Source organism: Herbaspirillum autotrophicum (genome assembly GCF_001189915.1).
In the GTDB taxonomy this organism is placed as follows: Bacteria; Pseudomonadota; Gammaproteobacteria; order Burkholderiales; family Burkholderiaceae_D; genus Herbaspirillum; species Herbaspirillum autotrophicum.
Genome location: NZ_LFLS01000010.1, coordinates 110374 through 157310, shown reverse-complemented (window position 1 = coordinate 157310; position 46937 = coordinate 110374). Strand labels below are relative to the sequence as shown.

The following is a 46937-nucleotide window of genomic DNA, read 5'->3' as shown; positions in this document are numbered from 1 at the left end:
CATCTTGACTGCATCAGCTCAATCACGACCGGGTGTGTGCCACGCGTCACAAAAACGAACTGTCGCTCGCCCTTGCTGAGATACGTGCCGGCGGCAATCAGGCCCGGAATTCCGGTGCCGGGCAGGCGCAGGCCGAAGCGGGAATCTCTGAAGCTGTTGCCTGCCATTGCCCCGCGAACGCGATGCAGTGGAATGCGGATGTCGCGCTGGAATGCGGCGATGGTCTCCCACAAGTTCATGCGCACGATCAATTCCTTATCGTTCAGTTCAAGTACCGGCATCGCTGTTCCTTTCTCCATTCAGGTTCCGGCAAGGATATTGCCGTGCCAGGTGGCAAGATGTATCAGACTGTAGCCTGACAATCGGCGCGAGGAGATTCTGTTTCATCAATATTAAGGCGATCTTCATGTCGCATTAATATCATCTTCATCAACACGGTCTTGATGCCGGCTTGTCAGTGCGGATCTGGCGTTACGTCAATTTCGGATGGCGCATCGCGCTGATTGCGACGATCGAACTGACCCGCCAGAAATGCGCCGATGATGGCACTGGCTGCACCACACAGGAAAATCGTTTCATAGCCGAAGGCACCGACTACCAGCCCGGCGAGCGGTCCGATCAGTCCCAGTCCGAGATCGAAGAATCCGGAGTAGGCAGCAAGCGCGGCGCCGCGATTCTGATGCGGCACATTCTTGATCGCCTCCACCCCGAGTGCCGGGAAGACCAGCGAAAAGCCGATACCGGTCAGGGCGGCACCGATGACCGCCATGGTCGGCGAGCTCGCGCTCCAGAGCAAGCCCTGACCGACCGCTTCGATCAGCAAGGAACCCGCCGCCACCCGGGCGCCGCCAAAACGTTTGACGGCATCGCCAAACAGCAGGCGCATGCCGATAAAGGTCAGGCTGTAGGCGGTCAATGCATACGCCGCATCCGACCAGCCGCGACTGGCGTAGAACAGGGTAATGAAGGCCGCGATCACGGCATAGCCGATGCTGCCCAGCGTCATGGCCAGCCCGGGTCGCCAGACGCGGCCTATCACTTGAATGAAGGGCAGGCGGGTACCCGCCATCGGTTTGGCGGGCGGCAATGCCAGCGCCACCAGGATCGCAATCAACGGCAACACGATCACGGTGTATGCCACCGAAATGAAACCCCAGCGCTGCAACAGTGCGGCCCCGGCCGGCGCGCCGACGGCAATCGCGGTGTACATGGAAATGCCTTGCCAGGAAATGGCGCGGCTGGCATGTGCCGGACCCAGCAAGCCGATGCCCCAGGTCATGCCGCCGGTCAGGATCAGGCTTTCGGCAAAACCGAGCACGGCGCGTCCGCTCAGCAGAATGATCAGCGCCAGCGTCGGCGACTGGTCGGCAAAGGCCGCCGACACCCGATACAACACACCGGCCGCCACGCAGCCACACAAACCTTTCAACACCGCATACTTGGCGCCGCGCGTATCCACCGTATGACCGGCAAACGAGCGCAGCAGCAAGGTCACCACCGATTGCAAGCCAACCGCAATACCCACCATCAGCGAACCAAAGCCCAGCGTCTGATTGACATAGACCGGAATCACCGGCAACGGCATACCGATGGTCATGAAGCCAAAGAAAATGATCGCCGCCAGCGACAGCAACGTGGTGAAGGCACTTATATTCGGTGCGGCAGGTGAATCATTCATGTGGACATCCGGAAACTGAAAAGTAAAGAGAGTGCTGCAGCGTAGTTAATCGCTTGGAGGCTGGTAATGGCGGGCAGGTTAGTTGACTGGTCGAAGCTGTGCGAGGTTGCCATCGTCCGACTTGCGGTGCCGGGAGGCATTTTATCAATGATCGGGGGAATTGGTTTTTGGTGGTGGTATAGGTGGCTGAAAGATGGAACCAATATTGTGGAAATTAAAGGTGGTTGTATCCCGGGAAGCAAGAATGAACTTGAAGTCGCTCGTATGTGCAATTTCAGCTACGGAAAAATTCAAGTGGTCAAAGATGTTCGGTTTGAGTTTTAAGTGACGTGACGGCCGCTCAATTATGATCAGCGTTGAATAACCGAAACTCGCTGTAGCGGGTGCCAATTGCCATCTCCAGAATTACCGTATTTTTAGTTTGGGCTCAATAAGATTGTTGACCGATATGTCTTCGCGCGTGGGAGTGCGCACTTGAGGCCGTTAAAAAGGGAATGGAAATAGAAAACGCCCGCTTGCGCGGGCGTTTTCTATTTCTGGCGGAGACGGTGAGATTCGCCTGCATGTTGCAGGCCGCTGCTGCGCTTGCAAGCGCAGCCCTTCGAATCGCACTCACAAGCCAAACTGTTGGCTTGTTCGTCTCCGTAGATGGCAATGTCCTGCGGACATTGAAAAAGTGAGCGGAAACAAAAACGCCCGCTTGCGCGGGCGTTTTCTTGTTTCTGGCGGAGACGGTGAGATTCGAACTCACGATACAGGTTTAAGCCCATATGCTTCCTTAGCAGGGAAGTGCCTTCGGCCACTCGGCCACGTCTCCACACTGCAGACATTACAGCGCTGTCTCAGTGAAGACCCGCATAATATCTTTTCAAGCGGGTTTGGTCAACACTACGGCGTTTGTTTCTTGCTTTTTGTTGACCCGGCGATCCGGTTGCTTATTTCCCACTGTCCAGATCAAAGGCTTTATGCAATGCACGCACTGCCAACTCCATGTACTTTTCATCGATCAGCACCGAAATCTTGATTTCGGAAGTCGAGATCATCTGGATATTGACGCCTTCTTCCGACAGCGTGCGGAACATTTGCGATGCGATGCCGACATGGCTGCGCATGCCGACGCCGACTACCGATACCTTCGATACCTTGGTGTCGCCGACGATGCTGGCGGCGCCGATATGGCTCTTGACGCTGTTGTTGAGCACTTCGATGGCCTTGGCGTATTCGGCGCGCGGCACGGTGAAGGTGAAATCGGTTTTGCCTTCGACCGACTGATTCTGGATGATCATGTCGACTTCAATGTTGGCATCGGCGATCGGGCCCAGGATCTGATAGGCGATGCCCGGACGGTCAGGCACGCCCAGCACGGTAATCTTGGCTTCGTCGCGGCTGAAGGCGATGCCGGTTATGGTGGCTTGTTCCATGTTGGTGTCTTCCTCAAACGAAATCAGTGTGCCGGATGTGGTTTCTTCTTCCAGCGGCATTAACGGGTCTGTCAATGACGACAGTACGCGTGTTGGCATCTTGTAGTTACCGGCAAATTCGACCGAACGGATTTGCAGAACCTTGGAACCGAGCGACGCCATTTCCAGCATCTCTTCGAAGGTCACGGTCTTGAGCCGGCGGGCTTCGCTGACCACGCGCGGGTCAGTGGTGTAGACGCCGTCGACGTCAGTGTAGATCAGGCATTCGGCAGCCTTGATCGCAGCCGCCACAGCGACGGCGGAAGTGTCGGAGCCGCCGCGGCCGAGCGTGGTGATGTTGCCATTGGCGTCCACACCCTGGAAGCCGGTGACGATCACGATCTTGCCGGCGTTGAGGTCCTTGCGGATCTTGGCATCGTCAATCGAGCGGATGCGCGCCTTGGTGAAGGCGGAGTCAGTCTTGATCGGTACTTGCCAGCCGGCATAGGAAACCGCTTCCTTGCCGATTGCCTGCAAAGCCATGGCCAGCAGTGCCACGGATACCTGTTCGCCGGTCGAGGCCAGCATATCCAGTTCGCGTTGATCGGGTTGCGCCATAATATCTTTGGCCAGCCCCAGCAAACGGTTGGTTTCACCAGACATTGCGGATGGAACAACAACGACCTGGTGGCCTGCGTCGTGCCATTTGGCAACGCGCTTGGCGACATTCTTGATGCGCTCGGTCGAGCCCATCGAAGTGCCGCCGTATTTATGAACGTATAAGGCCATAGGAATGGAAAGATTAGGTCTGCCGGAAGCCGATCAGAGCCGGTGGAAACAAACCCTCGACTTTACAGGCAGTGCCCCGAAATGACAAGCGCCACGGGCAGGTACGGCCGTAAAATCATTGATTCGGGAGTCGCTGGCGAAGTGTTTGCAGCGCGATGGTGCCGCAGAGATGAAGCAGGCGGCCGCGACGGGCCGTTGCTGTTACGCCATCTACACTTGGTGCTGCCATCCAGGCAGAACGACCAAGGCAGACGGTGGTTTGTTACGGTATTGCCATGTTGCTTGCTGCAGTGAAACCGGGATCAGGCACCAGTATAAAGATTGCGTGTGCCGGTTGGAGCGCTCTGGCTGGCCACTTGTTCGCGCGACAAGTGTTGTTTCACTTGGGGCTGGATCGGATATTCGTTACGTGCAGAGATCAGACCCTGGGCGCGTGCCTGTTGCAGTTCGGCAATGACGTCGGCATGGCTCTTGATAGAAACAAAGTTGCTTGCTGGTGGATAAGGCGCATCGGCCATGGCAGCGCCGGCAGCGGCAAACAGGATAACGGCGGCAGTAAGTTGCTTGGTGTTCATGATCAATCTCCCAAAATGAAACGTTGAAAAACAAAGGTTCGGTAACTGGTGCAAGGCTTGTGGCTGTGTGTCCGGTACCGATGAAGCAAATTTTATCTATTGCCTGAGTCGGAATAAATGGGTTTAATTGCAATTTACTGTTTCGTATTAAGAAATAATTAAGGGGTTGAAATGGATCGATTACTCTCCATGCGGGTATTTTCCAAGGTAGTGGAGCAGGGCAGCTTTGTGCGGGCGGCGGAGATGCTGTCACTGTCGAATGCGGTGGTGACGCGCTATATCGCGGATCTGGAAACGCATCTGGGCGCGCGTTTGCTGAACCGTTCGACGCGCCGCCTGTCGTTGACCGAGGTCGGGCAGGCATATCTTGAACGGGTACTGCATATCTTGCCCGAGATCGACGAAGCTGAAGCCATCGTGGCGCAAGAAACCAAACGCCCGGCCGGGACCCTGTCGCTGTATTCCTTTGTCGGTTTCGGCCAGAGTCAGTTGGGATCGATCTTGCCTGACTATTCCAAGGCATTTCCCGACGTCGTGCTCGATGTGACCGTCGCCGAACGCAATATGGATCTGGTTGAGGAAGGGGTGGATATCGGCTTCTTCAGCAGCCTGCAAAAATTCGATGCCAGCATGGCGGCGCGTCAGCTCGGGGTGGCGGAGGTGGTGTTGTGTGCATCGCCGGAATATCTCGCCCGCCACGGCACGCCGCAGACACCCGAGGATTTGAGCCGGCATGCTTGTCTCAATTTTTCGCATGAGCATTTGCGTCACTACTGGCATGTCAAAACAGAGGATGGGGTGCGCGACATTCCGATCACCAGCAAGGCGGTATCCAACAGCGCCATCCTGCTGCGCGATTTTGCGCTGGCCGGTATGGGCATCGTGCTGCGGCCGTCGTTTTCGCTGGATGATGATTTGCGCTGCGGCAAACTGATCCGGGTGCTGGCTGGTTATCAGATGGGACAGATTTCGGTCACCATGGTGTATCCAAGCCGGCGTCAGTTATCGGCCAAGGTGCGCAGCTTTGTGGATTTTGTGGTCGAGCGTTTTCCACATCCGGAGCGTGATGCGTGGTTGTGAGTGCCGGCTGAAAATAGCTGGAGGCCGGAACTCAGGCCTCGCCGGTCTCACCGGATAAGCTGGCCAGTCGTTGCTGCAGGTCGCATTCGGTTTGCCAGCGGCGGCGCTGCTCGGTACTGTCGGCTTCGCGTTGACGATCCTCATCGGAGCGATCTGCCAATGCCTGCAGCAGGCGATCTGCCAGGCGTGTGTCAGGTTCCATCGGACCGAAAAAACTGACGCAGGCGCCGTGCTGCATCAGCAGTGTCGGGAAATTATCGACATCGAGGTCGCCGACCAGCGCGGCCTGATCTTCGATATCGATCCAGACGAAGTAATGCTGCGGATATTTCTCGGCCCAGGCGGCAAAGCTGGCTGCATACTCGCGGCAGCTGCCGCACCAGTCGGCGCACAGGCAAGCCACTACCCAGCGCTGTTCGCGCAGGGCGTCAGCGAGCCGGTCATGGTTGTGGTCGTCGAGAATATCGTAGGGCATAGACGCGTATTCTACCGCGTCTGCACAAAAGCAAATTTGCTTCTGCATTTGCCGCATGTCACGGCTTGCCGTGGCCGTCTTGAAACACTGACGCAGCGCATCCGTGTTGCGCTGCGTCAGCGGGTTGATCTTCTGCAGAGAGATTGGCGTCGGGCGCGGTAAAATACGGCCATGTCTATTATTCTTGCCATTGAAACTTCCACCGAACTGGCGTCTGCCGCACTGCTGCATGGCGATCAGTTGACCACGCGCGCTTCGCTGGGCGTGCAAACCCATTCCGAAACCATACTGCCGATGGTGCAAGAGTTGCTGGCACAAGCCGGCATCTCGCTGTCGGCTTGTGATGCCATTGCCTTCGGCGTCGGCCCCGGCTCGTTTACCGGTGTCCGTACCGCCTGTGGTGTGGTGCAGGGACTGGCCTTCGGCGCCGGGTTGTCAGTGTTGCCGGTAGTGACGCTGGCGGCGATGGCGCAGGCTTGCCGTGAAATCAGTGGCGCCAGCGATGTGCTGGCAATTCTGGATGCCCGCATGGGTGAGGTTTATTGGGCGCAGTATCGTTACGATGCCGGCTGGAAAACCATCATCGAGCCACAACTCAGTGTGCCGGCCGCGGTGTTGCCCGAAGGGGCGGTACAAGCCTGCGGCAATGGCCTGAGTGCTTATCCGAAGGCGTTTGCCGCCGCCAGTTTGTTGCCGGGTCTGCCGCAAGTGATGCCGCATGCCGCGCAGATTGCGCGCCTGGGACAGGAGATGTTGTCGCAAGGGCTGGCCGTATCGCTCGATATGGCGCAACCATTGTATCTGCGCAATAAGGTGGCGCTGACGACGGAGGAGCGTGTGGTGCGCGATGCGGCCAAACATGCGGCGGCGGGGATGGCGTGAAGCAGATGCCCGGAGCCGACGAAGTGAGCGCTGGCATCGTATTGAGCGGCTTGCAAACGACGTTCGGGCCACTGTGGTTGGCGCCGATGACGGTTGAAGACGTGGATCAGGTGGTGAGTATCGAACAGCAGGTATATACGCATCCCTGGACGCGCGGCAATTTTCTCGATTCGCTCTACAGTGGCTACCAGGCCAGAACCTTGCGCGATGCGGCGCAACGGCTGCTGGGATATTTTCTGGTGATGCCGGCGGTGGATGAAGGACATTTGCTCAACATCAGCGTTGCTGCCGACATGCAGGGCAAGGGCTACGGACATTTGTTGCTGGAACAGACGGTGGCGGTGGCGCGTGAACAGCACATGAAGATGCTCTTGCTGGAAGTGCGGATCTCCAACCGGCGCGCGTTGCAGGTCTATCAGCGCTTTGGCTTTACTGAAATCGGACGCCGCAAGAATTACTATCCGGCCCATGAAAACACGCGTGAAGACGCCATTGTGATGAGTTTGTCGTTATGAGTCAGTCCAACACATTTTTACGATCAGCACTGGTGCTGGAAGAAATCGGCGTCGGTCCGATCTGGTTGCGTCGTGCGCTCGATAGCGCCGTCGCGCATGACGCGGCCGCGCTGGAAACACCGGTCGCGGCTGGGTCGCAGCAGGTTGCTGACGTTGCCGTCGCTTATGTTGCTTCGGCCGCTCCTGCTGCGCCGACACCAGGCACCGCCACCCGGGTTGCCGCCTCGGAGCGAGTGCCCGTTGCCGCCCCGGCCGCACCTGTGAGATCAACGCCGACGCAGACCATGCCGGCCGCGGCCGCGGTCAGAAGGCCGCCACCGTCCGCGGCTGATGATGGCCTGCCGGCCTGGTTGCATGAAATGGATGACGCGGTCGAGATGACCTCGGGCTTCATCCCGCACGACGATGACGATGATGCCGGGCCGGCCATCCGCATTGATCCTGCGATTGCCAGTATGGATTGGCCGGCGCTCAAGGAAAAAGTCGCGGGGTGTCGTCAATGCGGCTTGTGCGAAGGGCGCAAGAAAACCGTATTCGGGGTTGGTGATGAGCGTGCCAAATGGCTGTTTATCGGCGAAGGTCCCGGTCGCAATGAGGATATGCAAGGTGAGCCATTCGTGGGTCCGGCCGGCAAACTGCTCGACAACATGCTGCTGGCGATGGGGCTGAAACGTGGTGAAAACGCCTATATCGCCAATATCGTGAAATGCCGCCCGACCGATGAAAATGGTCGCGACCGGCCGCCGGCACCGGAAGAGGTGGCGGCGTGCATGCCTTATCTGCAGCGGCAGATTGCCCTGATTCAGCCGACAGTCCTGGTGGCCCTCGGTAAAACTGCAGCGTTGTCGCTGCTTGGACTGGATCCGTCGACGCCGGTGTCGAAATTGCGTGGCACGGTGCATCGTTATCAGGAGTTGCCGCTGGTGGTGACTTACCATCCGGCCTATCTGTTGCGGCAGTTGGGCGACAAGAGTAAAACCTGGGCCGATCTCTGCCTGGCCATGACGGCATACGCCGAACATGCGCGCTGAGTTGCCGCTGTCATTTCAGGCCGGCTTCCATCGTCGTTGGGGGCACTTGCATGATCCACACGTGCGGGCGCTGGCCTGGCTGCTGGATGCGCCGGGGCTGCTGGACGCTGAGGCGGCCTGCTGGGAGGGCCGCATAGCGGTGCTGGATCAGGTCAGTCCCGGGATTGCCGGCTGGCTGCAACAACTTGATGCGGCGCCGGCCGCCTTGCATGCGATGCTCGATACACAGCCATCGCATCGCCTCGGACGCTATGCCGAAAAGTTGATGACCTTTTATCTGCAACACAGCGGCCGGCTGATCGCGCATAACGTGCAGGTGCGCGACGGCCCGAATGCCACCATCGGCGAATTCGATTTTCTGGTGCGGGATGGTGCGGCGGCAGTGCACTGGGAATTCGCCACCAAATTCTATCTGTTGCAGACCAGTGCGCACGATGTCGGGACCGAAGCGTTTGTCGGTCCGAATCTGGCGGATTCACTGGGCGCCAAAATGCGCAAGATCATGCGGCAGCAATTGATGCTGGCGCAGCATCCGGCGGCACAGCAATATCTCAGTGTACCGGTGCACAAGGCGCAGGCGCTGGTCAAGGGCTGGCTGTTTTATCCGGAGGCGGAAGCAGTGTTGCCGGCGCGGCTGGGCATTGCGCCTGATCATTGTCGTGGTTTCTGGAGCAGCCTGAGCGGCTTTGACCTCGGTCGGGCCGCGCATTACGTGATCTTGCCGCGCCTGCGTTGGCTGGCGCCGACGCGCTGTGCGATTGACGATGCACTATCGGGAGTGCAACTGGCGGCGATACTGGCGCAGGATTTTTCGATCACGCCGGCACCGGTGCTGATTGCCTTGTGCGACCGCGATGGCGACGTGTTGCTGGAACGTGAACGGGGATTTATCGTGCCGGATGACTGGTCGGCGCAGGCCACACAAAAATTGCAGCACGCCATCGTAGCCGTCTAGCCGCTGTCAGTTGCCGGGACATTTGGTTCACCTGACGGTCAGTCTGCACCTGACCGCCTGACAGGCTCAATGTTTTTGCTCGCCGATCAGGGCCAGCGAGTCATGCTCGCGCTGGTTGGCGGCATGACGGCGCATGATCAGATACATGATGCTGGCGACGAAGACGCCGAAGATGATGATCACGATGTTGACGTTCATATTGATCTTGACCATCAGGGCATACAGCACCAGCATGCCCAGTACTGACAGATTCTCATTGAAATTCTGCACCGCAATCGAATGGCCTGCACTCATCAGCACGTGACCGCGATGTTGCAGCAAGGCATTCATCGGCACCACGAAGTAACCCGACAGCGCGCCGATGATGATCAGCAGCGGATAGGCCACCCACACCGAGGTGACGGTAGTCATTGCCATCACCACCAGCCCCATGGCGATCCCGAGCGGCATCACCGTCAGCGATTTCTTGAGCGGCACGAAACGGGCGGCGCCAATCGCGCCGAGCGCAACGCCGACGGCCACCACGCCTTGCAGGATGGCGGCTTTGTCGAGCGGCATGTGCAGCGATTTTTCAGCCCATTTGAGGACGATGAATTGCAAGGTCGCTCCCGCGCCCCAGAACAAAGTGGTAACGGCCAGCGAAATTTGTCCCAGCTTGTCTTTCCACAATGTGGTGAAACAACCGGCAAAATCGACGATCAGCTTGAGCGGATTGTGTTGCTGGTGGGCGTAGCGGGCGCCGGTGTCGGGGATGTTGAGATTGAAAACGGCAGCGATCAGATAGATCACGGTGATGACGCAGAGTGCGGCTTCGGTGGGCGTGTCGACGAAATCGAGCGCCGGAATGTCAACGGCGAGAAGGGCGCCGGCGATGCGCGGATTGACCAGTGCGCCGCCGAGTACGGTGCCGAGAATGATGGAGCCAACGGTCAATCCTTCGATCCAGCCATTGGCGGCAACCAGCTTTTCCGGCGGCAGCAATTCAGTCAGGATGCCATATTTGGCGGGAGAGTAGGCGGCGGCACCGAAGCCGACCACGGCATAGGCAATCAGCGGGTGCACCGTAAAGAACATCATGGCGCAGCCGACTACTTTGATGAGGTTGGTGATGAACATCACCTTGCCCTTGGGGAAGGCATCGGCGAAGGCGCCGACGAAAGCGGCCAGCACCACGTACGACAGCACAAAGAACAGTTTCAACATGGGAGTCATCCATGCCGGAGCATGCATGTCTGCCAACAGGGCGATGGCTGCGATCAGCAGCGCGTTATCGGCGAGCGACGAAAAGAACTGCGCCGCCATGATGGTGTAGAAACCGCGATTCATCCGTATCCAAGATGTGACAAATTATCCCCGGCTTGCTTTATACCATGAAAAGATGACATGCCAATGATAAGTTGGGACCACGGTAAGCCGCGATATCGCCCTTCAATCCTTGCGCTGTTGTCATGCATATTGGCAGATGTATTGCCAGATGCGGCAGCTTCGTGGAAACTGCTCGCTCCGGTAAAATGCCCTGACGGCTTTTTCTTGCCGGAAAATAATTTGAATCCGCTGACGATAAGATAACAAGCTCGCAACACCCTCGACTTCAGACCCGACTTCAGACATCCATCATGCCAAGACCAATTGTAGCGACCATCGATATTTTTGCTTTGCAACATAATCTGAGCGTAGCCAGGAAGCATGCGCCGCATGCCAAGACCTGGGCGGTCGTCAAGGCGCATGCCTACGGACACGGACTGGAACGGGCAGTGCGCGGGTTTGCCGCCGCCGATGGCCTGGCGCTGATCGAAGTCGATAATGCGGTGCGCTTGCGCGAATTGGGCTGGACCAAACCAATCCTGTTGCTGGAAGGTTTTTTTGATGCCAGCGATATTCCGGTACTGGTGACGCATCAGTTGCAGTTCGCGATTCATTGCAATGCGCAGATTGCCTTGCTGGAAGCGGCAGCGCTGCCAGATGCCCGCTTTCATGTGCATCTGAAAATGAACAGCGGCATGAACCGGCTCGGTTTCACGCCGGACCAGTATCGCGCGGCGTATGAACGCCTGCGCGCGATTCCGGCGGTGAGCAGCATCACCATGATGACCCACTTTGCCAATGCCGACGACGCCGCCAATCCGGACTTGCCGCTGGCCGAGCAGGTGCGGCGGTTCCGGCAGGCGACGGCCGGTCTGGAAGGTGAACACAGCGTCGCCAATTCGGCCACCGATCTGATGCATGGCGATCTGGCCTATGAATGGGTGCGGGCCGGCGTCATGTTGTACGGCGCTACCCCGGGTGGTGGCACGGCGCAGGATTTCGGCTTGCAGCCGGCGATGCAGCTCGACAGCGAAGTCATCGGCGTGCAGCATATCGTGGCTGGCGATGCGGTCGGTTACGGCAGCCGCTTTGTTGCCGACAAGCCGATGACGATAGGCGTGGTGGCATGCGGTTATGCCGACGGCTATCCGCGGCATGCGCCCAATGGCACGCCGGTGATCGTCGATGGTGTGCGTACCTGTACCGTCGGCCGGGTCTCGATGGATATGCTGACGGTCGACCTGACGGCCATTCCCGGGGCCGGTGTCGGCAGTCGCGTGACCTTGTGGGGCAAGGAGTTGTCCATTGATGAAGTGGCCTTTGCCGCCGGAACCATCGGCTATGAGTTGATGTGCGCGCTGGCGCCCCGGGTGCCGGTGCAAGAAAAGAAATAGAGCAATAACGCTCGCCATACCCGAGCCGCAAGCAATCACCGTCAGTATTCACCAAGCAAGGAACAGCGCCGCATGGCAAAAGCCAAAACCAATTACACCTGTACCGAGTGCGGTGGCATCAGTAACAAATGGGCCGGACAATGTCCGGCGTGCGGGCAGTGGAACACGCTGGTGGAAACCATCATTGAAACGCCGGGCGTCAATCGCCTGTCGTCGCAACCGCAGGCATTGGCGCAAACAGCGCCGGTATTGACGCTGGCTGATATCGAAGCGATTGACGTACCGCGCTTCGGTACCGGTATCGAAGAATTCGACCGGGTTCTCGGCGGCGGGCTGGTGCCGGGCGGAGTGGTGTTGATCGGCGGCGATCCGGGTATCGGCAAGTCGACGCTGTTGCTGCAAGCCTTGTCGAACATTTCCAAGCTCAAGAAAGTGCTGTACGTCAGCGGCGAAGAGTCGGGGTCGCAAATTGCGTTGCGCGCCAAACGTCTGGCGGTGGATGCTGGTGACCTGAAGCTGCAGGCAGAAATTCAATTGGAAAAAATCCTGGCGACGCTGGCTGAACACAAGCCGGATGTGGCGGTCATCGATTCGATTCAAACCATGTACTCCGATGCCTTGAGTTCGGCGCCGGGGTCGGTGGCGCAGGTACGCGAATGCGCGGCGCAACTGACGCGTGCCGCCAAGACCTCGGACACGACCATCATCATGGTCGGTCACGTGACCAAAGAAGGCGCGCTGGCCGGACCGCGCGTGCTGGAACACATTGTCGATACCGTGCTGTACTTCGAAGGCGATACCCATTCCAGCTTCCGTCTGGTGCGCGCATTCAAGAACCGCTTCGGCGCGGTCAATGAGCTGGGCGTGTTTGCGATGACCGAAAAGGGGCTGAAGGGCGTCTCCAATCCTTCCGCCTTGTTCTTGTCGCAGCATGACAGTCAGGTGCCGGGATCGTGCGTGATGGTGACGCAGGAAGGCACCCGGCCATTGCTGGTAGAGATTCAGGCGCTGGTCGACAGTTCGCATGTGCCGAATGCACGGCGGCTGTCGGTCGGGCTGGAGCAGAACCGGCTGGCCATGCTGCTGGCGGTGCTGCACCGGCATGCCGGCATTGCCGCGTTTGATCAGGATGTGTTCATCAATGCCGTGGGCGGCGTCAAGATCACCGAGCCGGCAGCCGATCTGGCGGTACTGCTGGCCATCAATTCGTCGATGCGTAACCGGCCGTTGCCGCGTGGCCTGGTGGTATTCGGTGAAGTCGGACTGGCCGGCGAGATTCGTCCGGCACCGCGCGGCCAGGAACGCTTGCGCGAAGCGGCCAAGCTGGGCTTTTCCATTGCCATGATCCCCAAGGCCAATGCGCCCAAACAGGAAATCGAAGGATTGAAAGTAGTGGCGGTGGAGCGGATTGACGAAGCACTGCAAAAAATCCGTGATATTGACGACTGAGTCGCCGCCCGTCGATCTGTTTACTTAGCCGGGCAAGGCGTAGGTAACAATGATCTGATTCATGCTGCCTTGCGCCGGCGGTCCGAGCGGGCCGCTGCCGGTGACGCGGTAATGCAGCGTGAACGGTTGTGCCGCGCTTTTGCCATTGAAAAACGTGGTGCTGCCGCTGGCGTTGCGCGTCACATTCCAGCAATTGCGCTGATCCTGCCAGCACAATACCGCTTCGAATCCATACGGTTTCGGATTCACATCATATTTCCACGCGACGTTGGTGATGCCGGCTGCTGCCGGTATCGTCCCGGGAATCCTGAAGACGGTTTCATAGCTGGCATTTTTGGCCACCACGGTGGGACCCATGGCATCGGCCGAGTAGGCCGCCGTCGGGCCGGATGGCACTGCAGGGGATGTGCTTGCGGTGACTGCGGGTGTGTTCGCCGGAACCGCGTGTATTTGCGAAGCCGGCGTGGTGGTGCCGGCGGTGCCCCCAACGCTGAAATTGCGATCAATCCGTATTTGCGCCGCTGCCGTTGTCGCGCCGCCCAGCAATGCCAGGCTGGAGACAATCGAAAAAATCAGTGAATGGTTCATGGCCGGTTGACGTCTCAGACATTGCGCTCATGGTGCAGCGGCAGTGTGATTTGCACACTGAGGCCGCCGCCGCTGCGGTTGCGCAAATGCAGTTTGCCGTTATGGCGAATCACGATGCGATTGACGATGGCCAGTCCAAGACCGGAACCGTTGGCCTGACCCCGGGCCGCATCCAGGCGGGTAAACGGGCGCAGCAAATGCTCCAGTTCGCTGTCCGGTGCTCCGGCACCATGATCATTGATTTCGATCACGGCTTGTTGCCCCTCGGCGTGACAGCGCAGATCGATCTCGGCGATGTCGGTGCCGGGTGTCTTGCCATAGCGGCGTGCATTTTCAATCAGGTTGCTGATCACGCGTTCCAGTTCGGTACTGTTGCCTTTGGCTTCCACGCCGGGCGTGATATCGGTCAGGATGCGCACATCGGTCAGGCGCTTGGCATTGTTGGCAGTATCTTCCAGCATGCCCGACAGATCGACCGGCATGAAGTGACTGGCGTCGAACGGTTTGGCGTAATCCAGAAACTGGCCGATGATGGCATCCATCTGCGCCAGATCGGAGTGCATACCGTCACGTGCTTCGTCGGATAGCTTGGCCATCTCGACTTCCAGTTGCATGCGCGCCAGCGGCGTGCGCAGGTCATGGGAAATACCCGCCAGAATGACGGCGCGGTCGGATTCAATCCGGTCCAGATCGGCCACCATCTGATTGAAACTGCGATTGGCTTCTTCGATTTCGGTCGGGCCGGATTCCGGCAGCGGGTCCGGTTGCTTGCCTTTGGCGATGGCGCGGGCAGCGGCCGTCAGGCGTGCCAGCGGTTGATTGATCAGGGTTGAAATGAAGACTGCGCCAATCAGCGACAGCACCAGCGCAATCGAAGCCCAGCCCAGCCATTGCAGGCTGGAGGTGCGATCCAGCCGGCCGCGGTCAAGCATCAGCCAGTATTGATCTTCATCGATTTTGAAGCTGATCCAGAAACCGTCGACATCGTTGACGCTGGAAGAAAACTGGGTATCTTCGCCCATCGCCTGCTTGACGAAATATTCGAGTTCCGGCAATACCGGCGAATCATCGGGTGGCGCGACCTTGTCGGAATTTTCGAGCGGATAAATGCGGATGCCTTCGTTGCTGGCCAGATCGAACAGCAATTCGCGCCGCATTTCCGGTGCCGAGTGGGTCAGGGCGGCGCGGGTGATGGTGACCACCGAAACGATCTGCGCCGCCAGTTGTTCGGCGCGCGGGCCGCGTTCTACAATCCGGAAGCTGGCGACCCAAGCCACCATGCTGGCGGTAATCAAGAACGTCAGCAGGAAAAAGGTACGCCAGAACAGGCCGTTGCTGAACCACCCGAGTCGGACCTGGGAACGCATATGTTGAATGCCCGCAGAAGGAGTTGGCATGCGCATCAGCGCGGTTTGCCCTCAGGAATGAAGACGTAGCCCAGACCCCACACGGTCTGGATGTAAAGCGGATTGGCCGGATCGGGTTCGATCAGTTTGCGCAGCCGGGAAATCTGAACGTCGAGGCTGCGGTCGAATACTTCGTACTCGCGGCCACGTGCCATTTCCATCAGTTTTTCACGCGACAGCGGCTGGCGTGCGTTGCGTGCGAACACCTTGAGCACTGAGAATTCACCGGTAGTCAGTGGTACGGTATCGCCATTTTTTTTCAGGGTGCGGGTGCCGAGATCAAGTACGAACTCACCGAATTCGAACGACTCCGGCGATTCCGATGGTGCACCCGGCAATTCATCCGGGCCCTTGCGGCGCAATACCGCATTGATGCGGGCGACCAGTTCGCGCGGGTTGAACGGCTTCGGCAGATAATCGTCGGCGCCCATTTCGAGACCGATGATGCGGTCGACGTCTTCACCTTTGGCGGTCAGCATGATGATCGGCGTCTGATCGCCGGCGCCGCGCAGACGACGGCAGATTGCCAGGCCGTCTTCACCGGGCAGCATCAGGTCGAGCACCAGCAAGTCATAGCGTTCACGAATCCACAACTTGTTCATCGATTGCGCGTTTTCCGCCGTGACCACATTGAAGCCCTGTTCGGTCAGATAGCGGCGCAGCAAGTCGCGCAGGCGGATGTCATCATCCACCACCAGTATCTTGGACTGATGAGTCGGGGCGGCGGAAGAAGTTGTATTGTTTGTGTTCATGAGTGTATGGTAACGTCTTCACGGTGATCGGCAAGATGTGCCGGGCAAAAGATACAAAGTGTTACATCCCTTACTTTAATCATCTTATACCATCGCGCCGGTCAACCTACACTGGGCATAACGAAGAAGAATTTTGTCGTCAGCCCGGAAATGTGGAAAAATGCGTCATGGATATTGTTGCTACCAAAAAATATGCTATCGCGGTTTTGTTGCTGACCGGCGTGACATCCGTATTGGCCCGTCCGCCGGAGCCGCCGCGTCCGATACCACATCAGGCTGCCGGCTTTCATCCGCAGAACGATGCCGGACCTGACGCCGGGCGTGCCCAAAAGCAGCGTGACGAGGAGCAGAATCAGCGGCGTGGCAAGCTGAGCCCGGATGAACGGCGCGAGTTGCGTCGTCAGATCGACGAGGCAGGTCAGGATATTTATCGCTACAAGCGTTGAATGAATGTGGGATATTGATGTGCGGCAATGTTGGCCAGCGTCAGCATGCAACTGAGAACAGAATGAAAAACCGGACCTCACAGTCCGGTTTTTTTATGCCTGCTGCGATGCTGCAATGATTGCCCGATGATTGCGCAGTTATTGATGAGCACGCGCCAGTCGTTGTTCGAGCCGGTGCTGCAGCGCTTCGAAACACAGACTGAGGAACCAGTACACCATCGCCGCAGCGATATACAGCGGCAGCGGCCGGAAGGTAACGGCAATGATTTCCTTGGTCGACAACATCAGTTCGGTCACGGTAATGACGGACACCAGCGACGTATCCTTGATCAGGCTGATCAGGGTATTGCTCATCGATGGCACGGCGATGCGGATGGCTTGCGGCACCACGATGTAGTAAAGGGTTTGCGGATAGGTCAGGCCCAGGCTGTAGCTGGCCCCCCATTGGCCTTTGCCGACGCCGGCAATCGCACCGCGCAGGCTTTCGGAGAGATAGGCGCTGGCATTCAGGCTCAATGTCAGGACCCCGGCCATCAGCGGCGAGAATTCAATGCCGACGCTCGGCAAGCCGTAATACACGACAAAGATTTGCACCAGCAGCGGCGTGCCGCGCATCAGACTGACATACACTGCGGCCGGCCACTGGATCAGCCGCCAGCGCGAAATGCGCGCCACCGCCAGTACGAAGCCCAGCACCAGGCCCCCGACCATTGATGACAGCGCAAACAGCAGCGTATAGCCGACACCTTTCAACATGATCGGTGCCGCCTGTTGCAGTAATTCCCAAATGTCAGTCATGAGTGGTCATAAAAAAATCCCCGCCGGTGCGGGGATGTTGATCGAAAGGGGCACGGTTTATTGTGCTGCCGGCGCTTTGCTGACGTCAATCCCGAACCATTTGACCGATGCCTGGCGGAAGCTGCCGTCTTTCTGAATTGCCGCCAGTGCCTGATTCAGGGCCGTCTTGAATTGCGGGTTGCCCTTGCGCAACGGAATGCCGATCTGATCGATGGCGCCTACCGGCGCACCGCCTTTGAGCGGCAGGTTGGATGATTTCAGCAGATAGCTGACCAGCAGGCTGTCGTTGAGCGCGGCGTCGATGCGGCCGCTGGCCAGATCGGCCAGGTATTCGGGTGAGCCGGGATAGGTTTTGACATCGATGCCGGGAATGCTCTTGGCTTTTTGTTCAAAGTTGGTGCCTTGGCCCAGACCGAGTTTTTTTCCCTTCAAATCGTCGAGGCTGTTGAACTGGCGCTTTTCATCTTTGCGGACAATCAGCTGGGCGCTCGACAAGGTGTAGGGGTCCGAAAAATCGAAGGCTTTCTTGCGCTCGTCGGTGATGCCGACCTGATTCATGATGATGTCGTATTTGCCGGCTCCGAGACCTGCCAGAATGCCGCTCCACTCGGTGGTGGTGAATTCGGGCTTGAGGCCCAGTTTCGCTGCCAGCAGTTTGGCGACATCTACTTCGAAGCCGGTCAGTTCACCGGTTTTCGGATCCTTGAAATTGAACGGCGGGTAATTGCCCTCCAGTGCTACCTTCAAGGTACCGCGTGCCTTCACGGTATCGAGCAGATCGGCCGCGCCGGCAGCCAGCGCGGCGCCCGAGAAGATGATGCCGGCGGCGACGGCAGACAGAAAGCGAAGTGATGTTTTGGTCATGCTGGCTCCTGAGGATGTTTAAACATTGTCGTCATGATAATTCTTTTTTGGCGACAACTTCAGACATAGTTGGCAGATGCTTATAATTCCGCACGTCGATTTCCGCTCTTTACCCCGCGCTATCCTGTGATGAAGGGGAGAGTCAGGCTTCCAGCTGTTCCAATTGCTCCTGCAATTCCAGCCAGTCGCTTTCCAGTTGCTCGATTTCCTTGTTGCAGTATGCCTGATCGGTAATCAGATTTTTCAATTCTTCCTTGTTGCCGGCATCATAGATGGCGGGATCGGCCAGGCGGGCATCAATCGCGGATTTCTTGGCCTGCGCCTTGGCGATTTGTTCATCGAGTCGTTTGATGCGTGACTCCAGCGGCTTTTTGAGGGTTGCCAGGCGTTGCCGTTCTTCCGCTTCCACGCGTTTCTGTTCGCGGCGGTCGGCGACGTTTGCCAGTGGTGCAGCAGGTGCAGCGACCGCCACCGGCTTGGCGACCGGCAAGGGTGCGACCACTTCTGCGGCTGCATTGGCAGCGGTATTCTTGGCTGCCAGCTTGGTCTTGAACAACCAGTCGCGATAGTCGTCGAGATCGCCGTCGAAGGGCTGCAATTTGCCGTCGGCGACAATCAGGAACTGGTCGGTGGTAGCGCGCAGCAGATGGCGATCATGGGACACCAGCATCAGCGTGCCTTCAAATTGCGCCAGCGCCATGGTCAGCGCTTCCCGGGTTTCCAGATCCAGATGGTTGGTCGGCTCATCGAGCAGCAGCAGGTTAGGGCGTTGCCAGACGATCAGCGCCAGCGCCAGCCGCGCTTTTTCGCCACCGGAAAACGGCGCGATGCTGCTGCTGGCCATGGTGCCGTTGAAATTGAAGCTGCCGAGGAAATTGCGCAATTCCTGTTCACGCACATTGGGCGCGATTTTGGCCAGATGCCACAGCGGCGATTCGTCGTGGCGCAACATCTCGACCTGATGCTGGGCGAAGTAACCGATCACCAGGCCCTTGCCGAACTGGCTGGTGCCCGACAGCGGTGTCAGTTCATTGGCTACGGTTTTGATCAGGGTCGATTTGCCGGCACCGTTGACGCCGAGCAAGCCGATGCGCTGGCCGGTCTGCAGCGAAAAATCGATGTTCGACACGATCACCTTTTCTTCGACTTCATAGGTTTCCGGATCTTCGATGCGGTAGCCGGCATTGAGCTTTTCCATTACCAGCAACGGATTCGGTGCCGACAGCGGTTCGCGGAATTCGAATGAGAATTCGGCGGCAGCGCGCAATGGCGCCAGTTCTTCCATCTTCGACAAGGCCTTCATCCGGCTCTGTGCCTGCCGGGCTTTGCTGGCCTTGGCCTTGAAGCGATCAATAAATGATTGCAGGTGAGCGCGCTGGCGGGTCTGCTTTTCCAGCATGCCTTGCGCCAGTACCATCTGCGCCGCGCGTTGGCGTTCGAACGAAGAGTAGTTGCCCGAGTAACGCTTGAGCTTGCGTTCGTCGATGTGGACGATCACGTTCACCACGCCGTCAAGAAAATCGCGATCATGGGAAATGATGATCAGGGTGCCGGCGTAGCGCTTGAGCCAGTCTTCCAGCCAGATGATGGCGTCCAGATCCAAGTGATTGGTTGGTTCATCAAGCAGCAACAGGTCGGACGGACACATCAGCGCCTGCGCCAGATTGAGCCGCATGCGCCAGCCGCCGGAGAAGCTGGCTACCGGGCGTTCCATCTGTTCCAGCGTAAAGCCGAGACCGATCAGCAATTGTTCGGCGCGCGAGCGCACGGTATAGGCATCGGCATCGGCCAGTGCACCGTGCAATTCGCCGATGCGGGTGCCGTTTTCAATGCTTTCCGGTTCCGCTTCAGCGGCCGCCAGCTCGGCTTCCAGCTTGCGCAAGGTGACGTCGCCGTCAATCGCGTATTCCACGGCCGGGCGATCCAGCGCCGGCGTTTCCTGCGCCACATAGGCCATACGCCATCTGGACGGGAAGTCGATACTGCCCTGGTCGGCATGCAGCTCGCCGCGCAAGATGGCGAACAGGCTGGATTTGCCGGCGCCGTTGGCGCCGATCAGGCCGATCTTGTCTCCCGGATTGAGAGTGAGGTCGACATTCTCGAGCAACGGCTTGATGCCGCGGGCGAGGGAAACTTGCTGGAAACGAATCATTGCTGAACAAATTCTAAAAGAGAGAAGCGGCGCCCTGCATTCCGGCCGGGCGGAGTGTTGCTGAAAATCGATGCCGGGTCAGCGTGCCTGCAATTGCGCGGCGCTGACCATGAAGACCATGTCATCGCCGGCGCTGGTGCTGAGCCAGGTCAGTTCCAGTCCGGGGAAGGCGGCCTCGGCGTGTTCCCGCTCATTGCCGATTTCGACGATCAGGATACCTTGTGGTGTCAGGCGCTGCGCGGCACCACTGACAATGGTGCGCACCAGATCCATGCCATCATCGCCACCGGCCAGTGCCAGTTGCGGTTCGTGCAGATATTCCTGCGGCAGCTTGGCCATCGAACCGGCGTTCACATAGGGCGGGTTGCTGATGATCAGATCGTATTTGCGGTCCGGCAGTTTGCTGTACAAGTCTGATTCGACCAGCGTGATGCGGTCGCCCAAGGCGTATTCGTCGACATTGAGACGCGCCACGGCCAGTGCGTCAGCTGAAATATCGACGGCATCGATCTGCGCTTGCGGGAAGGCGTCGGCCAGCAAGATCGGCAGGCAACCCGAGCCGGTGCACAGATCCAGCGCATGCTGAACCGCATCGGCATCTTGCAGCCACGGCGCAAAATGTTCCGGGATCAGTTCGGCCAGGAACGAGCGCGGCACGATCACGCGTTCATCGACATAGAAACGGTACCCGCCGAGCCATGCTTCATTGGTCAGATAGGCGGCGGGAATGCGCTCTTCGGTGCGCTTGTCGATGACGCGCAGCAGATTGTCGATTTCGCCTTGCAGCAGACGCGCATCCATGAATGGTTCGAGTTGATCCAGCGGCAGCTTGAGGGTGTGCAGGATCAGGTAGGCCGCTTCGTCGAAGGCATTATTGGTCCCGTGGCCGAAAAACAGTTTGGCAGTATTGAAGCGAGTGATGGCGTAGCGCAAGATGTCGCGTACAGTAGCAAAATTGTTTGGTGTCATGATCGATATTCTCGGTCTGTACATGGGTTGTGAACTCCTGCGCGCTGCAGAACCTGAAGCGCGCCTGATGCAATGTGGGCCGGCTGTGATGCATGCAGACTCAGCCATGATTCGGTCGGCTCAGGAATGAAACGGCAGACGGTGCACGGGGTGCAGCGCCTGCCGGGGACCTGAGCCGGAAGTGTTAAAGCAACAGATTTTCCAGCGTACGGCGATAAATGTTTTTCAATGGATCGATGTAGCGGATTTCGACGTTTTCATCAATCTTGTGGATGCTGTCATTGGGCGGTCCGAATTCGATCACTTGCGGGCAGATCTGCGCGATGAAACGGCCATCGGAAGTGCCGCCGGTAGTCGACAGTTCGGTCTCGATACCGGTTTCAGATTTGATCGCCGCTGACAGCGCGGTGCTCAGATTGCCGCGCGGAGTGAGGAACGGCAAGCCGCCGACAGTCCATTTCAGATCGTATTCAACACCGTGCTGATCGAGAATCGCATGCACGCGTTGTTGCAGACCGTCGACCGTGCTGGCAGTGGAAAAACGGAAATTGAAATCGATCACCACTTCGCCCGGAATCACATTCGAGGCGCCGGTGCCGCCATGGATGTTCGACATTTGCCATGAAGTCGGCAAGTAGTATTCATTGCCGTCATCCCATTTTTCCGCGACCAGTTGCGCCAGCGCCGGCGCCGCCAGATGAATCGGATTCTTCGCCAGTTGCGGATAGGCGATATGGCCCTGAATACCCTTGACCGTCAGCTTGCCCGACATGGTGCCGCGGCGGCCGTTCTTGATCATGTCGCCCAGTTGTTTGGCCGAGGTTGGTTCGCCGACGATGCAGTAATCAAGTTGTTCGCCGCGTTGTTTCAATTGTTCGCACACCACCACGGTGCCGTCAGTAGCCGGGCCTTCTTCATCGCTGGTGATCAGAAAGCCGATCGAGCCCTGATGCTGCGGATGGGCGCCGATGAATTCTTCGCAGGCCACCACCATGGCGGCAATCGAGGTTTTCATGTCGGCCGCGCCGCGACCATACAAACGGCCATCGCGTTGGGTCGGTGCGAACGGGTGCGATTGCCATTGCTCCAGCGGGCCGGTCGGCACCACGTCGGTATGGCCGGCAAACACCAGCAGCGGTTGCGTCTGACCTTTGCGGGCCCAGAGGTTGGTGACGTCGCCCGACTGTATCGTTTCGCAGGTGAAACCGAGCGGCGACAGCAGTTCGATCAGGCGCGCCTGGCAACCTTTGTCATGCGGTGTTACCGATGACAGGGAAATCAGTTCCTGGGTCAGGGCCAGCGTTTTGCTCATGACAATTTATTCTTTGAAAATCTGTTGATAAAGGGCGTCGGAAAATCCGACCTGCGTCTGCTTGCCATCGGCCAGTACCGGCCGTTTGATGATGGAAGGCAATTCCACCATGAGCGCCGTGGCACTGGCATCATCGCTGATGCTGGCCTTGCGCTCGTCGCTCAGGCCGCGCCAGGTAGTGCCCTTGCGATTGACCAGCACATCGCGCGGGACATCCTTGAGCCAGCCTTGCACCAGCGTTGCATCCAGTCCGGCTTTCTTGAAGTCGTGAAAGGTGTAGGCAATATCGTGGTCATCGAGCCAGGTGCGGGCCTTCTTGACCGTGTCGCAATTGGGGATGCCGTAAAGAGTGATGGACTTGCTCATGGGTTCCGCGTTGGCAGTGGTTGAAACGCGGCCGCACGATGGCGGCCAGGTATTGCGGTGTAGCACGGGACGCTGGCAGTGGCGTCCCGCAATACTGCGTTGCCGGTGATCAGGCTTCGCGCAGCAGTTCGTTGATCGATGTCTTGGAACGGGTCTGGGCATCGACCTTCTTGACGATGATCGCGGCGTACAGGCTGTACTTGCCATCTTTCGACGGCAGGCTGCCCGGCACCACCACCGAACCGGCTGGCACGCGACCGTAATACACTTCGCCGGTTTCGCGATCATAGATCTTGGTCGACTGACCGATATACACACCCATCGACAATACCGAATTTTCTTCGATGATCACGCCTTCGACCACTTCCGAACGGGCGCCGATGAAGCAGTTGTCTTCGATAATGACCGGACCGGCCTGCACCGGCTCCAGCACGCCGCCGATACCGACGCCGCCGGACAGGTGAACGTTCTTGCCGATTTGCGCAGCCGAACCGACAGTCGCCCAGGTATCGACCATGGTGCCTTCATCGACGTAGGCGCCGATGTTGACGTAGGAAGGCATCAGTACCACGTTGCGGCCGATGAACGAGCCGTGACGGGCGACCGCCGGAGGCACAACGCGGAAGCCGCCCTGGGCGAAATCCTCCGCAGTGTAGTTGGCAAACTTGGTCGGTACTTTGTCGTAGAACTGCGGGAAGCCGGCGACACCGCTCGAAATCAGGGCGTTGTCTTCCAGGCGGAACGACAACAGGATTGCCTTTTTCACCCATTGATTGACTTGCCACTGACCCACGCTTTGGCGGTCGGCCACGCGCAGGGTGCCTGCGTTGAGGCCGGCGATCACTTCAGCGACAGCATTGCGGATGTCGGCCGGAGCAGACTTGGAGGACAGGCTGGCGCGGTCTTCCCATGCCTGGTCGATAATTTGCTGAATGGATTGGGTCATCTTGTGTTTGCGTTAAGTTGAAAAAATAAAAAAGGTGTTGCGTGTTTAACCGTGGACCGCGCTGTTGCGTGCGGCCCGGCGTCAGCCGGCGGCCAGTGTGCGGGTGAAGGCGACAATGCGTTGTGCGGCTTCCAGGCATTCGTCGACTTCGGCGACCAATGCCATGCGAATACGCTGCTGGCCCGGATTGGTGCCGTGGGCGTCGCGTGCCAGATAGCTGCCCGGCAATACCGTGACATTATATTCGGCATACAGGCGCCTGGCATATTCGGTATCGCTGATCGCGCTCAATTTATCGACTTTGGCCCACAAATAGAAACTGGCGTCCGGCAGCGCGACATCCAGTACTTCCTGCAGCAACGGGGTAACCTGGGCGAACTTGGTAATGTATTTGGCGCGATTTTCCTGCACGTGGGTCTCGTCATTCCAGGCGGCAATCGAGGCGCTCTGGATCGACGGGCTCATGGCACCGCCCTGATAGGTGCGGTACAACAGGAATTTCTTGAGGATGGCAGCATCGCCGGCGACAAAGCCGGAACGCATGCCGGGAACATTCGAGCGCTTGGACAGGCTGGAAAACGCAATCAGCCGGCGGAAGTCGCTGCGACCCAGCAAGTGCGCCGCTTCCAGACCGCCGAGCGGCGCTTCCTGCTTGAAGTAGATTTCGGAATAGCATTCGTCGGAGGCGATCACAAAACCATGGCGATCCGACAAGGCAAACAATTCTTTCCAGTCTTCCAGGCCCAGTACCGCGCCGGTCGGATTGCCGGGGGAACACACGTACAGCAGTTGCACGCGCGACCACACTTCATCGCTGACACTGCGGTAATCGGGGGCGAAATTGCGTGCCGGGTCGGAATTGACGAAGTAGGGCGTGGCACCGGCCAGATACGCCGAGCCTTCATAAATCTGATAGAACGGGTTGGGGCACATCACCAGCGGATCCGGGCGGGTCGGGTCGATTACCGTTTGCGCCAGCGCAAACAGGGCTTCACGGGAGCCGTTGACCGGCAATACCTGTGACGCCGGATCGATTTTCGGCAAGGCATAACGGCGTTCCAGCCAGCCGGCGATGGCCGCGCGCAGCGCTTCGTTGCCGATGGTCAGAGGATAGCTGGCCAGTCCGGACAGGTTATCGGCCAGCGCTTGTTGGATGAAGGCCGGCGTCGGATGCTTGGGTTCGCCGATGCCGAGGCTGATCGGGCGATAGGCCGGATTCGGCGTGACCCCGGAAAAAAGACTCTTCAGCTTTTCGAAGGGATAGGGTTGAAGCTTGTCTAGTAATGGATTCACGGCAATCAAAATCGAGTCGATGGGAGAGAACGCGTCATTATACTGCCCGCGGCGGTTTTTCCCTTGCTTCCCTTCGCGCCGGGCGAAGTGCGGGCACCGCCTTGCCTGCTGGTGTTGTGGCGGCCTTGCGACGCAACAAAAATAGGTTTTTGGGTATCTTGAATTTGCCTATACTTGCCACGGGGCATTTTCCGTGATGGTGCAGCCGGGGGCGAAATGAAAACATTGAGAGCAAAGTTGCTGTGGGCGCTGGCCGTGATGTGGGTCGGGCTGCTGGTGCTGGCGACATGGTCGGCGCTCAATACGCGCAACAACATGATCGAGGAACGCAAGGCTGGTCTGCGGCGCGTGGTGGACGCTGCGGAAGGATTGCTCAAGAGTTACGCGGCGGACGTCTCCAGCGGCAAGCTGAGTGTGCAGGATGCCCGGCGCAGCGCATTGGAACGGATCGCGGCCATGCGTTATGACGATGCCAATTACATTTTTGTAGTCGATTCCAAGCCGGTGGTGCTGATGCATCCGACCAGCAAAGGTCTGGTCGGCAAGAATGTTTCCGATCGCAAGGATAGCGACGGCAAGCTCTATTATCTGGATATGGTGCGCGTGGCCAGGCAACAGCAACGCGGATTCGTTGAATACATGGGGCGTTTGCCTGGCCAGGATGACAGCAAACGCGCTTCCAAACTCAGTTATGTCGTGCATTACCAGCCGTGGGACTGGATTCTGGTGTCCGGCATCTTTCTCAACGATGTCGAGGCAGATTTTCAGGCCACGCTGATGAAGTTGCTGGCGCTGCTGTTTGTGGTCGGCGCCGTGGTCTCGGCAATGATGCTGGTGATCATCCGCAATATCACGCGCAGTCTGGGCGGTGAACCGGCATATGCGGTATCGGTGGTGGCGCGCATCGCTGCCGGTGATCTGAGCGGCACCATCGTCACCCGGCCGGGCGACAGCCGCAGTCTGCTGCACGAAATGCGCAACATGCGCGAACATCTGGCGGGCGTCATCGGCGGCATCCGCAGCAGCACTGATGCGATAGATGTCGGCGCCAGCGAGATCGCTGCCGGCAATCTGGATCTGTCGTCGCGCACCGAGCAGCAAGCGGCTTCGCTGGAAGAAACCGCCTCCAGCATGGAGCAGCTCACATCCACGGTGCAGCAGAATGCCGATAACGCCCGTCAGGCTGGCCAATTGGCGCGCAATGCGTCGGATGTCGCGGTACGCGGCGGTGCAGTGGTCGGGCAGGTAGTAAATACCATGCAAGGCATTACCGACAGCTCACGCAAGATCGCCGACATCATCAGCGTGATCGACGGCATTGCCTTTCAGACCAATATTCTGGCGTTGAATGCCGCCGTCGAGGCCGCGCGCGCCGGTGAGCAGGGGCGCGGCTTTGCTGTGGTGGCTTCGGAAGTGCGCAGTCTGGCGCAACGCAGCGCGCAAGCGGCCAAAGAAATCAAGACGCTGATTGAAGATTCGGTCGAGCGGGTGGGTAACGGTTCCGAGCTGGTACATCGGGCCGGACAGACCATGAATGAGGTAGTGACGGCAGTCAAGCACATGACTGACATCATGGGTGAAATCACTTCCGCCTCGGAAGAACAGAGTTCCGGCATCGAACAGGTCAATCAGGCCATCGCGCAGATGGATCAGGTAACCCAGCAGAATGCGGCGTTGGTGGAGCAAGCCGCTGCCGCAGCGGGTTCACTGGAAGAACAGGCGCGCAATCTGAAACAGGCGGTGGCGGTGTTTCGACTGCAGGAAGAGGAGAATGCGGTGCCGGCTGCGGTCAGACCGGCAGCGCCGGGCGTCAACCCTGTGCGGCAGCCACCGCAGCCGATGGCGCGTGCCGAGCGCAAGCAGCCGGCTGCTGCGGTGGTGCGGAACAGCGCAGTGACCGGCGCAACGACGGCGCCGGCAAAACCGGCGCGGCCGGCGACACCCCCGGCCAATCATTCTGACGATGGCGACTGGGAAACCTTTTGACATTGCCTGGCGGCCGGCTCTTGCGCAGTGCTGCAGCGCCGGCTTCAATTGTTAAATAGCTTGACCGGCCGCCACATGCCTTGCGAAATCCGGTACAAGGTATACGGCGGATTGTTCTGGCTGCCGTCGGCGGCAAACGAGACCGGACCGGAAATGCCTGTGTAACGCATCACGTGCAACTCGTCGATGGCGGCTTTGGGGTTGAGTGAATTGGCTCTTTTCAGCGCTTCGATCAGCATGCCGACCGCATCATAAGAAAACATGGCGTAAGCACTGATGGCGGTATCGAATTTCTGCTTGAATCTTTTTTCGAAATCGGCGTAACCTGGCCGGCTCTCGACCGGCGTGCCATGCAGCAGCACATAGGTCCCCTCAGGGTAGTTGCCGGCTTTGGGAAATTCCAGATTGACCCCGCCACCGGTCAACAGCAACTTGGCAAATGCGCCCATGCGCTGGAAGCTTTGAGTGAATGCGGCGGCTTGCGGGCCGACGCCGGAAAAGAAGATGGCATCCGGACTGGTCGCTTTTACCCGGCCCATGGCGTCATTGAAATCCGAGGTCTTGTTGTTGACCGATTCTCTGATCACGACAGTGCCGCCGTTCCGTTGCAGGCGCTGCGTAAAGCCATCGGCCAGACCGGTCCCAAGTACGCTGCCATTATCAATGACCGCAAAGCGCTTGCTTTTCAGGATATCCATTGCGATGTCGCCCAGATGGGCCGCCGTGATATCGCTGTGTCCCAGCAACTGGAACACGTTTTTGTAGCCGCTTTGCGTGAATGTGCGGCCGGTCGAGGTCGGTGTGATTTCGGCTATCCCGGCGTCGCTGTATATCTTGGCGGTGGCCACGCTGGTATCAGTGGAGTTGTGGCCGATGACGCCTGTTACGCCCATGGAAACGAATGAATTGGCGGTGATACGCGCAAAGTTGACGTCAGATTGATCGTCGACCACCATCAGTTTGAAGGTAACGGGCTTGCCGGCGATCTGAATATTGCGGCGATTGGCGTCATCGACGGCCAGTTGCGCACCATCGCGCGCGCTGAAACTCAAATTGGTTTGGGTCTTGGCCCCCAGGCCGCCGGCAAATCCGATGAGTGCCGTGTGTTTCGTGTTGTCAGGCGCGGCTGCCGGATGCCAGCTCAATAGCGCTGCCGCGAACAGCACAGCAGGAATGCTGGTATGAAATACGTGCTGCATCATGATGAATTCCCCTCAGAATCGGCATGAAGATGGCATGGATCCAATACAATTTCTTTTGGGTAATTTTTATTTTTCGTTTTGGTTTTTTTAAGTATCGTTGATTTTTTGCCCGGCAAGTTGAAAACGTGACCCGCGGCGGGCCGCACTCGCAAAATGTTGCATTCCGGGCAGTGCAGATAGGGGTGATGATGCGGCGACAACCAGTATAATGCGGCGTGTCATACTGTCTGGCCGCTGCTGTGCACATCCATTGTCAAGACGTCAATTGGCGTTGTGGTGGTGTCAGGCAGCCGCACAGTGCTTTTTGCTTTCGCGCCGCTGCTGGCTGATGCCGCCGGGGCGGATTCGCCAAACTCCTTGCGCTGCCGGCAGGCCGGTCTGCGAGGGGTATATGTTCATATTTCAAACTCTGTTGAATAGTCGATAACGTGCGCTTAACTTCCATAAAATTGTCAGGATTCAAGTCTTTCGTCGATCCAACGAATTTTCAGGTGCCGGGACAACTGGTGGGCGTGGTCGGACCGAATGGTTGCGGCAAGTCCAATATTATCGATGCCGTGCGCTGGGTGCTGGGTGAATCGAAAGCATCCGAACTGCGCGGCGAGTCAATGCAGGACGTGATTTTCAACGGCTCCACCAATCGCAAACCGGCCGGCCGCTCATCGGTGGAACTGGTATTCGACAATGGCGACGGCAAAGCTGCCGGCCAATGGAGCCAGTATGCGGAAATCGCCGTCAAGCGCACGCTCACGCGTGACGGCACGTCTACCTATTACATCAATAATCAATCGGTCCGCCGGCGCGACATTCAGGATATTTTCCTGGGTACCGGTCTTGGCCCGCGTGCTTACGCCATCATCGGTCAGGGCATGATTTCGCGCATCATTGAAGCGCGCCCGGAAGAATTGCGGATTTTTCTGGAAGAAGCTGCCGGTGTCTCGAAGTACAAGGAACGTCGCCGCGAAACCGAAAATCGTCTGCACGACACGCGCGAAAATCTGACCCGGGTAGAAGACATTCTGCGTGAACTGAACGCCAATCTGGAAAAGCTGGAAGCGCAAGCGGCAGTCGCCAAGCGCTTCCACGATTTGCAAGGCGATCAGGAAGAAAAGCAAAAACTGCTGTGGTTGCTGCGCAAGAACGAAGCCAAGGCCGAGCAGGAAAAATTCTTCCGCGAAATCGAAAAAGCCCAGACCGATCTGGAAGAGCAGACCGCCAAGCTGCGCCATGTGGAAACCGAGCTGGAGCACATGCGGCAATCGCATTACGCTGCCGGTGACCGCTTGCATCAGGCGCAAGGTCATCTGTACCAGACCAATTCCGAAATCGGCAGTCTGGAAGCGCAAATCAAATTCGTGATCGAATCGCGCACCCGTCTGCAAACGCAACTGAACTCACTGACCGTGCAGCGCGATCAGTGGCAGCGTCAGGGCACGCAGCATCAGGACGATCTGGCTGAAGCCGAGATTCATCTGGAAGAGCAGGGCATGCGGGTCGAGCAGGCGCAACAGTCGGTGCAGGATTGCAACGACAGTTTGCCAACGCTGGAGCAAGCCTGGCGCGAAGCGCAACTCAAGACCACGGAATCGCGCGGCAAGATCATGCAGATCCAGCAGCAGATCGAGCTGGAGTCGGCGCACCAGCGCAATGCCTCGAATATCCTGAACGGCCTGACCACGCGACGCGAACGCCTGATGCAGGAAAAGAGCGGGCTCAACATGCCCGACGATGTGCATCTGAATAATCTGAAACTGCAACTGGAAGAAAAGCAAGCCACGCTGGAAGAGTCCGGCATGCAGCTGGAAGAGGCGCAAGAGCAATTGCCGCGGCTGGAAGAAGAGCGGCGCGCGGCGCAAGAACTGGTGAACAAGGAAAGCACTGCCAACGGCCAGCTGGAAGCGCGATTGACGGCGCTCAAGCAATTGCAGGAAAGTGTCCAGAGTCAGGGCAAGGTACAACCTTGGTTGGAAAAGCACGAACTGGCCAAGCTGCCGCGCTTGTGGCAAAAGCTGCATATCGAGCAAGGTTGGGAAACCGCGCTGGAGTCGGTCTTGCGCGAACGCATGTCGGCGCTGGAAGTGTCCAATCTGGATTGGGCCAAAGCCTTCTTCAATGACGCACCACCGGCCAAGCTGGCATTGTTTGCGCCGAATCCGGCGGCGGCACCGGCAGCGCCGCCGCCAGCGGGCCTCAAGCCCTTCATCAATCTGTTGCAACTGAACGATCCGGGTTTGCGCGCCTTGCTGCAAGACTGGCTGCACAATGTATTCCTGGCAGACGATACCGCCAGCGCTTTTGCTGACCGCAGCAAATTGCCGGCCGGCGCTTGCTTTGTCACGCGTCAGGGTCATGTGGTCAGTCAATCCAGCGTGCGTTTCTATGCGTCCGATTCGGAGCAGGACGGCATGCTGGCGCGCCAGCAGGAAATCGAAAACATCACCAAGCAGCAACGCGTGCAGTCGATGCTGGCCGATGAGGCCAAGTCGCGTGCCGTGCGCGCCGAGGCAGCGCTGACCGGCGCTACCCAGCGCCTGCAGGAATTGCGTCAGCGTGTCAACGGCTTGACTCAGGCTGTCCACAGCTTGCAGATCGAAGTCATGAAGTTGTCGGAAGTGCAGGAGCGCTTCAATCAGCGCAGTACGCAAATTGTCGCCGACCTCGCCGAAATCGAAGCGCAGGAAGTGGAGCAGCAGCACATCAAGGCCGAATCCGAAGCCAAGTTCGAACAGCTCGATATCGAACTGGCCGAATTGCAGGAATCGCATGAAAACGGCCAGACCGACTATCTCGGCAAGGAACAGCAACTCAACGACGCGCGCCAGAAATTGCGCGAGCTGGAGCGGGCGGCGCAGGAATCCGAGTTTGCCGAAAAGTCGCAACGCAACAAGATCGAGGAACTCAAGCGCAGCATCGCCACCGCGCTGGAGCAGGCGGCGCAATTGTTTGCCAGCATGGAACAAGGCAGCCTGGAACTGGAGAGCCTGGACGATCAGGCCGCCCAGGCCGGTTTGCAATCCTTGCTGGACAAGCGCAGCGAGCAGGAACGCGCGCTGGCCGATGCGCGTCACGAACTGGATCAGTTGTCGCAGCAATTGCGTCAGCACGAAGAAAACCGCATGCAATCCGAGCGCAGCCTGCAACCGCAGCGCGACCGGATTACCGAATTGCAGCTCAAGGAGCAGGCGGCGCGCCTGAATCAGGAGCAGTTCACGCAAGCGCTGGCTGATACGCAGGCCGATGAAGCGGCCTTGTCAGAGAAGCTGACCAGCGAGATGCGGCCCTCGTATCTGCAAGGGGAAGTGACGCGTCTGACCAATGCTATTGCGGCACTGGGCGCGGTCAATCTGGCCGCACTCGACGAACTGGCTACGGCGTCCGAGCGCAAGAATTTCCTCGACTCGCAACATGCCGATCTGACCGAAGCCATGAATACGCTGGAAGATGCGATCCACAAGATCGATATCGAAACCCGCGGTTTGCTGCAAGATACCTTCGACAAGGTGAATACCCATTTTGCCGAACTGTTCCCGATTCTGTTCGGTGGCGGCCAGGCCAAGCTGATCATGACCGGCGACGAAATTCTCGATTCCGGCGTGCAAGTCATGGCGCAACCGCCGGGCAAGAAGAACGCCACCATCCATTTGTTATCAGGTGGTGAAAAGGCATTGACGGCAACCGCGCTGGTGTTTTCGATGTTCCAGCTCAACCCGGCACCGTTCTGTCTGCTCGACGAAGTGGACGCACCGCTGGATGATGCCAATACCGAACGCTTCTGCAACATGGTCAAACGGATGTCGGTGCATACCCAGTTCCTGTTCATTTCGCATAACAAAATTGCAATGGAAATGGCAAATCAACTGATCGGTGTGACGATGCAGGAGCAGGGCGTGTCCCGCATCGTCGCCGTGGATATGGAATCGGCCGTCAATCTGACTGCCGAGGAGCAAGCTGCCTGAGGCCGCGGACCGTGAGCCCCGGTGCAGGTTGGCTTGACAACTTTTATGCGGAACACTACCCTGAACGCCTTGTCATACAAGGTGTCTATTCGTTCTGGCTTGATAACAAAAAGATGCTGATGGTGCCTAACTGAAAGACGACCGGATCGTCTTTCCTGCCCACTCTATGGATTCCACTAATGACCTGCTTTATTGAACTGACTATATCTGACTGCGGCGAGGCACCAGCCGCCGCTGCGGCACCAGCCATTGCCCCCGGGAAAATTTTCGGGGTGCGTGCCGCATGACAGACCTGCAAACCAGCCTGCTCGTGATCGGCGGCGTGATCGTCGTCGGCGTTATTTCCTACAACAAGTGGCAAGAACACAAAACCCGCAAATCCGTAGAGCGCGCATTTTCGTCGGATCATGACGATGTGCTGATGCACCCGGATGCGGACAACAGCGTGCGTCCCGCACATGACGATGAGCGTCAGGAGCCTGAGCTGTACCAGATGCCTGAACGTCGTCCGCAAGCGGCGCCGGCCGAGCCGGTCGAACCATACATGCCGCAGGATCCGGTGACAATCGATCCGGAGGCCGGCAAGTCAGTGCGTGAAGCCATCCAGAATTTTGCCCGCGACGATGCGCCGCTGACATCATCCGAAGCCGGTTTTGATGCGCCCCCGGTCGAGGCCCCGGTACCGGCACGGCCGCAACGCGATCTGCCGGTCGACGATCTGATCGATTGCGCAATTCCGATTGCACTGGAGTCGTCGGTGCGTGGCGACAAGATTCTGCCGCCGATACAAAATTTGCGTTACGTCGGCAACAAGCCGGTGCATTTCATTGGCCGCACCGAAGACGGCGAATGGGAAGCCATTGCCCATGGCGGCGTCTACACCGCGCTGCTGGCCGGCGCGCAATTGGCCAATCGCAGCAATGCACTGAACGAGCTGGAATATTCGGAGCTGGTCATGCGCCTGCGCGAATTTACCGATTCGCTCAATGCCGAGCCGGAAATCCCGGACATGATGGATGTCATGAAGACGGCGCAGGCATTGCATCAGTTCATCATGGATCACGATGTGCAACTGGGCGTGAATGTCCGTTCCAATGGCGCGCCATGGAACATCAGCACCTTGCTGGCGGCATTGACGCGGCAAGGGTTTGATCGCCGTACCGACGGTCATCTTGTGATGCAGGATGGCGAAGGCGAAGTGTTGTTCTCGCTGTCGACCAATGCCACGCAGGCCGAAGAAACCACTGACCGTCTGACGCTGCTGCTCGATGTGCCGCGCGTCGGCCCGGCCCGCGATGGTTATGGCGCCTTGATTGCCTGTGCCCGTTCGCTGGCCATGCGCCTCGGCGGTACGGTGGTGGACGACAGCGATCAGTTGCTGACCGACGCCGCCCTGGCCGACATCGGCGAGCAGGTCAGCGCGTTCTACAGTGCCATGGAGTCAGCCGATGTTGCCGCCGGTTCCAACCGCGCAACCCGTTTGTTCAGCTAGCCCGTCCTCTTCACCAGGCATCACCCTCATACAATGCAAGCAGATTTACACTCAGCCTCCGCGCCGGATAATGACTGGCGCGCGCGGGCTGCCTGGCTGACCGCCGCGCTGAACCGTCACAATCACGCCTATTACGTACTGGATGATCCCAGTGTCCCCGACGCCGAATACGACAAGCTGTTTCAGGAATTGCAGGCACTGGAAGCCGCACATCCGGAACTGCAGGGCAGCGACTCACCGACTCAGCGCGTCGGCGGCAAGCCGTTGCCGCAGTTTGAACAGGTGCGACACTCGATCCCGATGCTGTCGCTCGGCAATGGTTTCGATGACGACGATATCGTCGCCTTCGACAAGCGCGTCAGTGACGCTCTGGGTTTGGTGCCTGAAGTGGACTACGCCTGCGAGCTGAAATTCGACGGCCTCGCCATCAATCTGCGCTATGAAGATGGCGTGCTGGTCGAGGCCGCCACGCGCGGCGACGGCAGCACGGGTGAAAATGTCACGGCCAATATCCGTACCATCAGAGCCATTCCCTTGCGCCTGCATGGCGACCGGGTTCCGCGGGTGCTGGACGTGCGCGGCGAAGTATTGATGTACAAAGATGACTTTGCGCGACTCAACCAGCGTCAGCGCGACGCCGGCCTGAAAGAATTCGCCAATCCGCGCAACGCTGCCGCCGGCAGTTTGCGGCAACTGGATTCGCGCATTACCGCGCAACGCGCGTTGCGGTTTTTTGCATATGGCATCGGCATGCTGGAAGGAGTCGACATGCCGCCGTCGCATTCGGCCTTGCTGGATTGGTATATGGCGCTGGGTTTGCCGGTATGCAAGGAGCGCGCAGTGGTGACCGGCGCCGCCGGTTTGCTGGAATTCTTCCGCGATATCGGCGTGCGGCGCAGTCAGTTGCCCTACGAGATCGATGGCGTGGTGTACAAGGTTAATCGTCTCGATCAGCAATTGCAGTTGGGCTTTGTGTCGCGTGCGCCGCGCTTTGCGCTGGCACATAAATTCCCGGCACAGGAAGCGCTGACTGTGGTGCAAGAGATTGAAGTGCAGGTCGGGCGAACCGGCGCCATCACGCCGGTGGCGCGGCTGGCGCCGGTGTTTGTGGGCGGCGTCACCGTCACCAATGCCACCTTGCATAACGAAGATGAAGTGCGGCGCAAGGATATCCGCATCGGTGATACCGTGATCGTACGCCGTGCCGGCGATGTGATCCCGGAAGTCGTGGCCTGTGTGCCGGAATCGCGTCCGGCCGATGCGCGTGAATTCGTGATGCCGGTGGCTTGCCCGGTGTGCGGTTCCGAGATCGTGCGGCTGGAAGACGAAAGCATTGCCCGCTGCTCCGGTGGCTGGATCAAATGTTCGGCGCAACGCAAGGGCGGCTTGCAGCATTTTGCCTCGCGTCGCGCGATGGATATCGAAGGCCTCGGCGATCAACTGATCGAGCAACTGGTCGACAAGCAAGTCATCACCACCCCGGCTGATTTGTATCGCCTGGGTCTGACAGCATTGGCCGAGCTGGATCGCATGGCCGAAAAATCGGCGCAGAATGTATTGGCGGCACTGGAGAAATCGAAGTCGACCACGCTGGCACGGTTCATTTATGGCCTTGGCATTCGCCACGTCGGTGAAGCCACGGCCAAAGAGCTGGCGCGTCACTTCGGCAATCTGGATGCCTTGCTGGCGGCTACCGAAGAGCAATTGCTGGAAGTTGCCGATATCGGCCCGGTGGTGGCGCGTTCGGTACTGGCATTTTTTACCGATCCGCTGAACCTGGAACTGGTCGAGCAATTGCGTGCGGCCGGCATTCACTGGGATGAAGGCGCGGGTGTTGAAATCAAGCCACGGCCGTTGCTGGGCAATATTTTCGTGTTGACCGGCACCTTGCCGACCTTGTCGCGGGATGAGGCGGCGCAAATGATTGAAGCGGCCGGTGGTAAAGTGTCCGGCTCGGTATCGAAAAAAACCACGTATGTCGTCGCCGGCAGTGATGCCGGCAGCAAGCTGGCCAAGGCCGAATCGCTTGGTGTCAGCATACTCGACGAGGCGGGCCTGCTGGCGCTGTTGCACACAGCGGGCATGGATGCCGCACCGGCAACTGACGATGTTGCCATTGAAACTTCCGATTTGGAGAAACCATGATCAAGAAAATCAAGAAAGCAGTCTTTCCTGTTGCCGGTCTGGGCAGCCGCTTTTTGCCGGCCACCAAGGCACAGCCGAAGGAAATGCTGCCCATCGTGGACAAGCCCCTGATCCACTATGCGGTCGAAGAAGCGGTCGCGGCCGGCATTACCGAAATGGTGTTCATCACCGGCCGCAACAAGCGTGCGATTGAAGATCACTTCGACAAGGCCTACGAGCTGGAAGCGGAACTGGAAGCGGCCGGCAAGCAACAATTGCTGGATATCGTGCAAAACGTGATTCCCAAGAATGTCACCTGTATTTTCATTCGTCAGTCGGCGCCGCTGGGACTGGGGCATGCCGTGTTGTGCGCACGTCCAGTAGTCGGTGAAGAGCCGTTCGCGGTGTTGCTGGCCGACGATTTCATGGACGTCGCGACCGGCGTCAAGCCGGTGATGGCGCAGATGACCGACGTCTATGAACGCGAAGGCATGAGTCTGCTGGCAGTGCAGGATGTGCCGCGCAGCGAAACCAAGCAGTACGGTATCGTCAGTGCCACCGCGTACCAGCAAGATCTGGAGCGGGTCAATGCCATCGTGGAAAAACCGAAGCCGGAAGAAGCGCCTTCGACCCTGGCAGTGGTTGGCCGTTATGTATTGAATAACCGGATTTTCGATTATCTGGAAAATCTGGGACGCGGCGCCGGCGGTGAAATCCAATTGACCGACGGCATCGCGGCCTTGATGCAGGCCGAGTCGGTACTGGCCTATCGCTATCAGGGGCAGCGTTACGACTGCGGTTCCAAGCTCGGTTACCTGAAGGCGACCGTGGCCATGGGCCTCAAGCATGCTGAAACCGGTCCGGCGTTTACTGAATATCTGCGCCAGCTGGAAGGCGTGTATTCCAAATAAGTCCAAACAAGTGCGCGGCCGGTCCGGTCTTGCGCATGAGAGGGGTTGAACTGAAATGGCAATAAGAGAAATCCTGCGCATGGGCGATCCGCGCCTGTTGCGTCAGGCCGAACCAGTGGTGCAGTTCGCTACGGCAGAACTGGAAACCCTGATCGCGGATATGTTCGAGACCATGCGGGCCGTCAATGGCGCCGGTCTGGCCGCGCCGCAAATTGGCGTCAACCTGCAACTGGTGATTTTCGGATTCAAGAAAAACGAACGTTACCCGGATGCGCCGGCAGTGCCGGAAACCGTCTTGATCAATCCGACGCTGACGCCTTTATCGGATGATATGGAAGAGGGCTGGGAAGGTTGCCTGTCAGTGCCGGGACTGCGTGGCGTGGTGCCGCGCTGGAGTCGTCTGCATTACGATGGCTGCGACCAGTTCGGCAATCGCATCGACCGTACCGTTGATGGTTTTCATGCGCGCGTGGTGCAGCATGAATGCGATCACTTGCAGGGGATTTTGTACCCGATGCGGATCAAGGATTTCACGCGTTTCGGGTTTACCGATATCTTGTTTCCGGATCTCGATCCGGCCGACGACGACTGACACGCTTCAGATATGAAAAATGCTCATGATTCACATCATGAGCATTTTTTTTCGGGCGCTGATGCCAACTGCCATCAGCATCCCTTGCATCAAGCCTTTGCTTCGGCGTCCGCTTCGGCCACGCGGCCGGCAATATGCGCCAGCGCTTCTTCGATCTGGTCGATCAGGATCAGGCACAAGTCGCCTTTCTTGAGCGAGGCCAGTGCGGTATCGATCGCCAGGAATTCGCCGTGGACTTCCTTGGTTTCGCTGGTGCGACGCGCATTCGCCAGGCCTTGGCGCAACAGCGCCAGCACCTCGCCGTCGGCGCGTCCGCGCTGGCATTGATCCTGATACAGCACGACTTCATCAAAGGCATCGCCAAGGATTTCGGTTTGTTGCCGGATATCGATATCGCGGCGGTCGCCGGCGCCGCTGATGACGACCGAGCGGCGTTGCGCCGGAATGCTTTCGACGGCGTTGACCAGTGCCTGAATCGCATCCGGATTGTGGCCGTAGTCGGCAATCAGCGTGGCGCCGCGATAGTCGAACATGTTGAAGCGTCCGGGTGCGGTATCGGCATCGCTGACGAAATTGCGCAAGCCGGCACGAATCACATTCCAGTCCAGATTCAGGGCCCACACGGCGGCAACCGACGCCATGGTGTTTTCTACCTGAAAGCCGATGGTGCCGTTGCGCGTCAATGGAATCTCGGACAGCTCCAGGCGATGTTCCTGATCGCCCTGGGCGGCGACGATGGCATCACCGTCGCGATACACCACGCGATGTCCCTGCGCCCGTTGCGTCGCCATGAGCGGGTGTTGGGCATCGAGTGCGAAGAAGGTCACGCTGCCGGGGCACGAGGTGGCCATGCTGGCGACCATCGGGTCGGCGGCATTGAGGACGGCGACGCCGCTTGGCGCGACGTTTTCCACGATCACGCGTTTGACGACGGCCAGATCTTCCACGGTGCTGATGTAGCTCAGACCGAGGTGATCGCCCATGCCGATATTGGTGACTACTGCCACGCTGCAGCGATCAAAGCCGAGGCCTTCACGCAGCACGCCACCGCGCGCCGTTTCCAGCACGGCGGCATCGACGTCGGGATGGAACAGCACATTGCGGGCGCTGCGGGGGCCGCTGCAATCGCCGGTATCAATGCGTTGCTTGTCGATGTAGACGCCGTCGGTATTGGTCATGCCGACGCGCAAACCGTTTTGCGCCAGCAAATGCGTGATCAGGCGGACGGTGGTGGTCTTGCCGTTGGTGCCGGCCACTGCCACTACCGGAATGCGGGCATCGTCGCCATCGCCGAACATGGTGGCGATGATGGCGTCGCCGACCGCGCGGCCTTTGCCGTAAGAAGGGCTTAGGTGCATGCGCAGGCCGGGGGCGGCGTTGACTTCGACGATGCCGCCTTCCTGTTCTTCCAGCGGCTTGTGTACGCTGTTGCAGACAATGTCGACGCCGCAGATGTCGAGGCCTACCATCTGTGCTGCGGCGACTGCGCGCGCGGCCAGTTCCGGGTGGACATCATCGGTGACGTCGGTAGCGGTGCCGCCGGTGCTCAGATTGGCATTGTTGCGCAAGATGATGCGCGCGCCTTGTGGCGGGATCGAATTGGCGTCGTAGTCTTGCTTGGCCAGTGTGGCCAGCGCGATGTCATCGAAGCGGATCTTGGTCAGCGAGGTCGCGTGCCCGTCGCCGCGCAAAGGATCGCTGTTGACTTGCTCCACCAGTTGGTGGATGGAGTGGACGCCATCGCCGATGACTTGCGGCGGATCGCGGCGGGCGGCAGCGATCAGGTTCTTGCCGATCACCAGCAGGCGATAGTCATGCCCCGGCAAATAACGTTCGACGATGATTTCGTCACTGATCTTGACGGCCACATTGAAGGCCAGCGTGATCTGTTCGTGCGAGCTGATGTTGACCGCCACGCCTTTGCCCTGATTGCCGTCACGCGGCTTGATCACGACCGGCGCATCGATTTCCTGCGCTGCGGCCCAGGCATCTTCCACCGTGGTGACGACGCGGCCGTTCGGTACCGGCACGCCGGCTGCATGCAGCAGCATCTTGGTCAATTCTTTATCTTGCGCAATCGATTCGGCGATGGCGCTGGTATTGCTGGTTTCCGCCGCCTGAATACGTTTCTGACGGCTGCCCCAGCCGAACTGCACCATGCTGCCGTCGGTCAGGCGACGATACGGGATGCCGCGCGCCAGTGCCGCAGCCACAATGGAGCCGGTGCTGGGACCGAGCCGCACATCTTCATCGAGTTCCCGCAAACGGGTCAGGGCATCGGCCAGATCGAACGGCGTGTCTTCGGCTGCCGCCTTGCACAGTGCCTGCGCCAGATCGAACGCGAGGCGACCGACGGCTTCTTCACTGTATTCAACGATGACCTGATAGACGCCGACATCGACCGTCGGCACGGTGCGGCCGAAGGTGACCGGGCAGCCGGCCTGCGATTGCAAACCGAGCACGGCCGCTTCCAGTGCGTGCGCCATGGAAACCGTCTTGGCTTCGCCGGCGGCATGCAAAAAGCCGATTTGTGGAAAACGGGCGCGCAGACGGACTTCGAAGCCGTCGATGGCGTCAATGGTGCGTTCCTCGGGGGTGCAGGAAACGATGGCTTCCACCGCCGTATTTCTGCTCCACAGGTTGGGACCGCGCAAAACGCGAATTCGTGATACGTCCATCAGCGTGTTTTCCTGAATGTCTCGTAGGCCTTCAAGGCCTGTTGTAAAGGGCGTTGCATAGCATGTTCAAAGCGGATCAGACAGTGTGCGGCTTGCGTTTCTTGCCTTGTTCTTCGGCTTGCTCGGTGCCGAACAATTCGATGCCGGCGCGAATCAGGTCAGCCGAAATGCCGAGCGCCCAGGCAGCACCGACTGCGGCCAGCACGTTTTCAATCTGGAACGTGACTGAACCGCCCACGGTCAGCGGAATCGCTGCCACGGTGCTGACTTTGGTTTCCTTGTCGCCGCAGGCCTGAATCACCGCGCCGTCGCGCAGGAATACGGCACGCTTGCCCTGGCGCAGATGTTCCTGCAGTACCGGTGTCTCAGCGTCGATACCGAAGAAAATCACTTCGCCATCGCACAGGGATGCCATATCGGCGACCAGCGGATCATCGGCATTGAGCACGGCGACGCCGTCCGGCAGCACGACGTCAACCTGGGTGCGCTTGACCTTGGTGGCCATTTCTTCGGCGTTGTTGATGTAATACTCGGGCAGGCTGTCAGCCGGATCGATATTGGCCACCACGCCGACCTGGCAGCGGTCATAGGCCAGGCCTTCAGACAGGATGGAGACGCTGCCGTTTTCGAACACGGCGGCTTCCACCGCGCGATTGAGCAAGACCCGGTGCGCTGCATGCCAGTTGGCGCGATTGCCTTTTTCCACTTGCCGCTGACCGAAGTACAGGCCATCGCCGCAAGCCAGACCGACATGTTTGCCGCTCAGATGAATGATGCGCGCCACCAGCCGGGCAATCGTGGTTTTGCCGTGGGTGCCGGTAATGCCGACGATAGGGATGCGGCCGGTGTCTTCCGGCTTGAACAGATGATTGACGATGGCCTGGCCGACCGGACGCGGTTTGCCTTCCGATGGTTTCAGATGCATCAGCAGGCCGGGACCGGCGTTGACTTCCACGATGGCGGCGCGCTGTTCTGCCAGCGGACGCGAAATATCTTCGGCCACCAGATCGACACCGGCAATATCGAGACCGACCACGCGGGCCGCCAGCGATGCAGTGGCTGCCACGCTTGGATGGACCAGATCGGTGACGTCGATGGCGACATTGCCGTTGCGCAGCAGCAGCACTTTGCGACCGGCAGCAGGAATCGCCTCGGCGCTCAGGCCCTGACGTTCCAGTTCCAGCCGGGCTGCCGGTTCACGTTCCAGAATCACCGGGTTGAGCGGGTGTTCTTCGAGGTCGCCACGGCGCGGGTCGGTGTTGAGGACATCAATCAGTTGCGATACCGTGGATTTGCCGTCGCCGATCACGAAAATCGGTTCGCCACGGGCGGCGGCGGCCAGTTTGCCGCCGACGATCAGCAAGCGGTGTTCATTGCCGCGAATGAAGCGTTCCACCAGTACGCTGCTGCCTTCTTCCAGTGCGGCTGCGTAGGCGGTCTGCACTTCGGCGCGGGTATTGAGATCGATGAAGACGCCGCGACCGTGGTTGGCATCGGACGGTTTGACCACCACCGGCAAGCCGATGTCTTCGGCGGCTTCCCAGGCGTCGTCGGCGCTGTCGACCAGGCGGCCTTCAGGAATGGCGACGCCGCAGGATTGCAGCAGCGTCTTGGTGAGGTCTTTGTCGCGCGAAATGCTTTCGGCGATGGCGCTGGTCTGGTCGCTTTCGGCGGTCCAGATGCGGCGTTGATTGATACCGTGGCCGAGCTGGACCAGATTGCCCTCGGACAGACGGATCGACGGAATCCGGCGTTCATCGGCGGCATCCACGATACAGGCGGTGCTGGGGCCGAGGCACAGCGAATCGACCATGTCGCGCAGCGTTTCCACGGTTGCCGCCACATCGTAGGGGCGGTCGTCGATGGCGGCCAGCACCAGATCGCGTGCCGCGTGCAGTGCGGCGCGGGTAACCTGTTCGTGGCGTGCCCGCACGACCACTTTGTAGACCCCGCGCACCGAGGTTTCGCGCGCCTTGCCGAAGCCGCCCGGCAAGCCGGCCAGATTTTGCAGTTCCAGCGTGACGTGTTCCAGAATGTGGCCGGGCCAGGTACCTTCCTTGAGCCGTTGCAGGAAGCCGCCACGTTCGCCGTAGCTGCAGCGGTGTTCGACCAGTGACGGCAGCCAGCTGGTAAGGCGATCATTGAATCCGGGCAATATGTTGGAGGGGAAATCTTCCAGTTCACCGATGTCGATCCACACTTCCAGTGCTGACCGGTATGTCCATATATTAGGTCCGTGCAGTGGCAATATACGGAGGAATTCAATGTTTTTCATGTGTGAGCAGCAATGCTGGCGATGACGTTGTCGATACGGGGCGATACAAACATGAATAACGCATTAGCGGTGAATTGGTTTACCGTGCGGTGAAAAAGCCATGAGCGGCGCTGAAGTGACAGTTTCATCGTTTGTTGCAAATCCGCCATGGGCTCCGGAGGCGGGCGCTGCAACTGCGTTTTACAAGTCTGTCAGGGTTGTCAGGAAAAAGTAATGATATTGTCGCAGACTGTAAAAAAGATTGCATGTAAATAATGAAAACGCAGGCTCTATATATAGCGGGAGAAAGCGGCGCATTGCGCGACTGCGCCAAAAATGCCGGCGCCCCGGATTTTTTGCGCCGGCAGCCGGCCGAACCTTGTCAGCGCAGCAAGTCCTTGCGATATAATACGCGCGGCATGGATGCCGGGCTTGCACAGGCATTCACATCCCGTCCGTCAAGGACATACATGCCGTTCAGATGACTACAGAATCCCTTTTATTGCCTTTAGCCAATGTGCCTGCACAGTGGCGTCAAGATGTCGAATTGCTGCTGACCGCCGATGAAAAGGTGATTGCCTGGCTGGAACTCGATCTCGATGTGTCACTGCATTTCAGTCGTGGCCTGGTGCTGGCGACTGACCGCCGCTTGCTGGCCCGCATGGCCGGCGACGAAGGCTGGCAAGCCTGGTCGTATGCTGCCGCGCTGGTATTGACGCACCATGACCACGCCGGGGTCGGCAGTCTGGAGCTGGCAGACGGTCAGCGCCGGCTGGCGATCTGGCGCTATACGTTGGCACAGAATCCGCAAGCCCTGCGGCTGATCAATCTGTTCGAGCAGCAGCGCGACGCGCTGGTCTCGGGGCGTACCGAACAGCAGGAAGAGGCGGATGTCTGCCCGCAGTGCAAGGCGCCGATTCCGCAAGGACAAGAGACTTGCGCCATTTGTCCGGAGGTCAAGGAGGCGCCGCCGTCGACCTGGGCACTGTTCCGTCTGGCACGCTTTGCCAAACCATACAAGGGTTCGCTGTTGCTGGGCTTCCTGCTGACGCTGGCGTCTACCGCTGCGACGCTGGTGCCGCCGTACATGACGATGCCGCTGATGGATAACGTGCTGATCCCGTTTCAGAACGGCGCCCCCATCAATTCTCATCTGGCCATGCTGTATCTGAGCGGCTTGCTGGGGTCGGCGATGGTGGCGTGGGTGCTGGGATGGGCCCGGACTTATATTCTGGCGCTGGTCAGCGAACGCATCGGTGCCGACTTGCGTACCACCACCTACGAGCATTTGCTCAGGCTGTCGCAGGAATACTTCGGCGGCAAGCGCACCGGTGACCTGATGGCCCGCATCGGTTCTGAAACCGACCGCATCTGCGTATTCCTGTCATTGCATTTGCTCGATTTCGCGATCGACGTGCTGATGATCATCATGACCGCGGCGATCCTGATTTCGATCAATCCTTGGCTGGCGCTGGTGACCTTGCTGCCATTGCCGTTCATCGCCTGGATGATCCACGTGGTGCGCGACCGTCTGCGCCATGGCTTCGAAAAAATCGACCGCATCTGGTCGGAGGTGACCAATGTGCTGGCCGATACCATTCCCGGCATTCGCGTGGTCAAGGCGTTTGCGCAGGAAAAACGCGAAGCGGCGCGCTTCAAGGAAGCCAATCGCCATAATCTGGTGGTCAATGATCGCGTCAACAAGATCTGGTCGCTGTTTACGCCAACCGTCACCATGCTGACCGAAGTCGGGTTGCTGGTGGTATGGGCGTTCGGTATCTGGCAAGTCTCCAACAATCAGATTACGGTTGGTGTGCTGACCGCCTTTCTGGCCTACATCAGCCGCTTTTACACACGTCTTGATTCGATGAGCCGGATTGTGTCGGTGACGCAAAAGGCTGCCGCCGGCGCCAAGCGCATTTTCGATATTCTGGATCACGTTTCCAGCGTGCCGGAACCAGCCAATCCGGTACATCTTCCGGCGGTCAAAGGCGCCATCGAATTGCGCAACATCGGTTTCCGTTACGGCAACCGCGCGGTCATGCGCGGCGTTGATCTGACGATTGCCCCGGGCGAGATGATCGGTCTGGTCGGCCACAGCGGTTCCGGCAAGAGCACCATGGTCAATCTGATCTGTCGTTTCTATGATGTCTCGGAAGGCGCAATCAGGCTGGACGGTGTCGATATCCGCTCGCTGCCGATTGCCGAATATCGCCGCAATATCGGGCTGGTATTGCAGGAGCCATTCCTGTTTTTCGGCACGATTGCCGAGAACATCGCCTATGGCAAACCGGAAGCCACGCGCGAAGAAATCATCGCCGCCGCCCGTGCCGCCCACGCGCACGAATTCATTTTGCGCTTGCCGCAAGGTTATGACTCACTGGTCGGCGAGCGCGGTCAGGCTTTGTCCGGTGGTGAGCGTCAGCGCATTTCGATTGCGCGTGCATTGCTGATTGATCCGCGCATTCTGATCATGGATGAGGCGACATCGTCGGTCGATACCACGACCGAGAAAGAAATCCAGAAGGCGCTTGATAATCTGGTCAAGGGCCGTACCACGATTGCGATTGCCCACCGCTTGTCGACCTTGCGCAAGGCTGATCGTCTGGTGGTATTGGATCGCGGTCAGGTGGTGGAAGTCGGTCATCATGAAGAGCTGATGGCAAAGCAGGGGGCTTACTATCGCCTGTATCAGGCACAGGCCCGCAATCCTGACGGCGAAGCGGTGATCAGCGACGGCGATAAAGAAGGAGGCGAGTGATGAGTGCAGTCATGCAGGCATTCCAATTGCATCGCAATGAATTCGGGCGGCTGGTATTCGTGGCCGCCGACGGTACGCAGGATGAAGGGGTGGTGCCGGTGCGGGCGTTTCCGATCAGTGCTCCGGAACATGGCGTGGCACTGGTCAGTGCCGATGGTCGCGAGCTGGTATGGATCGATGACTGGTCCGGCATTGCCGCTGCCACCAAAATCCTGATCAAGGAAGAATTGGCCAGCCGTGAATTCGTGCCGGAAATCAGCCGCATCCGGGGCGTCTCGACTTACGCCACGCCGACCGTCTGGGAAGTGGATACCAATCGCGGCGCCGTGGCATTTACGCTCAAGGCCGAGGAAGACATCCGGCGCTTGCCGAACTCGGCATTGCTGATTGCGGATAATCATGGCATTCAATTCCTGATCCGGGATAGCAAGGCGCTGGATAAGGTCAGCCGCAAAATACTGGATCGCTTCTTGTAATCAGCGGCGGTCCGTTTCCTGCAAGCGCCTACTCCTCGGTGGGCCAGGATTCTTCATTTGACACCGGACTGCCTTCCTTGTTGATAGAAGGCGGCGTCGGTTGATGCGGCAGCTCTGCTGCCGGTCAGGTGGAGGTCGTCTCTTTCGGGCCAGTCTCTCCGCATTCTTGGGTATAGAAATAAATCGAGAAAAATCCTTTTTGTCGCGACAAAGCGATGAGGGTGTTTTCCTGCGTGCAACAATTCCTTTCCTTGTTGATTGCCCAGCGGCTTATTTCCATGCCCCATTCATCGAATGATTCCCGGTTTTTGCCCGGTCCGCACGCGCCGCTGATCGGCATGCCAGTGGTGGTGCCATTGCGCGATCTTGTTGACAGTGCGCTCAACACGGTCATAGAACGAGCTGCCGCCGAGGCCCGGCTCGCTGCCGGTACTTTGGGGCGATGCGGTGATTACGCGCTGGTCGGCGCACGCGTGTTGAGTGTGCTGCTGGATCGTCCTTACGTGGCGGTTGCCGGCGGCGAAATCATCGATTGCGGCGGGGGCCGGTATATCGTCCTGTTCCCGTCGAGGAAGGCTCGTCGTCATGCCCGCAAGTTATCTGACCTCAAGGATTATCACTGCTGGATTCAGGCCGAGCACGGCTTGCCGCAGGGAGGTACGCGGCTGGAGCAGGTCGACTTTACGGTGCGTCACAACCGGCAGGTGGCCGGCGTATTCGGGGTGCCGTACCTCGCTGCGGATCAGGATTATTTGTGGGAATGGCAGGACGTTATTGTGCCGGTGCCGGCAGAGGTGCGACTGCAATTGTCGGCGAACGGCAATGGCGGTGACTGGATGTGGTGTGATGCAGTGTGCATGCGATTGCTGCACAAGTACGCGCAGGAGCATGAAACCTTATTGCAGCAGCTGACCGCCGATGTTCTGAATCAACTGGCCGACATGATCGATGCCCGCAGCGCGCCCGGCACGCTGCTGTGCGGCAAACTCAGAACTGTTCGTCAGGTCGCAGATAGCGCCATTGGCCGGTTGGCAAGTCGCCCAGCTTGACGTTGCCGATACGCACGCGTTTCAGGCCGACCACCC

General features: G+C 58.8%; 40 protein-coding genes and 1 tRNA gene (1 of these 41 running past the window's edge). 18 read left to right on the top strand and 23 right to left on the bottom strand.

The window, feature by feature from the left end; genetic code table 11:
- Positions 1-299 (bottom strand): hypothetical protein (locus AKL27_RS10470; RefSeq protein WP_157056878.1); only part of this gene is annotated, 299 nt, incomplete at its 3' end.
- A gap of 155 nt (positions 300-454) precedes the next feature.
- On the bottom strand, positions 455-1678 hold the full coding sequence (locus AKL27_RS10465; protein WP_050462756.1) for an MFS transporter: 1224 nt from the start codon (positions 1676-1678) through the stop codon (positions 455-457).
- 66 nt (positions 1679-1744) lie between these two features.
- On the opposite strand from AKL27_RS10465, the gene AKL27_RS10460 reads away from it, so the two are divergent.
- On the top strand, positions 1745-2002 hold the full coding sequence (locus AKL27_RS10460; protein ID WP_050462755.1) for a hypothetical protein: 258 nt from the start codon (positions 1745-1747) through the stop codon (positions 2000-2002).
- Between the two features lie 399 nt (positions 2003-2401).
- Here the strand turns inward: AKL27_RS10460 and AKL27_RS10450 are convergent.
- From AKL27_RS10450 to AKL27_RS10440, 3 genes are all read right to left on the bottom strand, one after another.
- A tRNA-Ser gene (locus AKL27_RS10450) sits at positions 2402-2495 on the bottom strand.
- Between the two features lie 118 nt (positions 2496-2613).
- Positions 2614-3867 (bottom strand): aspartate kinase, encoded by a 1254-nt coding sequence (locus tag AKL27_RS10445; protein ID WP_050462753.1) that lies wholly within the window; start codon positions 3865-3867, stop codon positions 2614-2616.
- Between the two features lie 302 nt (positions 3868-4169).
- Positions 4170-4442 carry a DUF4148 domain-containing protein gene (locus AKL27_RS10440; protein ID WP_050462752.1) on the bottom strand — a complete coding sequence of 91 codons (273 nt, stop codon included), beginning with the start codon at positions 4440-4442 and terminating at the stop codon, positions 4170-4172.
- 171 nt (positions 4443-4613) lie between these two features.
- On the opposite strand from AKL27_RS10440, the gene AKL27_RS10435 reads away from it, so the two are divergent.
- Positions 4614-5522 (top strand): LysR family transcriptional regulator, encoded by a 909-nt coding sequence (locus tag AKL27_RS10435; RefSeq protein ID WP_050462751.1) that lies wholly within the window; start codon positions 4614-4616, stop codon positions 5520-5522.
- A 31-nt stretch (positions 5523-5553) separates the two neighbouring features.
- On the opposite strand, the gene AKL27_RS10430 is transcribed toward AKL27_RS10435, so the two are convergent.
- Positions 5554-5997 carry a thioredoxin family protein gene (locus tag AKL27_RS10430; protein ID WP_050462750.1) on the bottom strand — a complete coding sequence of 148 codons (444 nt, stop codon included), beginning with the start codon at positions 5995-5997 and terminating at the stop codon, positions 5554-5556.
- Between the two features lie 171 nt (positions 5998-6168).
- Here AKL27_RS10430 and tsaB point away from each other — a divergent pair, with 171 nt between their 5' ends.
- The 4 genes from tsaB to AKL27_RS10410 are packed head-to-tail and all read left to right on the top strand — an operon-like array spanning position 6169 to position 9380.
- On the top strand, positions 6169-6879 hold the full coding sequence (gene tsaB / locus AKL27_RS10425; RefSeq protein ID WP_050462749.1) for a tRNA (adenosine(37)-N6)-threonylcarbamoyltransferase complex dimerization subunit type 1 TsaB: 711 nt from the start codon (positions 6169-6171) through the stop codon (positions 6877-6879).
- Positions 6880-6902: 23 nt separating this feature from the next.
- Complete coding sequence (gene rimI / locus AKL27_RS10420) at positions 6903-7394, top strand: ribosomal protein S18-alanine N-acetyltransferase (protein WP_332308339.1); 492 nt, start codon at positions 6903-6905, stop codon at positions 7392-7394.
- Positions 7391-8425 (top strand): uracil-DNA glycosylase, encoded by a 1035-nt coding sequence (locus tag AKL27_RS10415; protein WP_050462747.1) that lies wholly within the window; start codon positions 7391-7393, stop codon positions 8423-8425. The genes rimI and AKL27_RS10415 overlap by 4 nt, the downstream gene beginning before the upstream one ends.
- Entirely contained in the window at positions 8415-9380 is a 966-nt protein-coding gene (locus tag AKL27_RS10410; RefSeq protein WP_050462746.1) for a DUF1853 family protein, read from the top strand. The genes AKL27_RS10415 and AKL27_RS10410 overlap by 11 nt, the downstream gene beginning before the upstream one ends.
- Before the next feature lie 66 nt (positions 9381-9446).
- Here AKL27_RS10410 and lplT read toward each other — a convergent pair whose 3' ends face one another.
- The gene (gene lplT / locus AKL27_RS10405; RefSeq protein WP_050462745.1) at positions 9447-10706 is read right to left on the bottom strand and encodes a lysophospholipid transporter LplT; all 1260 of its coding nucleotides are present in this window, start codon (positions 10704-10706) and stop codon (positions 9447-9449) included.
- 290 nt (positions 10707-10996) lie between these two features.
- Here lplT and alr point away from each other — a divergent pair, with 290 nt between their 5' ends.
- Together alr and radA are read left to right on the top strand one after the other, a co-directional pair.
- Positions 10997-12079, top strand: coding sequence for an alanine racemase (alr, locus tag AKL27_RS10400; RefSeq protein ID WP_050462744.1), 1083 nt, complete (start codon positions 10997-10999; stop codon positions 12077-12079).
- Between the two features lie 72 nt (positions 12080-12151).
- The gene (radA, locus tag AKL27_RS10395) at positions 12152-13528 is read left to right on the top strand and encodes a DNA repair protein RadA (RefSeq protein ID WP_050462743.1); all 1377 of its coding nucleotides are present in this window, start codon (positions 12152-12154) and stop codon (positions 13526-13528) included.
- Between the two features lie 24 nt (positions 13529-13552).
- Here the strand turns inward: radA and AKL27_RS10390 are convergent, their stop codons facing one another.
- The 3 genes from AKL27_RS10390 to ompR are packed head-to-tail and all read right to left on the bottom strand — an operon-like array spanning position 13553 to position 16274.
- Entirely contained in the window at positions 13553-14116 is a 564-nt protein-coding gene (locus AKL27_RS10390; protein WP_050462742.1) for a flagellar protein FlhE, read from the bottom strand.
- A 14-nt stretch (positions 14117-14130) separates the two neighbouring features.
- A complete protein-coding gene (locus AKL27_RS10385; protein ID WP_050462770.1) occupies positions 14131-15483 on the bottom strand; it encodes a sensor histidine kinase in 1353 nt (450 codons plus the stop codon).
- A gap of 35 nt (positions 15484-15518) precedes the next feature.
- Positions 15519-16274, bottom strand: a complete 756-nt coding sequence (ompR, locus tag AKL27_RS10380; protein WP_050462741.1) for an osmolarity response regulator transcription factor OmpR — start codon at positions 16272-16274, stop codon at positions 15519-15521.
- Positions 16275-16441: 167 nt separating this feature from the next.
- Here ompR and AKL27_RS10375 point away from each other — a divergent pair, with 167 nt between their 5' ends.
- Positions 16442-16720, top strand: a complete 279-nt coding sequence (locus tag AKL27_RS10375) for a hypothetical protein (protein WP_050462740.1) — start codon at positions 16442-16444, stop codon at positions 16718-16720.
- A 138-nt stretch (positions 16721-16858) separates the two neighbouring features.
- Here AKL27_RS10375 and AKL27_RS10370 read toward each other — a convergent pair whose 3' ends face one another.
- From AKL27_RS10370 to dapC, 8 genes are all read right to left on the bottom strand, one after another.
- The gene (locus tag AKL27_RS10370) at positions 16859-17518 is read right to left on the bottom strand and encodes an amino acid ABC transporter permease (protein WP_050462739.1); all 660 of its coding nucleotides are present in this window, start codon (positions 17516-17518) and stop codon (positions 16859-16861) included.
- A gap of 57 nt (positions 17519-17575) precedes the next feature.
- Positions 17576-18382: a cystine ABC transporter substrate-binding protein gene (locus AKL27_RS10365; protein ID WP_050462738.1), complete on the bottom strand. Its 807-nt coding sequence runs from the start codon at positions 18380-18382 to the stop codon at positions 17576-17578.
- Positions 18383-18524: 142 nt separating this feature from the next.
- Positions 18525-20534 (bottom strand): ATP-binding cassette domain-containing protein, encoded by a 2010-nt coding sequence (locus AKL27_RS10360; protein WP_050462737.1) that lies wholly within the window; start codon positions 20532-20534, stop codon positions 18525-18527.
- Positions 20535-20612: 78 nt separating this feature from the next.
- Positions 20613-21503, bottom strand: coding sequence for a 50S ribosomal protein L3 N(5)-glutamine methyltransferase (prmB, locus tag AKL27_RS10355; RefSeq protein ID WP_050462736.1), 891 nt, complete (start codon positions 21501-21503; stop codon positions 20613-20615).
- Positions 21504-21687: 184 nt separating this feature from the next.
- Positions 21688-22815 (bottom strand): succinyl-diaminopimelate desuccinylase, encoded by a 1128-nt coding sequence (gene dapE / locus AKL27_RS10350; protein WP_050462735.1) that lies wholly within the window; start codon positions 22813-22815, stop codon positions 21688-21690.
- A gap of 6 nt (positions 22816-22821) precedes the next feature.
- Positions 22822-23181 carry an ArsC family reductase gene (locus tag AKL27_RS10345; RefSeq protein ID WP_050462734.1) on the bottom strand — a complete coding sequence of 120 codons (360 nt, stop codon included), beginning with the start codon at positions 23179-23181 and terminating at the stop codon, positions 22822-22824.
- 109 nt (positions 23182-23290) lie between these two features.
- A complete protein-coding gene (gene dapD, locus AKL27_RS10340) occupies positions 23291-24127 on the bottom strand; it encodes a 2,3,4,5-tetrahydropyridine-2,6-dicarboxylate N-succinyltransferase (RefSeq protein ID WP_050462733.1) in 837 nt (278 codons plus the stop codon).
- Between the two features lie 81 nt (positions 24128-24208).
- Positions 24209-25420, bottom strand: a complete 1212-nt coding sequence (gene dapC / locus AKL27_RS10335; protein ID WP_050462769.1) for a succinyldiaminopimelate transaminase — start codon at positions 25418-25420, stop codon at positions 24209-24211.
- A 216-nt stretch (positions 25421-25636) separates the two neighbouring features.
- On the opposite strand from dapC, the gene AKL27_RS10330 reads away from it, so the two are divergent.
- The gene (locus AKL27_RS10330) at positions 25637-27406 is read left to right on the top strand and encodes a methyl-accepting chemotaxis protein (RefSeq protein ID WP_050462732.1); all 1770 of its coding nucleotides are present in this window, start codon (positions 25637-25639) and stop codon (positions 27404-27406) included.
- Between the two features lie 44 nt (positions 27407-27450).
- Here the strand turns inward: AKL27_RS10330 and AKL27_RS10325 are convergent, their stop codons facing one another.
- Positions 27451-28608 carry a branched-chain amino acid ABC transporter substrate-binding protein gene (locus tag AKL27_RS10325; RefSeq protein WP_050462731.1) on the bottom strand — a complete coding sequence of 386 codons (1158 nt, stop codon included), beginning with the start codon at positions 28606-28608 and terminating at the stop codon, positions 27451-27453.
- Positions 28609-29036: 428 nt separating this feature from the next.
- Here AKL27_RS10325 and smc point away from each other — a divergent pair, with 428 nt between their 5' ends.
- The 5 genes from smc to def all read left to right on the top strand — a co-directional run bounded on the left by smc (position 29037) and on the right by def (position 37683).
- A complete protein-coding gene (smc, locus tag AKL27_RS10320; RefSeq protein ID WP_050462730.1) occupies positions 29037-32564 on the top strand; it encodes a chromosome segregation protein SMC in 3528 nt (1175 codons plus the stop codon).
- Between the two features lie 283 nt (positions 32565-32847).
- Entirely contained in the window at positions 32848-34056 is a 1209-nt protein-coding gene (locus tag AKL27_RS10315; protein WP_050462729.1) for a cell division protein ZipA C-terminal FtsZ-binding domain-containing protein, read from the top strand.
- Positions 34057-34089: 33 nt separating this feature from the next.
- Positions 34090-36201, top strand: a complete 2112-nt coding sequence (gene ligA, locus AKL27_RS10310) for an NAD-dependent DNA ligase LigA (RefSeq protein WP_050462728.1) — start codon at positions 34090-34092, stop codon at positions 36199-36201.
- Complete coding sequence (gene galU, locus AKL27_RS10305) at positions 36198-37091, top strand: UTP--glucose-1-phosphate uridylyltransferase GalU (RefSeq protein ID WP_050462727.1); 894 nt, start codon at positions 36198-36200, stop codon at positions 37089-37091. Before ligA ends, galU begins: the two co-directional genes overlap by 4 nt.
- A 55-nt stretch (positions 37092-37146) precedes the next feature.
- A complete protein-coding gene (gene def, locus AKL27_RS10300) occupies positions 37147-37683 on the top strand; it encodes a peptide deformylase (protein ID WP_050462726.1) in 537 nt (178 codons plus the stop codon).
- Between the two features lie 89 nt (positions 37684-37772).
- Here the strand turns inward: def and cphA are convergent, their stop codons facing one another.
- From cphA to AKL27_RS28125, 3 genes are all read right to left on the bottom strand, one after another.
- Positions 37773-40361, bottom strand: a complete 2589-nt coding sequence (gene cphA, locus AKL27_RS10295) for a cyanophycin synthetase (RefSeq protein ID WP_050462725.1) — start codon at positions 40359-40361, stop codon at positions 37773-37775.
- Positions 40362-40437: 76 nt separating this feature from the next.
- Positions 40438-42636 (bottom strand): cyanophycin synthetase, encoded by a 2199-nt coding sequence (locus AKL27_RS10290; protein WP_050462724.1) that lies wholly within the window; start codon positions 42634-42636, stop codon positions 40438-40440.
- Positions 42633-42785 carry a hypothetical protein gene (locus tag AKL27_RS28125; RefSeq protein ID WP_198155936.1) on the bottom strand — a complete coding sequence of 51 codons (153 nt, stop codon included), beginning with the start codon at positions 42783-42785 and terminating at the stop codon, positions 42633-42635. The genes AKL27_RS10290 and AKL27_RS28125 overlap by 4 nt, the downstream gene beginning before the upstream one ends.
- 311 nt (positions 42786-43096) lie before the next feature.
- Here AKL27_RS28125 and AKL27_RS10285 point away from each other — a divergent pair, with 311 nt between their 5' ends.
- The 3 genes from AKL27_RS10285 (at position 43097) to AKL27_RS10275 (ending at position 46901) form a co-directional block, all read left to right on the top strand.
- Positions 43097-45376 carry a cyanophycin metabolism-associated ABC transporter gene (locus AKL27_RS10285; RefSeq protein ID WP_050462723.1) on the top strand — a complete coding sequence of 760 codons (2280 nt, stop codon included), beginning with the start codon at positions 43097-43099 and terminating at the stop codon, positions 45374-45376.
- On the top strand, positions 45376-45852 hold the full coding sequence (locus AKL27_RS10280) for a cyanophycin metabolism-associated DUF1854 family protein (protein WP_050462722.1): 477 nt from the start codon (positions 45376-45378) through the stop codon (positions 45850-45852). The genes AKL27_RS10285 and AKL27_RS10280 overlap by 1 nt, the downstream gene beginning before the upstream one ends.
- Before the next feature lie 278 nt (positions 45853-46130).
- Positions 46131-46901: a hypothetical protein gene (locus tag AKL27_RS10275; RefSeq protein ID WP_198155935.1), complete on the top strand. Its 771-nt coding sequence runs from the start codon at positions 46131-46133 to the stop codon at positions 46899-46901.
- Here the strand turns inward: AKL27_RS10275 and AKL27_RS10270 are convergent.
- Positions 46840-46937: the final stretch of a pseudouridine synthase gene (locus tag AKL27_RS10270; protein WP_050462721.1), read on the bottom strand. 649 nt of this gene lie beyond the right edge of the window; the window shows 98 of its 747 coding nt (coding positions 650-747); its start codon lies off the right edge, out of view; it ends in the stop codon at positions 46840-46842. The two genes, AKL27_RS10275 and AKL27_RS10270, sit on opposite strands and share 62 nt — an antisense overlap.

Excerpts from the sequence above, each read along its gene's own strand:
- AKL27_RS10465 (WP_050462756.1), bottom strand. The coding sequence starts at position 1,678 with ATGAATGATTCACCTGCCGCACCGAATATAAGTGCCTTCACCACGTTG.
- AKL27_RS10460 (WP_050462755.1), top strand. The coding sequence starts at position 1,745 with ATGGCGGGCAGGTTAGTTGACTGGTCGAAGCTGTGCGAGGTTGCCATC.
- AKL27_RS10445 (WP_050462753.1), bottom strand. The coding sequence starts at position 3,867 with ATGGCCTTATACGTTCATAAATACGGCGGCACTTCGATGGGCTCGACC.
- AKL27_RS10440 (WP_050462752.1), bottom strand. The coding sequence starts at position 4,442 with ATGAACACCAAGCAACTTACTGCCGCCGTTATCCTGTTTGCCGCTGCC.
- AKL27_RS10435 (WP_050462751.1), top strand. The coding sequence starts at position 4,614 with ATGGATCGATTACTCTCCATGCGGGTATTTTCCAAGGTAGTGGAGCAG.
- AKL27_RS10430 (WP_050462750.1), bottom strand. The coding sequence starts at position 5,997 with ATGCCCTACGATATTCTCGACGACCACAACCATGACCGGCTCGCTGAC.
- tsaB (WP_050462749.1), top strand. The coding sequence starts at position 6,169 with ATGTCTATTATTCTTGCCATTGAAACTTCCACCGAACTGGCGTCTGCC.
- AKL27_RS10415 (WP_050462747.1), top strand. The coding sequence starts at position 7,391 with ATGAGTCAGTCCAACACATTTTTACGATCAGCACTGGTGCTGGAAGAA.
- AKL27_RS10410 (WP_050462746.1), top strand. The coding sequence starts at position 8,415 with ATGCGCGCTGAGTTGCCGCTGTCATTTCAGGCCGGCTTCCATCGTCGT.
- lplT (WP_050462745.1), bottom strand. The coding sequence starts at position 10,706 with ATGAATCGCGGTTTCTACACCATCATGGCGGCGCAGTTCTTTTCGTCG.
- alr (WP_050462744.1), top strand. The coding sequence starts at position 10,997 with ATGCCAAGACCAATTGTAGCGACCATCGATATTTTTGCTTTGCAACAT.
- radA (WP_050462743.1), top strand. The coding sequence starts at position 12,152 with ATGGCAAAAGCCAAAACCAATTACACCTGTACCGAGTGCGGTGGCATC.
- AKL27_RS10390 (WP_050462742.1), bottom strand. The coding sequence starts at position 14,116 with ATGAACCATTCACTGATTTTTTCGATTGTCTCCAGCCTGGCATTGCTG.
- AKL27_RS10385 (WP_050462770.1), bottom strand. The coding sequence starts at position 15,483 with ATGCGTTCCCAGGTCCGACTCGGGTGGTTCAGCAACGGCCTGTTCTGG.
- ompR (WP_050462741.1), bottom strand. The coding sequence starts at position 16,274 with ATGAACACAAACAATACAACTTCTTCCGCCGCCCCGACTCATCAGTCC.
- AKL27_RS10375 (WP_050462740.1), top strand. The coding sequence starts at position 16,442 with ATGGATATTGTTGCTACCAAAAAATATGCTATCGCGGTTTTGTTGCTG.
- AKL27_RS10370 (WP_050462739.1), bottom strand. The coding sequence starts at position 17,518 with ATGACTGACATTTGGGAATTACTGCAACAGGCGGCACCGATCATGTTG.
- AKL27_RS10365 (WP_050462738.1), bottom strand. The coding sequence starts at position 18,382 with ATGACCAAAACATCACTTCGCTTTCTGTCTGCCGTCGCCGCCGGCATC.
- AKL27_RS10360 (WP_050462737.1), bottom strand. The coding sequence starts at position 20,534 with ATGATTCGTTTCCAGCAAGTTTCCCTCGCCCGCGGCATCAAGCCGTTG.
- prmB (WP_050462736.1), bottom strand. The coding sequence starts at position 21,503 with ATGACACCAAACAATTTTGCTACTGTACGCGACATCTTGCGCTACGCC.
- dapE (WP_050462735.1), bottom strand. The coding sequence starts at position 22,815 with ATGAGCAAAACGCTGGCCCTGACCCAGGAACTGATTTCCCTGTCATCG.
- AKL27_RS10345 (WP_050462734.1), bottom strand. The coding sequence starts at position 23,181 with ATGAGCAAGTCCATCACTCTTTACGGCATCCCCAATTGCGACACGGTC.
- dapD (WP_050462733.1), bottom strand. The coding sequence starts at position 24,127 with ATGACCCAATCCATTCAGCAAATTATCGACCAGGCATGGGAAGACCGC.
- AKL27_RS10330 (WP_050462732.1), top strand. The coding sequence starts at position 25,637 with ATGAAAACATTGAGAGCAAAGTTGCTGTGGGCGCTGGCCGTGATGTGG.
- AKL27_RS10325 (WP_050462731.1), bottom strand. The coding sequence starts at position 28,608 with ATGATGCAGCACGTATTTCATACCAGCATTCCTGCTGTGCTGTTCGCG.
- AKL27_RS10315 (WP_050462729.1), top strand. The coding sequence starts at position 32,848 with ATGACAGACCTGCAAACCAGCCTGCTCGTGATCGGCGGCGTGATCGTC.
- ligA (WP_050462728.1), top strand. The coding sequence starts at position 34,090 with ATGCAAGCAGATTTACACTCAGCCTCCGCGCCGGATAATGACTGGCGC.
- galU (WP_050462727.1), top strand. The coding sequence starts at position 36,198 with ATGATCAAGAAAATCAAGAAAGCAGTCTTTCCTGTTGCCGGTCTGGGC.
- def (WP_050462726.1), top strand. The coding sequence starts at position 37,147 with ATGGCAATAAGAGAAATCCTGCGCATGGGCGATCCGCGCCTGTTGCGT.
- cphA (WP_050462725.1), bottom strand. The coding sequence starts at position 40,361 with ATGGACGTATCACGAATTCGCGTTTTGCGCGGTCCCAACCTGTGGAGC.
- AKL27_RS10290 (WP_050462724.1), bottom strand. The coding sequence starts at position 42,636 with ATGAAAAACATTGAATTCCTCCGTATATTGCCACTGCACGGACCTAAT.
- AKL27_RS28125 (WP_198155936.1), bottom strand. The coding sequence starts at position 42,785 with ATGGCGGATTTGCAACAAACGATGAAACTGTCACTTCAGCGCCGCTCA.
- AKL27_RS10285 (WP_050462723.1), top strand. The coding sequence starts at position 43,097 with ATGACTACAGAATCCCTTTTATTGCCTTTAGCCAATGTGCCTGCACAG.
- AKL27_RS10280 (WP_050462722.1), top strand. The coding sequence starts at position 45,376 with ATGAGTGCAGTCATGCAGGCATTCCAATTGCATCGCAATGAATTCGGG.
- AKL27_RS10275 (WP_198155935.1), top strand. The coding sequence starts at position 46,131 with ATGCCCCATTCATCGAATGATTCCCGGTTTTTGCCCGGTCCGCACGCG.